Origin of the sequence: Cellulomonas fulva (genome assembly GCF_018531375.1) — a bacterium.
GTDB classification, from domain to species: Bacteria; Actinomycetota; Actinomycetes; order Actinomycetales; family Cellulomonadaceae; genus Cellulomonas; species Cellulomonas fulva.
The window spans coordinates 459,410-516,058 of sequence record NZ_JAHBOH010000001.1; the positions used below are offsets into that span (position 1 = coordinate 459,410).

Below are 56,649 nucleotides of genomic sequence, written 5' to 3' on the forward strand. Positions count from 1 at the left end.
CAGGCCCAGGCCGACGTCGGCGAGGAAAAGCACGACGATCAGCGGGCCGGCGATCTGCAGCGCCGCGAGCATCATCTGGCCCAGGCCGTCGGTCAGCTCGGCGGCGACCGCAGCGGGGTCGAGCATCGCGTCGAGCGGCAGGGCGTCGAACGTCCGCAGCAGGCCGCCGACGACGACGAGGTAGCCGTCGGAGACGAAGAGCAGCACCAGGGCGAGCAGCTGGTAGAACCGCTGGAAGATCGCCCCGCTGGTCATGCCCATGGGGTCGTAGCCCGACGCGACCTGGAAGCCGCCGAACATGTCGATGAGGCCGCCGGCGGACTGCACGGCGGAGAAGACGAGCTGCACGCCGAACCCGAGCGCGGCGCCCACGAGCGCCTGCGCGACCAGCGCGCCGACGAAGGCCACGGTCCCGTCGTCGGCCAGCGGCTGCACGTGCGGCGCGACCGCGATCGCCAGGCCCAGCGCGAGCGCGACCTTGACCTGCGCGGGCACCGCCCGGTGCGAGAAAGGCGGCGCGAGCACCAGGAACGCGGCGATCCGCACGCTGGCGAGCATGACCGTCTCGATCTGCGCGAGCGGCAGGGTGAGGGCGATCGGTCCCACGTCAGCCCCCCACCAGCGCGGGGATGCGCGCGAACAGCTCGTCGGTGAACGTCACGAGCTCGGTGATCATCCAGTGCCCGCACACCAGGAGCGCGACGCCGGCGGCGAGCGCCTTGGGCACGAACGACAGCGTGATCTCCTGGATCTGCGTCACCGACTGCACCAGGGACACGACGAAGCCGACGACGAGCGCGCTGACCAGCACCGGCGCGGCGAGCTTGGCGGCCAGGACGAGCGCGTCGAACGCGACGTCGAGGACCGCGCTGGTGTCCATCAGCCGCTCCCGGTGTAGGAGCCGATGAGCGACGTGACGACCAGGCCCCAGCCGTCGACCAGGACGAACAGCAGGATCTTGAAGGGCAGCGAGATCATCACCGGCGGCAGCATCATCATGCCCATCGCCATGAGGACGGCGGAGACCACCAGGTCGATGACCAGGAACGGCACGAAGATGACGAAGCCCATGATGAACGCCGACCGCAGCTCCGAGAGCAGGAACGCGGGGATCAGCGTGGCCATCGGGACGTCCTCCGGCGTGGCCGGGTTCGGGCGGTCCGCGGCGCGGGTCAGCAGCGCCAGGTCCTGCTCGCGCGTGTGGCCGAGCATGAAGTCGCGCAGCGGGGCCTCGGCGACGTCGACCGCCTGCGTGAACGTCATGTCCCCGGCCAGGTAGGGCTGCACCGCGTCGGTGTTCACGTCGCCCAGCACGGGCGCCATGACGAAGATCGACAGGAACAGCGCCAGCCCGGCGAGCACCTGGTTGGGCGGCACGCCCTGCAGGCCGAGCGCGTTCCGCGTGAACGCCAGGACGACGAAGATCTTGGTGAAGCTGGTCATCATCAGCAGCAGCGCGGGCGCGACCGAGAGCAGCGTGATCGCGAGCAGCACGACGATCGACGAGCTCGGCGTCCCGTTGACGCCGTTGACCGCCACGGAGACGGTGTCGCCCGGGTTCGCCGGCGTCGCGGGGGCGGACGGCTCGGCGGGCGGCGTGGGCGCGGCCCACGTCGGTCCCGCGAGCACCGCGCCGAGCACGACGAGCACCACGGTCGCGACGAGCCCGACGAGCACGCGCACGCGGACGCGTGCCCCGGGCACGGCGACCGGCTGGACGGCGGTCATCGTCGGACCGTCCGCTCCTGCAGCGTGCGCACGAACGTGCGCCACGTGTCCGGCGCCAGGACGGACCCCTCGAGCTTCCCGGGCTTGACGGCCGCCCCCAACGCGGCCGTGATCCCGTCACTCGTCCGGTCCGCCGGCCGGTCGACCTGCGGGGCAGGTCTCGCGGCGGGCCGGGGGGCGACCTGCTGGCGTGGTGGCGGCGCCGGCGGGGTGCCGCTGGCCGGGGCCGCGACCACCGGGCCGAGCTCGGTGAGCATCGTGACCTGCTGCTCGCCGTACCCGACGAGGATGCGGCGGTTGCCGACCGCCACCACCGCGACGCCGGCGTGCCGGCCCATGCCCTGGCGGCCGACGACGCGCACGTCGTGCTCGTTCTGCGTGCGCACGCGGCCGGTGCCGCCGGAGAGCTTGCGCCCGGCGAACCAGATGAGGCCGACGACGCACGCGAGCGAGAGCACCACGCGCGCGACGAGCATGATCCCGTCCATCGTCAGCGTCCGTCGTCGTCGGTGACGATCTCGGTGATCCGCACGCCGTACACCTCGTCGACGACGACGATCTCGCCGCGCGCGATGAGGCGGCCGTTGACCATGACGTCGGCGGGGCTGCCCGCCGCGCGGTCCAGCTCCAGCACCGTCCCGGGCACCAGGTCGAGCACCTGGCGCACCGGCAGCGTGGTGCGGCCGATCTGCGCCGTGAGCGTCATGTCGACGTCGTAGAGCATGCGCATCGAGCCGCGCTGCGTCGGCACCCGCGTCGCGGCGGCGGCCGGGGCCTGGCCGGCGCGGACGCGCACGGCGAACCACGCGAGCGTCATGCCCTCGTGCTGCAGCGCGTACACCTCGGCACCGGGCACCAGCACCTGCGCGACGGGCTCGGTGCGCACCGCCTCGAGGACGCCCGCGCCGAGCACCTGCGCGGCGGCCTCGAGCGCCGGACGCAGCGCGTCGCCCGCGACGAGGCGGGCACCGGCGGCCGCACCGGCGGCCTCGACGTCCGCGAGCGCGTCGCCGGCGATCAGCAGCAGGTCGGCGCTCGGGGCGCCGACGAAGGTGGCGACGACGGCCTGCGCGTCGGCGGGCACGTCACCGGCCGCGCACGGCACGGCGACCAGCGGGACGGACGCCGGGACCAGGGCGGCGGCGGCCTGCGCGACCGCGGCCGCGTCGACGCTCGTGCTCGTCGTGCTGCCGGAGGCGACGGACGTGGCGGTGGGGGTCATGCGCGGTTCTCCTCGGTGACGGCGACGACGCGGCACGCGAGCCGGGGCCCGTGGCTGCCGATCGCGGCCTGGGCGAGCACGACGTCGTCGACGACGACGTCGAGCGGCTCGGTGGACGGGTGGGTGAGCGGCAGGACGTCGCCCACCGCGAGCGCGAGCACGTCGCGCGGCTGGACCGTGACGGGCGCGAACCGGACGCCGACCTCGACGGGCACCGCGGAGACCGCGCGGCCCAGGTCGGCGTGCGCGAGCTCGGCCCGGCGGCGGTCCTCGGGGCTCGCGGACACCGTGCCGTCGGCCACCTGGAGCGCGGCGATCATCTGCTCGGCGGGGAGCATCAGCGTGATGGTGTCCTCGCGCTCGCCCATGCGCAGCGTGAACGTCGCGACGAGCACGGCGTCGGACGCCGCCGCGGCCTGCACGAACTGCGGGTTGTACTGGACGGAGCGGACGTCGAGCGCGATCCGGGTGATGCCGGCGAACGCGTACTCGAGGTCCGAGAGCGCGTGCTGCAGGAGCTCGCGGACGAGCGTGAGCTCGATCTCGGTCAGCTCGCGGCCGGGGCGGTCGTCGCCGCGGCCGTCGCCACCGAACAGGTAGTCGATCCAGACCATCGTCGTCGCCACCGGGAGCTGCACCACGCCGGTCTGGCGGTTCGGCTCGACCGTGCACAGGACCATGGCGGTGGGCGTCGGCAGGAGGCTCACGTACTCGTCGTACGTGTGCAGCGCGATCTGCTCGAGCTCGAGGTGCGTGACCACGCGCAGGCGCGCGGTGAGCTGGGTGCCGAACTGCCGGGCGAAGCGCCCGAACGCCATCTCGAGGTGGCGCGCGTGCTCGCGCACGAGCGTGAGCGGGCGGCGGAAGTCGTAGAGCTCCACCTGCGGCTCGCGGGTGCGCGCAGGGGCACCCGGAGCGGTGTCGAGGACGGTCACGGCCGATCCATCGGCGGGCAGGCGCGCGTTGTGAGCAGTTGGCCCGAGCGGGTGGCCTGGTCTGCGCCCCGTCCCTCCGTGGGCGGGTCCCCCTCGCGGGGTGCGCAGCGGTGCGGCGCCCTCCATGGCGCCCCGGTGCCGCCGGCGTCCGGCCGGCGGGTGCAGCGAGCGGTGTGCGCTACTGCGTGACGTAGTTGGTCAGGTAGACCCCCATCACCTCGCCCTCGTAGACCTCGTCGAGCTGCTCGGCGAGCTCGTCGCGCAGCTTGTCGCGCGTCTTCGGGTCGGAGATCTCCTTGACCGTCCGGCCGGAGAACAGCGCGATCGCGTGGTCCACCGCGGCGGCCGGGTCCGGCGCCTCGTGCGCGTCGGCCGTGAGCTGCAGCGAGAAGCCGAGACGCAGGTAGTGGCCGTCCGTGAGGTTGAGGCTGACGGGCTCGACCGCGAGCACCTCGCCCTTCTCGGGGGTGGGCTCCTCGGCCGGCTCGGCCGCCGCGCCGCTCGGGCGCAGGAGGAACCACCACGCGGCGCCCGCCGCGAGCAGCACGACGAGCCCGACGACCAGGACGAGCTTCTTCTTCGACTTCGTGGCCGGCTCCGGCTCGGGCTCGGGCGCGGGCGTGGACTTGGCGCCGCCGATCTTGCCCGCGCCGATCTTGGCCCCGCCGCCGACCACTCGCTGCTCCACGGGCATCTCACTCACTCCTTGCTGAGCGCGGGCAGCAGGGCCCGCACCGTCTCGGGGGCGTCGGACAGGATGACGAGGTCGACGCGGCGGTTCGCGGCGAGCGCCTGCGCACCCGATCCCTTGACCAGGGGCCGCTCGTCGCCGAAGCCGACGGCCATGATCCGGTCGCCGGCGAGGCCGTCCTCCTCGACGAGGTGCCGCAGCACCCGCGTCGCGCGGTCGGCGGACAGCTCCCAGTTGGTCGCGTACCGGCCGGACACCGGCAGCACGTTGGCGTGGCCCTCCACGGCGATGTCCTCCCCGAGCCCCTTGAGGGTCGGGCCGGCGACGTCGAGGACGCGGCGCGCCGTGGCCGTGAGGTCCGCGCTGGCGGCGGCGAAGAACACGTCGTCGGCGACGAGCCCGAGCACCAGCCCGCGCTCGTCGACCCGGAACCGCACCGTGTCCCCGAGGCCGGCCGAGTCGAGGTGGCGCTGGATGGCGTCGCGGATCTCGTCGAGGTGCGCGGACTCGGCCCGTGCGGCGGCGAGGACCTCGGGGTCCACGCCCGACGCGGGGGCGTCCGACGAGGTGGCGCTCGGCGAGGGCGTGGTGCCCTGCTGGCCGAGCCCCATGTCGGCGTCGACCATGCCGGCGGTGCCCTGCTGCGAGCTCGTCTGCGGCACCACCGACTGGCCGTCGAGCGTGCCCGCGGTGCCGTCCAGGATGGAGTCGGTCCCCGTGTTGTCCTGGAACCCGGCGGCCAGCGACTCGCGCAGCGCGATGTACTTCTCCTGGTCCACCTGGCTGATGGCGAACAGCACGATGAACAGCGCCATGAGGACCGTGATCATGTCGGAGTAGCTCACCAGCCAGCGCTCGTGGTTGACGTGCTCCTCCTCGTGGTCGCCGCGCCGCCGGCGCCCGCCGCCCCCCGCGTGGCCGCTCATGCGGCGGCCTTGTCGTCGGACGCGGCGACGAGGTCCGCGGGGATGAGCGAGCGCAGGCGCTCGCCGACCACGCGCGGGTTGGCCCCCGCCTGCACGGCGAGCAGACCCTCGAGCGTGACCTCCATGTGGGCGCACTCCAGGTCGGAGATGCGCTTGATGCGGGCCCCCAGCGGCAGCCAGACGACGTTCGCCGAGAGGATGCCCCACAGGGTCGCGACGAAGGCCGCGGCGATCGAGTGTCCGAGCGCGGCCGGCTCGGAGAGGTTCTCCAGCACGTGGACCAGGGAGATGACCGTGCCGATGATGCCGATCGTCGGCGCGTAGCCGCCCATGTCCGCGAAGTACTTGGCGTTGACCTTGTCCGAGGTGCGCTTGGTGGCGATCCGGTCCTCGAGGATCACGCGCAGGTCCTCCGGGTCGGTGCCGTCGATCGCGGCCTGGAGGCCCGAGCGCAGGAACTCGTCGTCGATGTCCTTCGCGGCGTCCTCGAGCGCGAGCAGACCCTCGCGGCGGGCGCGCTCGGCGAGCGAGACCACCGTGTCGACCGTCTGCGACGGGTCGGGCGCCTTGGAGCGCAGCGCGCGCGGGACCGCGGCGAACGCGTTCTTGACGTCGCGCAGGGTGTGCCCGGCGACGCCCACGCCGATCGTGCCGACCCACACCAGCAGGAGCGGTGCGGGCAGCATGATCGACATCGGGTCGGCGCCCTCGAGGATCAGCGCGCCGAAGATCGCCGTGAGCGCGACGCCGATGCCGATGAGTCCAGCGGGGTCCATCACACGCTCCTCGGTCGTAGCGGGAGCGGCGGGTCCACGGGCTCGTCGTCGTCCGGGAGGTCCGGGACGGGCGTGAGCCGCGTCTGCGACCGGAGCTCCTGGGACCGCGCGAGCACCTGGGCGGCGCGCTCGTCGATGCGGGAGATGACCTCGGCGAGGGGCTCGGCGACGATGTACTTGGTGCCGTCGATCAGCGTGATGATCGTGTCCGGCGCGGAGTCGACCCGCTGGATCAGGTCGGGGTTGATCCCGAACCTGTCGCCGGTCAGGCGTGTGACAACGATCATGACGAGCCCCGTCCCTGGTCCTTCGGTGCGACCGTCGGCCGCGTCGGGCCCGTCCATGGGCCCTCAGTCCCCCCTATCGGCGGCGCTCACCAGGACCTGAGGAACCCGTCGCGCACGGTCCCTCCGACGCCGAACGCCACGCACCGGACGCGAGCGCCGCCGCGGGGCGGGCGCTCGGCGCCGGTGCGTGGCGCTCGATGACAGGGCGGTTCAGTACTCCGGGAGCCGGCGCGTCAGTACGCGCGGGCGTCCACCTCCGCCTGCGTGATCGTCTGGTCGAAGGCCTGGTCGAACACGATCGTCTCGCGCGGGAGCTGCTCGCCCGCGTAGACCTTCTTGATCGTGTCGAGGATCTGGTCGCCGAAGACCGGGTTGCACTCGACCACGTAGTTGAACTTCTTGTCGACGAGCGCCTGCAGCCCGTCGCGCACGCCGTCGACGGAGACGATCTGGATGTCCTCGCCCGGCTTCTTGCCCGCCGCCTCCATCGCCTCGATGGCGCCCAGGCCCATGTCGTCGTTGTGCGTGAACAGGAGGTCCATGTCCGGGTACGCCTGCAGCGCGGCCTCCATCGCGGCCTTGCCCTCGGCGCGCGTGAAGTTGCCGGACGCCTTGCCGACGATGTTCTGCTGGCCGACGATCGTGTCGAAGCCGGCCTCGCGGTCCACCTGCGCGCCCGAGCCGAGCGTGCCCTGCAGCTCGAAGATCTTCGCGTCGGGGTAGTTGACCGTCACCCACTCGCCCGCCGTGGTGCCCTCCGCCTCGAAGTCCGCGCCGATCCAGGTGACGTAGGCGTCGACGACCGTCGTGTCGACCGTGCGGTCCACCAGGACGACCGGGATCTCGGCGTCCTTGATCTCCTGCAGCACCTCGTCCCAGCCGGTCTCGACGACCGGGGAGAACGCGATGACGTCGACGCCCTGGTCGATGAAGTCGCGCAGCGCCTTGATCTGGTTCTCCTGCTTCTGCTGCGCGTCGACGAACGTCAGGTCGATGCCGTTCTCCGCCGTCAGGCTCGCCTTGACCGACTCCGTGTTGGCCGTGCGCCAGCCCGACTCGGCGCCGAGCTGCGAGAAGCCGACCTTGATGGGTCCCGAGCCGGGTGCCGCGCTCTGGCCGCCGGTGCCGCCGGTCTCGTCACCCCCGCCGCTGCACGCGGTGAGCCCGAGGGCCAGGACCGTCACGACCGCTGCCAGGCCGCGCGTACGCATCGTCTTGCCGAACATGCTTTCTCCTCATCGAGAAACGTGTCGTGTGCGGGCGGCGCCCCGTCGCGCCGCCGACGCCGGAGCCCGTTCGCGCTGCCCCGACGTGCACGTCGGTGCGATGTTAGCGCTCACACTCGCGTGCCGATGCGGCCGACCGGGCGATCCAAAACGGACACGCGCCGCGGGGGGCCTGTGCGGAGCGCGAGCATCCACAAGCCGTTAGGAGGTAGTTGTTCGCACGTGTGTTCGATAGGATGGTGGCATGAGATCGAGCCCGCGTTCGCCGCAGCCGAGGATGGCGCCGTCGTCGGTCGTGCCGTCGTCGGTCGTGCCGCGCTCGGCCGGTCTGCTCGAGCCGTGGCACACGGATGCGATCCCGGGCGACGGCGTCCCCCGCATCCCGGTCGCCGGTGGTCGACCGGGCCCGACGCTCTCGGCGATCGAGCGCATCCGCGACGACCTCCGCGCGCTGGCCCTGGCCCCTGCGGGCGATCACGCGCCGCAGCACCAGCCCGCCGGGGACCGATCCACGCAGGACCGAGCGACTCAGCGCACCGCCGTGCGGAACCCGGCCACGAAGGGGCAGGCCACGCAAGACCCGTCGACCCGGGTCCGGCCCGCGGGGTCCCTGCAGGGCCAGGCGGCTCAGGGCGAGGTGGCTCAGGATCAGGCGGCTCAGGATCAGGCGGCTCAGGATCGGGCGGCGCGGGATCAGGCGGCGCGGGTCGAGCTGATCGCAGGGTTGGAGCGGCTCAAGGCTGCGGCGTGTGCGGCGCAGGCGGCGCTGTCGCTCGAGCTGGACGAGCAGCAGCGTCGCCAGGAGGCGGCGGTCGGTGTGCCGGTGGACCGGCGCGGTCGCGGGGTGCCGCTGCAGGTCGGGCTCGCCCGCGGGCAGTCACCCCACCAGGCCCGCGCCCTGCTGGGCGCGGCCCGGATCTGGGCCCAGGAGATGCCGCACACGTTCACGGCCCTGGCGTCCGGGCACCTCGACGAGCTCCGTGCGGTCCTGCTGGTCCGCGAGACCGCGTGCCTACCGGTGGAGGCCCGCGCCGAGGTCGACCGTGAGCTCTGCGCCGACCCCCGGTCGCTGCACGGCGTGGGCGTACGTCGCCTGCTCGCCCGAGCCCGCGCCTGCGCGGCCCGCCTGGACCCCGCCGCCCTGGTCCGACGCGCCGCCCGCGCCGAGAACGACCGCTGCGTGACCATCCGACCCGCCCCCGACGCGATGGTCTACCTGACCGCGCTGCTGCCCGTCGCCCAAGGCGTCGGCGCCTACGCGGCACTGCGCGCAGCCGCCGACACCGCCCGGCAGTCCGGTGACCCACGCAGCCGCGGGCAGGTCATGGCCGACACCCTGACCGAACGCCTCACCGGCCGCACGTCCGCGCCAGACGTACCCGTGACCGTGAACCTCGTGGTCTCCGACCGCACCCTGCTCGCCGCAGGCACCGACGCCGCGCACGTCGACGGGTACGGGCCGATCCCCGCCCAGGTCGCCCGCAACGTCGTCGCCGCCGGCCTCGACGCCGGCACCGCGTGGCTGCGGCGCATCTACACCACGAGCGGCGGCGACATCGTCGCCAGCTCGTCGACCGCACGGTTCCACCCGCCGGGCCTCGCCGCACTCCTCCGCGTGCGCGACCAGGGCCTGTGCCGCACGCCGTACTGCGACGCACCCGCACGCGAATCGGACCACATCACGCCGTTCGACGACGGCGGCGAGACCTCCCTCGCCAACGGACAGGCCCTGTGCCAGGCGTGCAACCTCGCCAAACAAGCACGCGGCTTCACTCAGCACGTCGCACGCCGACCCGGCCACCACACGGTTGTCACCACGACCCCGACCGGCCACGAGTACACGAACCGTGCACCCGCACCGCCGGGGTGCTCGAGCGACCCGCCCCCAGCCGAGCGCGGGCCGCTGTCGGGGGTCGACCTCGCGTTCGCGCGGCTCCTCGACGAGGCCGCGTGAGCGCGCCGGACCGAGCGCCGGCGGTGGGAGCCGGCGCTCGGGGTCGGAGGTCAGCGCTTGAGGTTCACCAGCTCCTGGAGGACCTCGTCGGACGTGGTGATGACGCGCGAGTTCGCCTGGAAGCCGCGCTGGGCCACGATCAGGCTGGTGAACTCCGAGGACAGGTCGACGTTCGACATCTCGAGCGCGCCGCCCGCGAGCGAGCCGCGTCCGCCGGTGCCCGCCGTGCCGATCGAGGCGTCGCCGGAGTTGACCGTGGTGCGGAACAGCGAGCCGCCGGCCTTCTCCAGGCCGGCGGGGTTGGTGAACCCGCCGATCGCGATGCGTCCGACGACCTGCTTGAGCCCGTTGCTGAACGCGCCCGTGATGGTGCCGTCGGCGCCCAGCGAGAACGACTGCAGCGTGCCTGCGGCCTGACCGTCCTGCTTCGTCGCCTTGACGGTGTCGAGACCGGAGAAGCCGGTGAGGGTGGACAGGTCGACCGCCACGCCGCCGACCGTCAGGGACGTCGGGGAGGTGAGGGCGCCGTCGGCGTCGAACGTCATCGCCGCGGAGGCGACCGACGACGAGCCGTCCGAGGCTGCCACGGCCCAGCCGGTCGACGACTTGGTGAAGGTGAGGGTCAGCGTGCGGGCCTCGCCCGTCGAGCTGTAGAGGTCGATCGTGCGGTTGAGCACGGTGCCGTCGGCGGCGGCGGAGTCGAGGTTGCCCGCGTAGGTCGCCGCGGTCGACTCGACGGCCGCCATCACGGTGCCGGACGGCACCTTGAGGTCCGTGATCGGGCCGTTGGTGTCGATCACGCCGTCCACGGCCATCCAGCCCTGGACGAGCGCGCCCTCGCCCGGCAGCACCATGTTGCCGGTGGCGTCGAAGTCGAACGACCCGGCGCGCGTGTAGTACGACTCGTTGCCCTTGCGGACCACGAAGAAGCCGTCGCCCTGGATCATCATGTCGGTGCTGCGGCCCGTCATCTGCGACGCGCCCTGCGTGAAGTTGGTGGTCACGCCCGCGACGCGCACACCGAGGCCGATCTGCGCGGGGTTGGTGCCGCCGACGCCGGCCTGAGCGCCGCCGGCGCCCATGAGCATCTGGCTGAGGGTGTCCTGGAACTGGACCTGCGAGGACTTGAAGCCCGTGGTGTTGACGTTGGCGATGTTGTTGCCGGTGACGTCGAGCATCGTCTGGTGGCTGCGCAGGCCGCTGATGCCGGAGAAGAGCGAGCGGAGCATGACGGTTTCCCTTCGGGGGCCGTGCCGGGGTGGCACGGGAGCTGATGAGGTTGCTGGCTGGGGGTGCGGCCGGGGCCGGGTCAGGACTCGTCGTCCGGGGTGGTCTCGTCCGGGGTGCTGTCGACGGGGTCCGGCGTGGTGATGGCGCCCGTGCGCGTCACCGTGCCGACCTGGTCGAGGGGGATCTCCTCGCCGCCGACGGTCACGGTCGGGACAGCGCCCGCGTAGGAGACCGCGTCGACCACGCCGGTCTGCACGGTCCCGTCCGCGTCCGTCCAGGACACGGTCTGCCCGACGAGCGAGGCGCCCGCCACGCGCATCTGCAGCGCGAAGGACTCCCGCGAGGTGTCCGAGATCTCGACCAGTCGCTCCATGGTGGCCAGCTGCGTGGTCTGGGCCATGAGCTGCGAGGAGTCCATCGGCGAGGACGGGTCCTGGTTCCGCAGCTGCGCGACGAGCAGCTCGAGGAACGCCTGCTGGTCGAGCGTGTCGTTCGAGGCCGACGTCGTGGACGCCGCGCCGTAGCCCGTGGCCGCCGTGGCGTACGTGGTGTCGATGCTCATGGGTGCTCCTGTCGGTCAGACGACGAGGTCGAGCCGGCCGGCGTGGCCGGGCGCAGCGGTGGTCAGGGGGTGGGCGGCGCGGTCGCCGCGGGTCTCGTCGGACGTGCGAGCCGGTCCGGGACGCGGGCCCGACGAGCCGTCGCGCGAGCCGTCCGCGGACGGGTCCGACGCACCGCGCCGGTCCCCCACGTCGACCTGCAGGCCGGCCGCCGCGAGGTCCCGGCGCAGGTCGCCCAGCGACTGCTGCAGCGCCTGCCGCGACGCGTCCGTGGCGCCGAGGAGCTCGACGCGCACCGACTCCGCGCCGATGTGCGCCACGATCCGCACCGGCCCCAGGTGCTCGGGGTCCACCGGCACCGTCAGCACGTGCGTCCCGCGCTGCAGCCCGCCGAGCGTCGCCAGGCGCGCCCCGAGCTGCTCCGCGAGCGGGGGCGCCGCGGCAGGGCTCGGTGCCGGCGTGGGGCTCGGTGCCGGCGCGGGCGTCGGGGCGGCCGCCCCGCCGGTCGGCGCCGCGGCCGGCGCGGCCGTGGACGCTCCCGCGGCGCTCGCCCCGGGGGACGCCACGGTCGTCGTCGCGTTCGGCGCTGTCCCGTTCGACGGTCCGGTCGCGTCGGTCCGCGCGCCCGGGTCGCCCGCGGGACGCGCCGGGTCCGCGGGCGTCGTCGTCCGCACGGTCGGGTCCGACGAGCCCGGCGTCGACCCGTCGGACGTCGCGCCATGACCGGCCGCGGCCCCGCCCGGACGACCGGTCGCGGGGGTGCTGTCGGCCGTGGGGGCGTCGGTCGGCGCGCTCGTCGTCGCGGCGTCCGTCGCGGGGATCGAGACGGCGCCCGGGGCGGCGGCCGACGTGTCGGCCGTGGCGCCGGCGACGGTCGTGGTGCTCGTCGGAGCGGCCGCCGTGCTCGTCGGTGCGGTCGCAGTCGCGGCGGTCGGGCCGGCGGCCGCGTCCACGGCGGGCGCGGGGCCGGTCGCCGCCGGCAGGGGGTTCGCGCCCTCGCCGGCGACTGCTCCGGTCGCCGCGGCGCTCACCTGCGCCGTCGTCATCGCGGCGGACCCGTCGGTGGTCGGCGTCGGGGCGACGGTCGGGTCCGACGTCGCGGCGTCGGTCGGCGACGAGGACTCGGCGGCGTCGGTCGCGGTGCTCGTCGTCCCGTCGGCGCTCGCGGGGCCGTCGGTCGCGTCGGTGCGCGCGGAGTCGTCGGCACCCGCCGGGCCGCCGGAGCGCTGCGCCCGGTCGGACGCCCGCGCGTGGTCGTCGGTGTCCGCCGGGCGCTCCGGGCGCATCCCGGGCGCGGCGGCACGACCTGCGCCGTCGCGGCTCGTGGTGAAGGCCCGGTCGGCCGCGTCGAGCGCGCTCGCGAAGTCCTGCCCGTCGGTGACGCGCGAGCGACCCGCGTGCGGGACCGGCTGCGTGGTCACCGGGGTCACCCGGAGCTGGTTCGTGGTCATGCGGCACCGCCCATCAGGCTCGCGAGGACCTGCCACTGCGTCTGCGCCGCGGCGGTCGAGACGCCGGCCGCCGAGAGCGGACCGGACGAGGACAGGGACGACGCCGGCAGAGGAGACAGCGACGACAGCGACGACAGCGAGGACAGGGACGACAGCGACGACAGGGACGCGAGGGGCGACGCCGTCGAGAGGGTCGAGAGGTCGGCGGACAGCGTCTGCTCCTGCGGGAGGATGCGGCGGATGTTCGTCGGCTCCTCGTACACGTCGCGCACGGAGACGTGGCCGCCGGGCTTGGGCGCGTCGATCATCCGGCCGTCGCCGACGTAGATCGCGATGTGCGAGCCGCCGTCGAACACCAGCAGGTCACCGGGCTGCGCCTGGTCGAGCGACGGGACGCGCTCGCCGAGCTGCTGCTGGTCGCGGGCGACGCGCGGGACGCCCTCGACCCCCAGGTCGGTGAGCGCACGCAGCACCAGCCCGCTGCAGTCCAGCCCGCCCTCGTCGAGCGACTCCCCGCCCCACACGTACGGGGTGCCGAGGTACCGCTCCGCGGCGTCGACCAGGTCCTGCCCGGTCAGACCGGTGCCCGGCGCGATGCCCTCGCCGGTCGCGGGGAGATCGGCCGGGGGCACGGGCGTCGGAGGCACGGTGGTCGGGGCCGGCGCGTCGGTCGGGGCGGGCGCGCTCGTCGGGTCCAGCAAGGCCGAGGCGTCCGTCAGCGCGGACGCGAAGTCCGCGCCGGCCGACGAGGGCGCGACCGACGACGAGGCCGGCGCGGGGGCGACGAGCGACTGCAGCTCGGCGATGCGCGCCTGCACGGCGGCGAGCCCGGTCACGAGCGGCCTCCCGCGGGGGACGCGGCCGGCTGCGCGAACGAGCCCGGCGAGGCCGTCGAACCCGTCGAACCGGTCGAGACCGACGAGCCCGGCGCGGCGGGCGCGACGCGCCGCGCGGCGACCTCGTCGAGCACCGCCTGCTCGGCGTGCGCCTCGAGCGCCCGCTCGGCCTCGTCGTGCCGCTCCGCGAGGCGGTCGATCGCCCGCACGTCGCGGCGCGCGACGGACCAGTGCCGGGACTGCGCGGCGACCTCGCGCTCGGCCTCCTCGACCGCGCGCTCCGCCTCCTGCAGCAGGACGGCCAGGGTCGCGCGGCTCGAGACGGCGGCCATCCAGGCCAGCTCGTCGGTGCCGGAGGGCAGGGTGGTGCCGGCGAGCGCCTCACGCGTGGCCTGCTGACGCAGGCGCACCCGCTCGGCGTCACGACGAGCGCCGGCGAGCTCGGCCGCCGCGCGCTCCTCCGCGCGCTCGCGGATCCGCAGCAGCCCGCCGAGCGGGAAGGGACGGCTCACGGCAGGTCTCCCAACGTGTGGGCGAGCGCGCGCAGGCGCTCCCAGGACGACGCGGCGGGCGCGGCCTCGGCCATGCCCTGCTGCAGGAACGCGTCGATCTGCGCGCCGTGCGTGACGGCGGCGTCGACGAGCGGGTTGGTGCCGGCGACGTACGCGCCGACGTCGAGCAGGTCCTGCGCGGCGCGCCGCGCGGCCATGACCGAGCGGAGGCGCTGCGCGAGGGCGCGCTGCTCGGGGGAGCTGACGCGGGACGCGACGCGGCTGATCGAGCCGAGGGCGTCGACGCTCGGGAAGTGCCCGGCGACGGCGAGCCGACGGTCGAGGACCACGTGCCCGTCGAGGATCGAGCGCGCCGCGTCGGCGATCGGCTCGTTGTGGTCGTCGCCGTCGACGAGGACCGTGTAGAGCCCGGTCACCGAGCCGCGCGGGCCGGTGCCCGCCCGCTCGAGGAGCTGGGCGAGCAGCGCGAACGTGCTCGGCGGGTAGCCGCGCGTCGCGGGCGGCTCGCCCACGGACAGGCCGATCTCGCGCTGGGCCATCGCCACGCGCGTGAGCGAGTCCATCATCAGGACCGCGTGCCGGCCCTCGTCGCGCAGGTGCTCGGCGATGCGCGTCGCGACGAACGCCGAGCGCATGCGGACGAGCGGCGGCTGGTCGGACGTCGCGACCACGACGACGGAGCGCGCCAGGCCCTCCGGGCCGAGGTCGTCCTCGAGGAACTCCCGCACCTCGCGGCCGCGCTCGCCGACGAGCGCGATGACGGAGACCTCCGCCTCCGTGCCGCGCGCGATCATCGACAGCAGGCTCGACTTGCCGACGCCCGACCCGGCGAACAGGCCCAGGCGCTGGCCGCGGCCGGCGGTCACGAGCGTGTCGAGGACGCGCACGCCCAGGTCGAGCGGGGTGTCGACGCGCGCCCGCTCGAGCGGGTGCGGCGCCTCGCCGTCCACGGGGACCCAGGCGTCCGCACGCAGCGGGCCGCGGCCGTCGATGGGGCGGCCGAGCCCGTCCAGGACGCGGCCGAGCAGCCCCGCCCCCACGGGCACGCGCAGGGCGCCGGCGGGCCGCACCCGGGTGCCGGCGCGCAGGCCGCGGGTCGGGCCCAGCGGCAGGCAGCGGGCCGTGCCGTCGCTCGTCGCGACGACCTCGGCGAGGACCGCGTCCGCGCCCTCGCCCACGCGGACCAGGTCGCCCACGGCGCTGCGCGTGCCGACCACCTCGAGCGTGAGCCCGACGACGGTGCGCAGCACGCCCACCGCCTGCGGGCGGGCGGCATCGAGCACCGCGTCGGGCAGGCCGAGGAGGGACGGCCGGCGCGCGGGGGCGGTGGTGGCGAGCGCGGTCACGGGGTCACCTGCGGGCCGTCGAGGTGAGCGAGCTCGTCGCGGGCGCGCGCGAGCGCGGCGTCCACGCGGGCGTCCAGGTGCCCGTCGGCGTGGTGCGCGACCGCGTCGCCCGGGCACAGGGAGGGGTCGGCGACGAGCCGGAGCGCGTCGGGCAGCGGGGCGGCGCCCGGCAGCGCGGAGAGCACCGCCAGGTCACGCGGGTGCAGCGCCACGGTCACCGGGCCGGGCCCGGGCTCGGCCGCGAGCACGCGGGCCAGCGCGGCCTGCGCGGACCGCTCGTGGTCGGCGAGCTCGACGCCCAGGACACCCTCGGCGAGCGTCAGCGCGGCGAGGTGCACGGCCGTGGTCGCGTCCGCCAGGACCGGCGCGGCCAGCGCCCGCACCGCGTCGGCGGCCGCGGCGAGCGCGGCGAGCGCGCGGTCGACGGCCTCCTGCTGGTCCTGCGCCGCCTGGGCCGCGGCGCGCGCGGTGCGCTCGGCGGTCGCGGCGGCGTCGGCGGCGGCACGACGAGCGCCGGCGGCGTACCCGGCGGCGAAGCCCGCCGTGCGGGCGGCGTCGTGGGCCTGGTCGTCGGACGCGCTCGTCGTGAGCGGCTGCAGCCAGACGGGACGCGTGGCCTGCTCGGTGAGGGTCTCAGGCAACGTACTCGTCCTCCCCCTCGCGGCGGATGACGATCTGCCCGCTCTCCTCGAGCCGGCGGATCGACTGGACGATGCCCGCGCGCGCCTCCTCCACCTGGGACAGGCGGACGGGGCCCAGCAGCTCGATCTCCTCGACCAGGTTCTCCCGCGCGCGCTCGGACAGGTTGCGCAGCACGGTGTCGCGCACCTCGTCGGACACGCCCTTGAGCGCGAGCGACAGCTCGGCGGTCTCCACCTGGCGCAGCACCATCTGCATCGCGCGGTCCTCGAGCAGCACGACGTCGTTGAACACGAACATCCGGCTGCGGACCTCCTCCGCGAGCTCCTCGTCGCGCGAGGCGAGCCCCTCGAGGATCGCCTTCTCCGTGGTGGGGTCGGCGCGGTTGATGATCTCGACGAGCGGCTGCACGCCACCGACGGCGGCGAGCTCACGCGGCGCGAGCACCGCGGACGCCTTGCGCTGGAGCTGCTCGGCGACCACCGCGACGACGTCCGGCGAGGCCCGCTCCATGAGCGCGATGCGGTGCGCGACCTCGCCCTGCAGACCGGGCTCGAGACCCGCGAGGATCGTGGACGCGTGGTCGGGGCGCAGGTGCGCGAGCACCAGCGCGATCGCCTGCGGGTGCTCGCCGGACAGCAGCGAGACCACCTGCCGGGCGTCGGCCTGCTGCAGGAACTCGAACGGCTGGCCCGCGAGGTGCACCTGCAGGCGCTCCATCACGGTCGCGGCCTGCTCGGCGCCCAGCGACGCCTCGAGCAGCTGCTGCGCCAGACCGAGCCCGCCGCCCACGCCGGGGCCGGCGACGGACACGTCGTAGAACTCCTCGAGCACCGCGTCCGCCTGCTCCTGGTCCACCCGGTCCAGGCGCAGGATCTGCGCGGTGAGCTCCTCGATCTCCGCGACGTCCATGCTCGCCATGACGCGGGCGGCACGCTCGCGGCCCAGCTGGACCAGGAGCATCGCGGCCTTCTGCGGCCCGGGCAGCGTGACGGTCATCAGCGGCGTCCGCTCGGCGTCGCGAGCCACGAGCGCAGGAGGTCCGCGACCTCCTCGGGCTGGTCGTCCGCGAGCGCGCCGATCTCGGCACGCTTGACCGCGAGCGGGTCCGGGCCCGCGGGGACCGGCGCCGGGGGCAGGACCGGCAGGTCGTCCGCGGTCACGCCCTCCAGCTGGGCGGCGGCGCCGCCCTCGCCCTCGCCGAGCACCGGGAGCAGGCCCAGGTCGACGGCCTCGCGGCGGGCCCGGCGGGACCGCCGGGACAGGACCACGACGAGCACGATCACGACGAGCAGGACCACGCCGGCGGTGGCGCCCTGCCGGATCAGGTCGTTCTGCGCCTGCGCCGCGGCGGCCTTGTCGGCCGCGGCGAGCGCGGTGGCGGCCTCGTCGGCGGCGCTGGTGTCGAAGGCCGCGGCCTGCAGCGCGAGGGTGTCGCCGCGCTCGGTGTCGATGCCCGCCGCCGCGGCCACGGTGGCCTGCAGCGCGGTGAGGTCGAGCCCGGCGGCCGCCTCGGAGTCGATCATGACGGCGACCGACTGCCGGTCCACCGAGCCCGGTGCGGCCGTCACGGTCTCCGTGGTCTTGTTCACCGCGTTGGTCACGTCCTCGGTGGTCGAGGTGTAGGTCCCGCCACCGCCCGTGCCGTCGGTGCCGACGACGTCCTGGTCGGGACCCAGCACGCCCGTGGCGGTGCTGTCGGTGCCCGTGTACTTCTCGCTCGTCGTCGACGACGCGAGCGGCGGGACGTCCTCGGTCGCACCGAACGTCTCCGTGGTCCGCTGGCTGGCGTCGAAGTCCAGCGTCGCGGTGACGGTCACGGCCGAGCGGCCGGGCCCGACGACGCGGTCGAGCAGCGTCTGCACCGACGAGCGCACGCGCTCCTCGTAGTCGCTCGCCTCGCCGCCGGCCAGGCCCGTGGTGCCGGACCCGACGGCGGACAGGACCTGGCCCGAGGCGTCGACGAGCGCGACGTCGGTCGGCACCATGTCGGGGATCCCCGCGGCCACCAGGTGCGTGATCGCCTGCACCTGGTCGGTGGTGAGCGAAGCGCCGGCCCGCGTGCGGACGAACACCGACGCGGTGGGCTCGGCGACCTGCTCGGTGAACACCGTCTCCTCCGGCATCGCGAGCTTCACGGTCGCCGACTCGACGCCGTCCATCGCGCCGATCGTCTTGGCGAGCTCGCCCTCCAGCGCGCGCTGGTACGTCTTCTCCTGCTGGAACTCGCTCGACGTCATGGGCATGTCGTCCAGCAGCGAGTAGCCGGCGCCGTCGGAGTTCTCCGGGATGCCGGCCGCCGCGAGGTGGATGCGCTGGGCGTAGATCTGGTTCGCGGGGACCATGACCGTCGAGCCGCCGTCGGCGAGCTCGTAGGACACGCCCTGCGCGGTCAGCTCGTCGACCACCGCGGCCGCGTCCGAGGCGGACAGGCTCGTGTACAGCGGGCTCAGCGCCGGCTTGGACAGCCAGGAGGTGAGCGCCACGGCACCGAGGACCAGCACCGCGACGCCGATGATCGCGAGCGTGCGCTGGGCGAGGCTGAACTGCTTGACGGCGTCGGTGAGCTTGCCGAGGGCCGCCTGGACCTGGGCGGGCATCAGGCCTGCATCCGCATGATCTCGGTGAACGCCTCGACGGCCTTGTTCCGCACGGCGGCGGTCAGCTCGAGCGCGAGCGAGGACTCGGCCGCGGCGATCGTGTAGTCGTGCACGTTCTCCAGGTCACCGGTCACGGCCTGGACGGCCAGGTCCGACGAGCGGGACTGCAGCGCCTGCAGCGAGTCGACCGAGCCGAGCACGGAGGCGAACTGGGCCCCGTTCGCGGCGGAGGCCGCCGCGTCGGCCGCGGAGGTCGCCGCGGCGGTGGTGGCCGTGGTCGGGGTGACGGCGGCGGTGGGGAGCGCGCCGACGGGCGCGACGGGGATGGGCATCAGGAACGTCCGATCTGCAGCGCAGCGGTGTAGGTCTCCTTGGCGCGGTCCACCACGGCGGCGTTCGCCTGGTAGCCGCGCTGGGCCATGACGAGCTGGGCCATCTGGCTCGCCATGTCGATGTCGGGGTAGCGCACGTAGCCGTTCTCGTCGGCCAGCGGGTTCGCCGGCTCGTAGACCAGGCGGCCCTCGGCGGAGCCGAACGCGGCGCCGACGACGCGCGCGCCGCCCTCGCTGCCCGGGTTCTCCTGCGCGACGACGTACCGCGCCTGGAACGCGTTCTCGTCGGTCGAGGTGACGGTCGAGATGTTGGCCAGGTTGTCGGACACGGCGTCGAGCCACGTGCGGTGCACGGTGAGGCCGGACTGCGCGATGCCGATCGCGCCGAAGATGCTCATGACGTCCTCATCGCGGCGCGCACGGACGAGAACTGCCCGGAGACCGCCTGCGTCGCGAGCTGGTAGCGCAGGTTGGTCTCGACGTTGAGCGTCGTCTGCTCGTCGAGGTTGACGTTGTTGCCGTTGAGCTGCGTCGGGTCGGTCGACCGCCGGACGGTCGTCTCGGCCGCGCCGGTGCCGCCGGAGACGGCGCGCGACAGCGCGTCCTCGAACTCGACGACACGGGCGTGGTAGCCCGGCGTCTGGAGGTTCGCGACGTTGTCGGCGATGGCGCGCTGCCGCAGCGCGAGAGCGTCCAGCGCGGTGTTGACCGCGGTGTAGCTCACGGAGTCGAGAAGGCCCACAGGGTTCGCCTCATCCACGAGTGGCGGGGGCGGCCATCCGTGGCCTGCGGTGCGAGCGGTCCGTGCTCACCCCGTCCATCGGAGGGCGGGGCGGCTTCGTGAGAGGTTTTCCGACGAGACCGCGCGGTCACCCGAACGGCGCACGGACCCGGTTCAGCCCTCCGCGTCGAGGTAGACCGGGACGGCGGCCGGCCGGGCGCGCAGGGCGCGCGCCGCGACCGCCTGCCGGCGCGAGGCGACCGCGGCGTGCGCGACGAGCCCCGCGACCTCGAGCTGGCGGTCCAGGAGCGTGCGGGCGCGCGTGAGCAGGGGCGCGGGCAGCGGTCCGAGGCCCGCCGGCGGGTGCCACGCGGCGACCTTCGCGACCTCGGCCACGTCGGGCAGGTGCGCGACGCGCAGGAGCTCCTCCGCGGCGGCGACGTCGAGCTCGAGGGCCTCGAGCGCGGCCTCCCAGCGGGCGTGCCACTGCTGCTCGCTCGCCAGGCCCGCGGTCATCTCAGCCGACCCCGAGGAGCCCGGCGCCGGTGGCCGGGACGGGCCCCGCGGCGGCGGGCGCGGCGGCCGCGGTCAGCGCCGCCGCCTCGTGCCACGTGGCGGCCAGCGGCTCGATGAGGGAGCGGCACTCGGCGAGCTTCTCGGCGTCCGCGCGGACGCCGGCGTCGACGAGTGCGGAGTACAGGTAGGCGTAGACCGACATCAGCACCGGCCCGCCGTCCCAGGCCGCGACGTCGAGGCTCGCCATGAGCTCGGCGACGATGTCCTGGGCGTGCTGCGCCTGGCTGCGACCGCCGACGACGTCGCCCTGCGCGAACGCGGCGCTCGCGCGGTCGACGTCGAGCAGCAGGCGGTCGAACAGCATCGTGACCACCTTCGCGGGCGCGGCCGTCTCGAGCGTGGCGGTCCGGTACGCGGATCGGGCGTCGTACATGGGTCCTCCTTGGTCAGCGCGACGACGAGGTCGTGAGCGACGCGATCTGGCTCGCGAGGTAGCTGGACTGCGACTGCAGGTTCGACAGCGTGGTCTCGAGCGTCGCGTAGGTGCGCTCGAGCGACTCGCGGCGGGCCGCGAGCCGGTCGTCCCAGTCGGTGATCTGCGTGCCGAGGTCCTTGACGAGCGACTGCTGGGACTGGACCGACAGCGTGAGGCTGCCCGTGGCGGGGTCGGACGCACCCTTCGCGGTCGTCGCGAGCCGCTCGGCGACCCCCGTGAGGACCGCCTGCACCCTGGCGGGGTCGGCCGCGAGCGCGGCGTCGAACTTCTCCGCGTCGAACGTGAACGTGCCGTCCCGGCCGATGACGACCCCGACGTCGGACGGCGACGTGCCGCCGACCGGGAGCGACGCCTGCGAGAGGAGGGCCTGCTGCAGGCCGCGGATGGTCGCGTCGCCCGAGAAGAGCCCGCCCTTCACGACGCTCCCGCCGTCGCTCGCCGTCGACGTCGTGGACGCGGTCCGCGACGTGATGTCGCCGAGGACCGCCGTGAGGTTGGAGACGATGCCCGAGGCCAGGGCGCGCAACGCGCTCGTGTCGCGCTCGACCGTGATCGTCACGGGCTCGGCGTCGGCCTTCGTCACCGCGCTGACGGTGACGTCGACACCCGTCATGAGGCCCGTGAACGTGTTGGACGACGACGTGACGGTCTGCTCGGCCGCACTGCCCGGGAACAGCGTGATCGCCGCGTCGGAGGCGGCGCGGACCTGCTGCAGGTCGAGCCCGTGGGACGTGCCGTCGGCCGCGGCGTAGGCCACCGTGAACGCGTTCGTGGCGCCGGTGTCCGTGCCGGTCAGCTGCAGCCGGTAGGTGCTGGCGCCGGTGGCGTTGCCGTCGGCGTCGACCTCGGGCACCTTGATGGCGGTGGCCCGCACCCCGGTGCCGGAGGCGTTGAACGCCTCGACCACGTCCGGGACCGAGGTGCTCGCGGCGGTGACCGTCGTGGTCGTGCCGCCCCGGGTGACCGTGAAGACCGGTGCGTCGGCGGCGTGCTCGGCGGCGGCCGGCAGGGTGACGAGCGAGGACTGCGAGGCGGCGACGGCGCCGACCCGCAACGAGAGCGTCCCGGGCTGGGCGGACGCGCTGGACGTCGCCGTGGCCCCCGTCGCCGAGGACTTCGCGGTCACCGCGGTCCAGGAGCTCGCCTTGGCGACCTTGGCGGAGTGCTCCGCGAGGGACGCGACCTTCGTGTTGAGCGACTGCAGCGCCGTGACGAGCGAGGACGCGGTGGTCTGCTTGGTCTTGAGCAGCGTCTGCGTGCCTGACTGCAGCGTGATGAGGCTGTCGATCAGGTCCGCGGTCTGCAGCCCGCTGACGAGGCCGTCGATCGCGGTCATGGCAACTCCTGCGCTGCGTCGAGAGGGAATGAGCTCGGGTGCGCGGCCGGCGATGGGGGGGCCGGCCGCGCACCCGGTTCAGGACCCGGTCGTCGGACCGGGGGTCAGGTCACTGCAGGAGCTGCAGCACACCCTGGGGCAGCGACTTGGCCTGGGCCAGCATCGCCGTGCCCGCCTGCGAGAGGATCTGCGAGCGGGTGAAGGCCACCATCTCCTGCGCCATGTCCGTGTCGCGGATGCGGCTCTCCGACGCGGAGAGGTTCTCCACCGACACGTTGAGGTTGTTGATGGTGTGGTCGAACCGGTTCTGCACAGCACCGAGCTGCGAGCGGACCGAGGAGACCTTGGTGATGGCCGCGTCGATCGAGTTGATCGCCGCGTCCGCCGAACCCGTGCCGGGCGTGCTCGCCGCGGTGGCGCCGACCGCCGTCGCGGCGGTGATGCCGGCACCGCCGACGGTCACCTTGCCGTACGAGTCGACCGAGGCGCTGAAGTTCGTCCCACCGACGGCCTTGGCCAGCTCGGAGTTCAGCAGCTCGTGGTTCGCCTTGGCGGCGTCCGAGGTGCCCGCGTCGTCCCACGACGACAGGTCCAGGTTGAGCGTGGTCGTGCCGCTCGCCGTGGTGACGGTGAGCGCACCGGTGCCCGAGGGGCCCGTGGTCGCGGCCAGGTCGACGTCCGCGGTGAACGACGTGCCGGTGTTCGTCACGTTGACGCCGTCGACACCGAGCCCGGCAGCACCCATCGAGGAACCGGTCAGGTCCACGGCGATCTTGTCGGCCGCCGCGGTGTTGGCGCCGACCTGGAAGCTGCCGTTGTAGCTGCCGTTGAGCAGCTTGGAGCCGTTGAACTGCGTGGTGTCGGCGATGCGGGTCAGCTCGGTCTTGAGCTGGTCCATCTCGTCCTGGATGTTCGACTTGGCGGAGGTCGAGAGACCGCCGTCGTTGCCCGCCTGGACGGACAGCGTGCGCATGCGCTGCAGGATCGAGTGCGTCTCGGTGAGCGCACCCTCAGCGGTCTGGACGACGGAGATGCCGTCCTGCGCGTTGCGGACGGCCTGCTTGGTGCCGCCGATCTGCGCCCGCAGGCCCTCGGAGATCGCCAGGCCGGCAGCGTCGTCCGCGGCGCGGTTGATGCGCAGGCCGCTGGAGAGCTTCTCGAGCGACTTGGACAGGTCGTTCTGCGTGCTGGACAGGTTGCGGTACGAGTTCAGCGCCGCGATGTTGTTGTTGATCGAGAGACCCATCGTGATCTTCCTCCTTGAGCCGGGTCGGTGCGCCCTTCCGTGGGCACACCCTCCTGATCGGCTCCGGCCCCGGAGGGCTGAGAAGTTCTCCCGAGGATTTCTTGCGACGAGCTCAGGCCGAGGCGTGCGTGGGCCGGACCACCGGCGCGGACGCCTGCTCCGGCACGTAGGACAGCCGCTCGGCCTGCGCGTAGTGCGCGGTCCGGGCCGCGATCGAGGCGAAGTACGCCTGGCGCCGCCGCTCGGCCACGCCGTCGGGACGGTCGGCCGGCGCGACCAGGTCGGGGTCGAGGTGCGTGTTCAGGCCGTCCCGCATGAGCGTGAGCGCCTCGGTCCGCAGCTGGCTGATCCGCGACTGCGTCACCCCCAGCTCGTCGGCCAGGTCCGCGACGGAGCGGTCCTCGAGGAAGATCCCGCGCACGACGACCTGCAGCCGCTCGGGCAGGGTGTCCACGGCGGAGCGCAGCCAGCGCAGCCGCTCGGAGGCCAGCACGGCCTGCTCGGGCGTCTGGGCCGCGTCCACGACCGAGTCGATGACGCTCGGGCCGTCGCCGGCGTCGATGGACAGGACCCGGCGCGCGGCGTCGCCCCGCACCTCGTCGACCTGCGCGACGGCCGTACCGAGCGCGGAGGCGAGCTCCTCGCGGGACGGCGCGCGGCCCAGCGCCGCGGTCAGCCGCTCGGTCGCGGCCGCGAGCTCGCGCACGCGGGTGCGGGCACCACGGCTCGCCCAGTCCATCGAGCGCAGCTCGTCGACGATCGCGCCCCGGATGCGCAGCGAGGCGTACCGCGCGAACGGCACCCCCGTGCTCGGGTCGTAGGCCCGCGCCGCCAGCACCAGGGCGAGGCTGCCTGCGGACGCGAGCTCGTCGCGGGAGACGGTCGGCGGGACGCGTCGGAGCATCTCCGAGACGGCGTAGCCGACGAGGGCGAGATTGGCGACGACGAGGGCGTCGCGGTCGAGTTCCTGGCTCACGAGGAGGGGGTTCGGCGCGCGCGGTCCGGACCTTGAGGGGACCTTTCTCCCAGCGTCCGGAGGCCGGATGTTAACGCTGCCAACGCAGATCGGAACGAGTCGGACACCGCCCGACCACCTGGTAAGCCACGACCTGCGGAAAAGCGAACTGGACGTCCGTCTAGGTTCCAGCACCCCACTCGAACGAATGTGACGCAGATCACAGTCGATTGCCCTCGCCAACCAAAAATGAACGCTTGTCCAGGTGGGGAACCCTTTCCCCCTCCTTGACGACCAGCCCATCGTCCCCTAGCCGTCGCCGGGCGTGCGGGAGAGAATGACCCGATCCCCCGTGGCGATTCAGGTCGCCGAAGGCCCTGCCGATAGGGCGGTCGAGGCGGCACCGGTCCCGGAGCCCGTCCAGGTCCGGAAGGAGGAGTGGAGATGGCGCTCGACGCCCTGTCCGAGGTGCTGTGGCACGAGCGTTCGCTGCTCGAGCTGCTCCTGTTCAAGCTCGAGGAGGAGCAGCTGCTCCTCACCAGCGGCCGGACCCGGTGGCTCGCCCACGCCACCCGCGAGGTCGAGGCGGTGCTGGCCCAGATCCGTGACGCCGAGCTCGGACGCTCCGTCGAGGCGGTCGCGGCGTGCGCCGCCCTCGGCGTGCCCGACGGCGCGAGCCTCGCGGAGATGGCCGACGCGGCGCCGGCCCCCTGGGACGAGCTGCTGCGCCAGCACCGCGAGGCGTTTGCCTCGCTCACCGCGGAGATCTCGCACCTCGCCGACGGCAACCGCGAGCTGCTCGCGATGTCCCACCGCGCGACGCAGGAGACCCTCGCCTCGCTCGGCGACACGCACACGTACGACGGCGCCGGCCGCTCCTCGGCAGGAGAATCGGGTGCAATCCTCGTGGACCGCACGCTCTGACCGATCAGACGGGCAGGAGCCGCCCCCGCCGGGAGACCGGGACGGGGACGGCACCGACCGGCCACCGGGTCTCGCGCCCACGCACGACGCAGGACCGCCGCGCGGCGGACGACGAGAGGACAAGCACACCGTGAGCACCTTCTCCGGGCTCGGCACCGCCCTGAGCTCGCTGATCGCGCAACGGCAGGCGCTCGACGTCGCCGGGCAGAACGTCGCGAACGCGAACACCGTGGGCTACACGCGCCAGCGCGCGACCATGGCCCCCGTCTCCGGCGTCCAGGTCCCCTCGATGTTCTCGACCAACGACGGCATCGGCCAGGGCACACGGATCAGCAGCGTCGACCGGCTCGCGGACGTGTTCCTGGACGCGAAGCTGCGCGTCGCCACCTCGTCGTCCTCCTTCCTCACCGCGCGCGCCGAGGCGTACTCGGCGCTCGAGTCGTCGCTCGGCGAGCCGGGCAAGACCGGCCTGTCCTCGCAGCTCTCGGACATGTGGGCCGCGTGGCAGGAGGTCGGCAACTACCCGGACAAGAGCGCCAACCGCGCCGTCCTGCTCGAGACCTCGCGCGCCGTGGCGGAGCGCGTGGGAACGCTCTACTCGGACGTCCGGACGCAGTGGACGCAGGCGCGCACCACGGCCGTCGCGCTCGTCGACCAGGTGAACACCGCCGCCGCCGGCATCGCCGACCTCAACGGCCGGATCGCCGCCATCACCGCGTCGGGGGCCACGGCCCACGAGCTCGCGGACCAGCGCGACCTGCTCGTCACCCAGGTCTCCGAGCTCGTCGGCGGCGTCGCGGACGTGCGCGCCGACGGCAGCCTCGACGTGCTCGTCGGCGGCAACGCGCTGGTGACCGGCACCAAGGTCAACCGCCTCGCGGTGTCCGGCGCGACGTCCTTCGACCAGGTCACGGGCACCCCGGCGCAGGGCGTCGGCGTGGTGTGGGCGGACCGTCCCGCGCAGGACGTCGCGATGTCCGGCGGCCGCGTCGCCGGGCTGCTGTCGGTGCTCGCGCCGGCGGACGGCACGGGCAACGGTGGCGTCCTCGCCGAGGCCGCCGCCCGCTACGACGGGCTCGCGACGACCATCGCGACGCGCGTGAACGCGCTGCACTCGACGGCCCTGACCGCCGGCGGCACGCCGGGCGGCGACTTCTTCACCTTCACGCCGGGCCAGCCCGCCGCGCTCGGTCTCACGGTCGCGGTCACCGACCCGTCGCAGGTGGCGGTCGCCACCGCCGGCGCCGGCGCGCTCGACGGCTCGGTCGCGGACCTGATCGGCGCGCTGGGCACGGCGGCCGACGGACCCGACGCGCAGTGGAGCTCCGTCGTGGTCGACCTCGGGGTGCGGTCCGCGAGCGCGACCTCGCGCGCGACGGTCGCCGAGTCCGCCCGCAGCACCGCCGAGCAGCAGCAGCTCGCGCAGGCCAGCGTCGACACCGACGAGGAGACGGTCAACATGCTCGCGTTCCAGAGGGCGTACGAGGGCGCGGCACGCGTCCTGACCGCGATCGACGAGATGCTCGACACGCTCATCAACCGCACCGGCGTCGTCGGTCGATAAGGAGCCACCCATGATCTCGCGCGTGACTCACCAGACCGTGCAGCGCAGCACGCTCGCCAACCTGCAGGCGAACCTGTCGACGATGGCGAGCCTGCAGTCGCAGATGTCGAGCGGCAAGAAGGTCAACGTCCCGTCGGACGACCCGGCCGCGGCGTCCGACCTGCTGCGCCTGCGCGGCGAGCAGCGCGTGAGCACGCAGTACGCGCGCAACGCGGCCGACGCCGGCTCGTGGCTGCAGACGGTCGACACCGCGATCACGTCCTCGCTCGCCTCGCTGCGCCAGGCCCGCGACCTCGCGGTGCGGGGCGGCAACGGCGCGCTGGGCCAGACGTCGCTGAACGCGCTGGCGGACGAGGTCAACTCGGTGCGCGACGCGATCCTCTCCCAGGCCAACACCACCTACGTGGGTCGCTCCGTCTTCGCCGGCACGTCGGACGCGGGGGTCGCGTTCGGCGACGACTACGCGTACACGGGCACGGGCACGGGGGTCGAGCGCCGGGTCAGCAGCACGACGACGGTGCGCGTGGACGGTGACGGCGCGGCCGTCTTCGGCACGGGCGACGGCTCGGTGTTCGCGCTGCTCGACGAGCTGTCGACCACCCTGCGCTCGGGCGGCGACGCGACCGCGCACGTCACCGCGATCGACAGCCGCATCGAGTCGATGCTCGGCGAGCTCGCCGGGGTCGGCGCGCGGCACAAGAACGTCCTCGAGAAGCAGCAGGGCCTGGCGTCCCAGGAGGTCGACATGACGGCACGCATCTCCGGCATCGAGGACATCGACCTCGCGGAGGTCATCCTCGAGCTGCAGTCGCAGGAGGTCGCCTACCAGGGCGCCCTCGGCGCCGCGGCCAAGGTGCTGCAGCCGACGCTGCTGGACTTCCTGCGATGACCGCCACGGTCGAGGTGGGCGGCGCCCGCGTCCCCGCCGCGCTGACGCTCACCGAGGAGCTGCCGGGTCTGCCCGGGCGCTCGTCGTACCTGCTCGAGGCGGTCCCCGAGGCCGACGGCCTGTTCGCCCTGCGCTCGCAGGACGGACCGGCGACGCGCCTGTTCGTCGTCGACCCGGCCGTCTACGTGCCCGGGTACGCGCCGGAGCTGCCGGGCGACGGGGAGCGCCGCGCGCTCGTCGTCGTCCACCCGCCCAGCGGGACGGACCCGGCGACCGCGAACCTGCTCGCGCCGATCGTCGTGGACGTCGCCGCGGGCACCGCGCAGCAGACCGTGCTCGACGGCGACTGGCCGCTGCGCGCGCCGTTGGGCTGACCTGCGGGAGAACATCTCAGGCGCCCGCGCGGGCTGCCGATGGGCCGGGAGCGACGTCCCCCGGAGCCCAGGAGGCCCCCACATGCCCGCTGCCGTCATCCACCGCCAGGCCCTCGTCCACGCCGACGGGTCGCTGTTCGGCTACGCCGTGCACGCCCGCGTGGACGACGACGCCGCCCTGCTCACCCCGACCGCGGAGGACCGCCTGGTCTCGGCCGCGTACGCGCGGGTCGACCTGGCCCAGGTGGTCGGTGACCGCGCCGTGGTGCTGCGCGCGACCGCGCCCATGCTGCGCGGCGAGGAGGAGCTGCCGGCCGCACCGCGCAGCCTCGTCGTCGAGGTGCCCGCCGGCTGGGTGGAGAACGAGTACGCGGAGGACGCGCTGGTCGCGATGCGCGAGCTCGGGTTCGGCGTCGCGCTCGCGTCCTACACGGGCACCCTCGCGCAGCGGGCGCTGCTGCCCCTGCTCGACATGGCCAAGGTCGACCTGCGCCGCGAGGACGACTCGCTCGCCACCTGCGTCGCGCAGCTGCGCGAGGCCGGGGTGTGGTCCGTCGGCCTCAACGGCGACACGCCGCACCGTGCCGCGCGCGCCCGCGACCTCCAGGTCGACCTGGTCCAGGCCCCGCTCGTGCCCCGCCAGGAGCGAGGCACCGGCCGCACCGTGACCGCGGGCGAGGCCCAGCACCTCGAGCTCGTCCGCCTGCTCGCGCAGGACATGCCCGACCACGCGCAGGTGGTCCGGGCGGTCTCGGTGGACCCCGAGCTCTCGCTGCGCGTCCTGCGCTCGGTCAACGCGTCGACCACCGGCATCCACCACCACGTCGACTCGCTGTCGCGCGCCGTCGCGCTGCTCGGCCCCCGCCGGCTCGCCGCGCTCGTCTCCTCTGTGGTCCTGTCCGGGCAGCCGGCTCCCGTCGACGTCCTGTGGACCGTCATCACGCGCGCGCTCGCCACGTGGCGGCTCGCCGGCACCGAGGTCGGCTACACCGTCGGGCTCCTGTCCGGGATCACGGCGGCGCTCGACATGTCGGTCGAGTCCGTGGTCGAGCGGTCGGGCGTGTCCGACGAGGTCGCGGCGGCGCTGCAGGGCGAGGGCGGCCCGTACGGACCGGCGCTCGAGGCCGCGCTGGCGCACGAGGCCGACGACGACGACGCCGTGCGCGCCGCGGGCTACGCCCCCGCCGAGGTCGCGCGGGTGTACTTCGACGCGATGCCGGAGGCCCTGTCCTCGGCCGCCCAGATGGCCGCACCGCTCGCCGCCTGAGCATGACGCCGCAGGACACGCCGCCGCCGGAGCCCGGGTCCCCGCGCCGCCGCGCCCGGCGTCGGTGGTGGCGGGGCGCGCTCGTCGTGGTCGCCGCGCTCGTGGTGTGGGGGGCGGTCGACGCGGCGCTCGCGGCCGGCGGCCTGCGGTCCGCCGCCGCCGACGCGTCACGTGTGCGCGACCTGGTGCTGGCGGGCGACGTCACCGCGGCCGCAGCGGTCGGGGACGACGCCGCGCGCGACGCGCGGCGCGCCCGGTCCGCCGCCCACCGCCTGCCCCTCACGCTCGCGCAGGCGCTCCCGCTCGTCGGCGACGACGTGACGGCGCTGCGCGACGTCGCGGACGCGGCCGCCGGGATCGCCACCGACGCGCTGCCGGGCGTCCTCGACGCCGTCGGCACGCTGGACCACCTGGCGGCCGCCGACGGCCGGGTCGACGTCGCCGCGATCGCGGCCGCCGCACCCGCCGTCACGCGCGCCGACGACGCCGTCCGGCACGCCACCGCCGTGCTCGAGGGCATCGGGACCGGCGGGCTCGTCGGACCGGTGGCGGACGGGGTCACCCGGGCCCGGGACGCCGTCGCGGACATCGCTCCCGTCACCGCCGCCGCGGGACGGGCCGCGCGCGTCGTGCCCTCGATGCTCGGCGCGGACGGTCCGCGCGACTACCTGGTGCTCGTCCAGACCAACGCCGAGCTGCGTGCGGCCGGCGGCATCCCCGGTGCGCTGCTCCAGGTGCACGTCGCCGACGGGACGTTCGAGATCGTCGACCAGCGGGGCGCGGACGAGGTCAACGGCCCGGACGCCGACGTGCTGCCGCTGACGCCCGCCGAGGGCGAGCTCTTCGGCGACCAGCTCGGGCGCTACGTCCAGGACGTGACCCTCACGCCGCACTTCCCGCGCACCGCGGAGCTCGCGCGCGCGATGTGGGAGCGCGCGACGGGCGTCTCGGTCGACGGGGTGCTCGCGATCGACCCCGTGGTCCTCCAGCTCGTCGTCGCCGCCACCGGAGACGTCCGGCTGCCCGACGGGACCGTGCTCACGGGCGAGGGCACCGCACGCACGCTCCTGCACGACGTCTACCTGCGCGTGCCCGACCCGACCGCGCAGGACGCGTGGTTCGCCGTCGCGGCGCAGGCCGTCCTCGACCAGGCGGTCCGGACCGCCCCGAGCGCCCCGCGCGAGCTCCTGGACGCCCTGGGCGCGGCGACGGCGCAGCGGCGGGTCCTGCTCTGGTCCGCCCACGAGGACGAGCAGTCGCTGCTCGCCGCGACGTCGCTCGCGGGTGCCGTCACGGGGCGGGACGGGCCGAGCCCCGTCGTGGGCGTCTACCTCAACGACGGCAGCGCCGCGAAGATGTCCTGGTTCCTCGAGGAGACGGTCTCGGCCCGGGAGACGTGCACGCCGCGGGGCCGCCGGGTCGAGGTGACCCTGACGATGCGCAGCACCGCGCCGACGGGCGGCGCCGGCCTGCCCCGGTACGTCACGGGCGCGTTCCTCCCGGCCGGCGACGTCCGCACCGGCTACGACCTGTACGCGCCGTACGGCGGGCTCGTCGAGCAGGTGGTCGTCGACGGCGAGCCCACCGAGGTCTTCCACGCGGCGTACCTGGACCTCGACGTCGCGTCGTGGACGGCGCAGCTCGCGCCGGGCGAGCGCACGACCGTGGTCGCCACGATGACGGTGCCCGACGGGCTCACCGGGCCGGTGCTGCTCTCCCGCACCCCGACGGCGCACCCGGCCGCGGTGCCGGTGGTCGGCCGGGGCGGCGGGTGCGGCGCCGGGGACGGCGGCGGGAGCGGCGCGGAGGGCTGAGCCGGACCGTCGCGCCGGGCAGACGAGTGATGCTGCCGGGCCGCCGCGGACGCCGCTCACAATCACCGCGCGGCGGCCGATCGGCCGGGCAGGTGGGGTCCCTCACGAGACCGGCACCCACCCGTCCCCACCCTCCGAGCGAAGGAAGCTCCTCATGAAGAAAGCGATCACCCTCGTGGTGGGCGCGGCCCTGGCCGTGCCCGCCGCGTTCGCGGTCCCGGCGCTCGCGGCCGGCGAGGCGGCGGCTCCGGCCGCCGTGACGCCGGCCGTGACGTCCGCCGTGACCTCGGCCGTGGCGACGTCGTCGTCCGACGCGTCGCCCGCCGGCTACCAGGCCACCGTCAAGACGGTGACCACGGCTGCGGCGCCGGCCGTCAGGTTCGGCACCGTCGTCCCCGTCACGCTCACGGTGAAGGCCGGCACGGGCACCCCGACGGGGACGGTGACCCTGCGCGTCGACGGCCGCACCAAGACCGCCACGCTCGCCGGTGGCAAGGCGACCGTGAAGGTCAGCGGCTTCGCCAAGGGCTGGTTCCGCGGGTCGGTGTCGTACACGCCCACCAGCGGGTCGGCCTTCAAGGCCTCGTCGGGCAGCGTGCTCGTCAAGGTCGGCGCCGCACGGACCACCACGAAGATCAAGTCCGTCTCCGTGGTGCGCGGCAAGACGCCCGTCGTGAAGGTCGCGACGAGCAAGCCCGGCAAGGTCACCGTCACGGTGACGGGGCCGAAGGGCTACGCCGTGACCCGCACGGTGACCATCCGCACGGCGTACACCACCACCGCGGTGTCGCTGCCGACGAAGCCCGACGTCGCGGGCAGCTACCGCGTCCGGGTCACGCTCACGCCGCCGAGCACCAACTTCGCGGCCTCGTGGGCGGGCAGGTACGTCAAGGTCGTCTGACCGACCACCGCAGACGGCAGGAGGCGGTCCCCGCGGGGGCCGCCTCCTCTCGTCTGCGGGTCAGGCGCGACGCGCTGCGGTCAGGACGTCGCGGAGCGTCGCCGCGGTGTCGCCGCCGTACGCGGCCGCCGTCCAGGCCCGTCCCGCGGCGCTCAGCCCGTCCCGGACGGCCGCCGACCCGAGCAGGCGCTCGATCGCGTCGGCCCACTCCCCCGGGGCGTCCGCGACGAGGCAGGCGTCGGCCGCCCCGGCTCCCGCGAGCCGGGCGCAGACCGGTGTCGAGACGGTCGGGCTGCCGACGCTCAGCGCCTCGATGAACTTCATCTGGACGCCCGTGGCGGTGCGGACGGGGACCACGACGGCCTGTGCCGCCGCGTACTCCGCGCCCACGTCCGGCACGCGGCCGACGAGCTCGACGTCCGGCGCGACGAGGCGCTCCACCCGGGGCCCGGCCTCGGCCCCGACGATCCGCAGCCGCACCGCGAGCCCGCGCTCCCGCAGGAGCGGCAGCACGCGGGCGACGAACCACTCGAGCGCCTCCACGTTCGCGTCGTACCCGAGGCGCCCGACGAACAGCAGCCGCCCGGGCACCGCCTCGCGCTCGGTCCAGGTGGCCGCGGCCATGACGTGCTCGCTGCGCAGCACGACGACCCGGCCGGGGTCGGCGTGCGCCGCGTCGACCGGCGACGAGACGAGCACGGTGCCCGCCCGCGCCGCCGCCCGCCGCTCGGCCGTCGCCATGCGCCGCGACTCGACGCGCGCGACCAGCCGGGAGAGGCCGGCGGCGCTCTGCGCGCGCTGGCGGTAGTAGTCGCTGCGCACCTCGTCGAGGTCGTGCACCACCGGCAGGTCCCCGACCTCGTCGAACCACTGCGCGGACCGGATCACGTTGAAGTAGGCGAAGTCGGGGCGGAAGCCGACGACCTCACGGCGGATCGCGCGGCGCACCGCGGGTGCGTCGGCGTAGGCCTGCTGGAGCGAGGCGCCGCGCAGCAGACCGGCCCCGGCCCGCAGCACGCCCGCCGCGCCCCGCGCGCGGACCACGACGACGTCGGCACCCAGGCGCGCGGCGTCCGCCCGGTCGAGGGCGTCCCAGGCCGTCACCACGCACCGCACCTCGGCGACGGCGCGCAGGTGACGCAGGAGGGCGAGGCTGCGGGGCCGCCGCTCCGAGGGCACCCACGGGGCGACGAACAGCACGCGCGGACGGCGCGTCGGCCGAGGTACGGCGACGTCAGGCACGGGCGGGACCTCCGACGAGCTCGTGGTGCGCGGGTTCCTGCGGCGTCGGCGGGGTCGGTGGGGTCGGGGCGGGCGGCGTCCGGACGAGCCCGCCCAGCGCCCCGACCATGAACATCCACAACGCGTAGATCGACGTGCCGAGCAGTCCCCACCCGGTCATGCCGATCAGGAGCAGCCCGGGGGCGGACGCGACGAGCACGCGCCCGGCGGCCCCGCGGTGGTCGAGCAGGCGGCGCGCCCGCCAGCCCGCGGCCCACGTCCGCAGGACGGCCCACCAGAACAGCGCCGCCGCCGGGATCCCGACCTCGGCGACGAGCAGCAGGAACGAGTTGTGGACGGGGATCCACGACCCCGTCTGCGGTCCGACGACCGCCGTGTACCCGTTCGGGCCCGTGCCGGCGAACGGTGCCGCGTGCACCTGCCGGTACGCGTTCTCGAGGAGGGTGCCGCGCACGCCGCCCGCGGGGTCCTCCTCGAACCGGGACCACAGCGTGCCGGCGGCGAAGACGCCGCCGACCCCGATCCCCAGCAGCACGTTCAGGCGCAGCGAGCGGTGCGAGCGCGCGGGCAGCACCAGCGCCCACGTCGCCACGGCGAGGACCGTCGCGACGAGGTTCGCGCGGCCCTGGGCGAGCGCCAGCGGGACGAACGCGAGCACGATCGTGGCCGCGGCGGTCCGGCGGACGCCGCGGTCGCCCCGCTCCACGAGCAGCAGGCAGACCAGCACGACGATGAAGAGCATCTTGCCGAGCGTGTTCGGGTGGTTCGTCGTGCCGTTCACCCGGTCGCCCAGGATCGCCGCGTCGACGGGGGTCAGGAGCGCCGGCCGGAGGCCCGCCAGCTGCAGGGCCGCGAACAGGACCTGCAGCAGGACCACACCGAGCAGGACCAGCGCGAGGGCGCGGCGGCCCCGGTCCCCCAGCTCCCCCACGGCGGAGCCGACGTACCAGGCGACGACGCCGACCAGCAGCTGCAGCACCCCGGCCTGCACGGTGGGCGAGTCCGGCCACGTGCCCCACGCCAGCGCCACCACCATCGCGACGAAGCCGAGGAGCTGCCACGGCACGGACCCGCGGTGGCCCGTGAGCGCCCAGCCGACGCCGAGCGCGAGCACGACGACCGTGTACGTCCGGACCTCGGGCGCGGGTCCCGCGATGCCGACGTGGTACGCGTCCGAGCCGCCGACGAGCAGGACGGGTGCCAGGGCACAGCTCGCCACGACAGCGAGCCAGGTGGCCGCGCGGGGGCCGATCGCGAGCGCGAGCACCAGGAAGCCCAGCGCGCCGACCGCGAGCCCGGTGGTCCAGGTCAGGAGGTCCACGGCGTCCCCGTCCCGGCCAGGGCGAGCGCCGCCAGGACGCCCGGCACGGGGGCGAGCGCGCCCCAGCGGGCCACCGGCCCGACGGCACGCGCCACCGGACCGGGGCAGCGCGCGGCCGTGAGGCACGCCCCGACGACGGGCAGCACCGCGACCGCGACCGCGTACGCCACGGCCTGCTCGCTCGTCGTCCCGCCCGCGACGAGCGGCTGCGCGGCGAGGAGCACCGCGACGGCCGCCGCCGAGGACGCGGCGACGACGCCCGATCGCCCGCTGCGCAGCGCGAGCCCGCTCGTCGCGTAGTACGTCATGACCGACGGCAGGACGGTCGCCAGCGCGACCAGGCCCGCCACGCCGACCCGGGGGAAGGCGCCGACGAACGCGGGCGCGACGTGCGCACCGACCGCGACCGCCAGCCCCAGCGCGGCTCCGACCAGGGCGTACGCGCGGGCGTTGGCCGCCGCACGCGCCGCGAGCTCGTCGTCCGGCGCGCTCTGCACCCGGGCGGCGAGGATGGCGTGCAACGAGCCGCCCAGGGTCGCGCCGACCGTCACGACCAGCATGACCAGGTGCGCGGCGAGGAGATCGGCGGGGCTGCCCGTCGCGACAAGCCGCAACCCCTGCATCAGCACCGCGAACACCAGCAGGTGCGGCACGAGGACCGCCGCCGACCGGAGGAAGCGCACGTCGAGGTCCGACCGGCGCAGCGGCGCGGCGAGGCCTCGCGTGCGGTGGACGAGCGCGGCGAGGCCCGATGCCGCCACCACCAGCACCGCGAGCCCGGCGGACCGGGCACCCATCCCGGCCACGGTCGCGACCCACCAGGTGACGGGCAGCAGCGCCTGGCCGACCGCCGACCCGGCCATCAGGCCCCGGCGCCCCGTCAGCCGGGCGAGCTGGCAGCCCATGACCCCCGCGGCGACCGCGCCCGCCGCGAGCGCGGTCAGGCCGGCGACGCCCGTCGGCGCCCCCAGCGCTGCCGCGACGACCAGGACGCCGCCGACGGCGACCGCCGCACCGGAGACCCCCCACGCGAGCGTGACGTACGGCGACCAGGGCCCGCGCCGGAGCGGCGCCGCCCAGCCGCGAGCGAGGTTGGGCAGGAGGTACGCGACGCCGAGCGTGAGCGGGAGCGCGAGCACCGAGGACCAGCCGTAGGCCCGGACCGCGGGTGCCTGCGCCGCGGCGCTCGCGGTGGAGCCGAGGGCCCACCACCCGAGCAGCGCGGCGCCCGCGCCGAGCACCTGGATCGCGGCGAGCTGCCACGCCGACGCACGGTCGTGCTGCGGCCGGGCGTGCGGGGCGGCGAGCGGCGCGGGAGCCGCGACCGGGACGGTGGTCATGCGTCAGGCCGGACGCGCCGCGTGCACGATCGCGTCCACGGCGGGCCGGATCTCGTCGAACGACGCGCGGTAGGCGTCCGCGCCGCGCCCGTAGGGGTCGGCGACGTCGTCGTCGGCCGCGGCAGCCGCCGGGGCGAGCCCGCGCCGTCGCGCCGCGAGCGCGACGAGGGCCGCGAGCCGGCCCGCGACGTCGGTCCCCGGCAGATCCGCCGCGTCGATCGTGCCGACGACGCGCGCGAGCTCACGGAGCGTGAACGTCCGCCGGACGACGGACGGCTCGAGCTGCACCAGCGCCCGCCGGTGCTCGCGGGTCGCCGCCAGGACGAGGTCGGCGCGCCGGAGCTCGTCCTGCGTGACCTGCCGTGCCGCGAACGCGCCGCTCGGCACCCCCGCGTCGTCCAGCAGGCGCACCATCTCGGCGCTCACGGGCGCGCCGACCACCGCGGCCGTACCGGCCGACGCCACCACGACGTCGTCACCCGCACCCGCCGCGGCGAGCGCGTGCGCGAGCAGCCGCTCGACCGCCGGCGACCGGCAGATGTTCCCGGTGCAGACGGCCAGCACCCGCACGGCGCTCAGCCCCTCGCCCCGACGAGGCGGCGCCAGCGCGGCACCTCGGGCGTCGGCTCGTGGGGCGTGTAGTCGTAGTACGCGTACGCGTCGCGCGCCTTGCGCTCCTGCCCGTTGACCACGATGCCGAGCACCCGGGCGTCGACGGTCTGCAGCGCCGCGACCGAGTCCGCGAGCTGCTGCCGGTGCAGCTTCTGGACGCCGGCGACGAGCAGCGCGCCGCCCGTCACCTTCGCCAGGATCGCCGCATCGGTGACGGGGAGCAGCGGCGCGCCGTCGAGGATCACCAGGTCGTAGTCGCACGTCAGCTTCTCGAGCAGCTCCGCCATGAGCGGTGAGCCGAGCAGCTCGCTGGGGTTCGGCGGGATCTGCCCCGCGGGCAGGACGTCCAGCGTGCCGTCGCCCCAGGGCTGGACGACGTCCTGCACCTCGGCCTGCCCGATCAGCACCGTCGTGAGCCCGACCCCGCCCTCGAGCCCCATGTAGCGGGCGACCGCCGGGCGGCGCAGGTCGGCGTCGACGAGCAGCACCCGCGTCCCCGCGTCGGCGAGCGCGAGCGCGAGGTTGATCGAGGTCGACGACTTGCCCTCGCCCGGCAGCGACGACGTCACGACGACGGACCGCGGCCGGTCCGCGACGTTGAGGAACTGCACGTTGGTGCGCAGCCGGCGGAAGGACTCCGCGCGGTCGCTCAGGGGGTCGGACTGCACGACGAGCGGGCGGCTCGGGGCCTCGGCCTCGAACGGGATCGTCGCGACCACCGCCGCGCTGGTGACGCGCGCGACGTCGTCGGCGTCCCGCACGCGCGTGTCCAGCACCAGCCGCAGGATCGCCGTGCCCACCCCCAGCGCCAGCCCCAGCACGAGGCCGAGCGCCACGTTGAGGGCGATCCGCGGCGAGACCGGCGTGGTCGGCACCGCGGCCTGGCGGACCGTGGAGACCTTGACCGTCGAGCTCTGCGCCCCGAGCGGGGTCTCCAGCTCCGTGATCGTCGCGGCCAGCCGGGTGCCGATCGCGTCGGCGAGCGCGGCGGCGCGGGCCGGGTCGGTGTCGCGCGCGGTCACCGCGATGAGCGAGGTGTTCGTCGGCGAGCCGGCCGAGACGCGGTCCGCGACGTCGTCGACCTCCTCGTCCAGACCGAGCTCGGCCACGACGGGGTCGAGCACCAGCGGGCTCGTGACGAACTGCGTGTAGGACAGCACCTGCTGACGCGCGAAGTTCGCGCCCTGCAGGAGGTCGCCCGACGTGGTGCCGCCCTGCACCGCCACGTACAGCTGCGTCGTGGCGGCGTAGACGGGCGTCGCGACGAGCGACGCGGCCGCCGCGAGCGCGCCCACGACGAGCGTCAGCACGGCGACGGACAGCCAGTGCGTCCGGACCGCGGTCAGGTAGTCGCGCAGCCCCAGGGCGGGCGACTCGTCGTCACGTCCGGCACGGCCGGTGGCGGAGGCTCTCACACGTGCTCCGATCGGACGGTGCGGCCCGTTGCTGAGGACTGCTCACAGTCTGCGCGCGACGGGGGCGAGCGCCTCCGCGACCGCCGCGGCCCGCGCCCGCAGCACCACGGCGTGCTCGCCCAGCGACTCCGCGGTGCGGGCGGCGGCCCGGTCGTCGGGCACCTGGGCCACGTCGACGAACCGTGCCCGGTCACCCAGTGCGCTGAGGTAGTCGTCGTACTTGAACAGCGGCTCCTGGTGCGGCACGCCCGGGAAGGTGACCAGACGCGCGGGCGTGCCGAGCGCGTGGGCGAACACGAGGCCGTGCAGGCTCGACGTGGCCAGGAACGGTGCCGCGGCGATCCGGCGCGCGACCTCGAGCGGCGCCGCGTTGGGCAGCACGACGTCGTAGCCGCCCGCACGCATGCTCGCGAGCGCGCTGCGGGCGGGTGCCGAGCCCACCGCACCGAAGTGCGGCAGCACGAGCGGACGCCGCACCCGCGGCCCGACGCCGAGGTCCAGGCTCCCGACCACCAGGCCCGGGTCGCCGAGCACGGTGTCGTCGGGCAGGCCGAGCGCGTCCCGGGTGAGCGTGCCCCGCACCGCGAGCACCCGCTCGGCGGGCACCGTCCACGGCGTCGCCGGCGCGCCGCGCAGACCGCTGCCGAACACCCGCGCCTCGCTCCGCTCGCGGGCGTACACGGTCAGGATGGAGCCGATCCCGTACACGCGCGCCCGGGACGCGGCGGCCCAGCGCACGCGTGCACCGGTCAGCTCGCCCAGCGCGATCGCGCTGAACTCGTCGCCGAAGTTCGTCATCCGCGGCGTCTGCTGCGCCAGCATCCGGGCCCAGGCGCCACCGCGGCGCACGAGCTCGCCGGCCAGGGCGCGCGCCGACCGCGTCGGACGCCACCAGTAGAGGTCGATGCTCATGGGTCCGCCGGCTCAGCGGGCGCTGTCGCCGACGGCGACGACGGCCTTCGCGGTGCGGGCGAGGACCAGCAGGTCGCCGAGCGGGCTCCAGTTCTCGACGTAGCTCACGTCGAGCCGGATCGACTCCTCGGGGGAGAGCGCCGAGCGCCCCGACACCTGCCACAACCCGGTCATGCCGGGCTTCACGCGAAGCCGCCGGAACGCCGCGCGGTCGTACTGCGCGACCTCGGCCGCGATCTGCGGGCGCGGTCCGACGAGGCTCATCTCGCCCCGCAGGACGTTGACCAGCTGCGGGAGCTCGTCGATCGAGTACCGGCGGATGAACCGGCCCACGGGCGTCACGCGCGGGTCGTCGACCGGCTTGTAGAACAGGCCGACCTCCCGCCCCTCGGCCGCGAGCACCTCGGCCAGCCGCTGGTCGGCGCCCACCTGCATCGACCGGAACTTGAACATCGGGAACGGGGCGCCGTCCCGGCCGATCCGCTCCTGGCGGTAGAGCACCGGGCCCCGGCTGGTCAGGGCGACCAGTGCCGCGACGACGAGCAGGAGCGGCGCGAGCGCCACCGTCACCAGCGCGGCGCCGACCAGGTCGATCGCGGTCTTCACGGCGTACTTGGCCCCGGTGAACGTGGGTTCGTCGACGAAGACGAACGGCGTGCCGCTGACCGGCTGCAGGGTCACGCGCGGGCCGGCGACGTCGAGCAGCGCGACGGACAGCGCGAGGTCGATCCCCCGGCCCTCGAGGTCCCAGCCCAGCCGGCGCACCGTGTGGGCGGTGACCGCGTCCGATCCGGCGACGACGACCATGCTGGCGCCCAGCGCGGTGGTGACCGCGGCGACGTCGTCGAGCCCGCCGTGGACCGCGACACCGCGGACGCTCTCCCCCGGGTCGACCGCTCCGTGCGGGACGCACGCGCCGACGACGCGCAGCCCCGTGGCCCGCCCGTCCCCGACGAAGTCGACCATGCCGGCGACCTTCTCCCGCGGCCCGACGACGACGACGTCCGTGAGCTCGCGGCCGCGGGCCCGGGCGCGGTGCAGCACCTGCCGCACGACGTAGCGGTTGAGCGTGAGCAGGGCGATGCCGAGCGGGGCGGCCACGGCGACGTACGCACGGCCCACCTCCGCGTGCAGCAGGTAGGAGACGATCGCGACGAGGGCGAAGACCCGGGTCGTGACGCCGACGACCCGGGCGTACTCGGCGGGCCCGTGGCCCAGGATCCGGTGGTCCCGCGTGCGACCGAGCGCCAGCGCCGCGACCCAGCCGGCCGCCAGCGCCAGGGAGAACGCCGCGTAGGAGACGTGGACGCCGCGCGCGGCGGGCGCCACCTCGGCGACCAGCGACGCCGGTGCGGTGCCGGCCCGGACCGCGAGCGCCGCGCCGACGGCCAGGACCACGCACAGCGGGTCGGTGACCGCCAGCAGCCGGTTGGTCCGGCCTCGTCGGACCCGGACGCGGGGCGCCACCGACGCGGGCTCGTCGACGGCCGCCCGACGAGCCGGAGGTGCCGGGCGGGGCTGGGGCAGCACCCCGACCGGGGCGGCAGCGCGCGGCGGCGCCAGCAGCGCGGTGGCCTCGCTGGTGTCGATCGCCATGTCTCCCCGTCCCTCGCCGGCACGCGCGCCGGACTCCCGGCTCATCGGCAGGTCGGCCCGGAACTGAGGCGTACGGTCGGGACCGGCCGGCCCGATGACCGCGCGGCTCGCCGCCGGACCGTAGGCTGCGGGGGTGCCGATCGACCACGACCCGTCCCCGCCGGTGCAGGTGGACCTGGCCCGCGTGATGGTCGTCGGGTGCGCGCTGTGGGCGGTCGCGCTCGTCGTGTGCCTGGTGCTGGCGGCCACGGGGACGACGAGCTGGCTGCCGGTGGCGGTGTGCGCGACCGGTCTGGCGCTCGGCGGGCTCGGCTACCTCTGGGCGGTCCGGCACCGCTGAGGGCGGGCGCCGCGCGTCTCGTCGTACGGAGGAGGAGTCCCCTGCCCGGCCTCGGAACCGGGGTGGGCCGCTTGGACGGCGCTCAGGGGGTCAGCGGAGTCAGTTCTCCAGCGTGTCGTGCTGGACCTCGATGGCGTCGGTCGGGACGCACAGGGCCCAGACCGTCAGGTTGTCGGTGTACTCACCGTTGCCGAGGATGATCCAGCCGTCGAGCCGGTTCGCCTTGGGCTTCCCGGTCTCCCAGTCCATGCGCCCCGGGAACGAGGCGGTGACCGCGAAGTCGTTGTCGCCGGTGTGGCCCGCCTCGACGCCGCCCGCGATGGCGACGTACTGCTGCGAGGTCTCCTGGTCGTCCGCGCACGCGACCGTGGCGTCGCCGCCGCCGCCGTTCGTGTAGGTCAGCGAGCGGTAGATCGCGCCGGTGAGGCCGTCGCGGCCGTCGGCACCGTCCTTGCCGTCGACGCCGTCCTTGCCGTCGACGCCGTCCGTGCCGTTCAGACCGTCGGCACCGTCCTTGCCGTCGATCCCGTCCTTGCCGTCCAGGCCGTCGACACCGTTCTCGCCGTCGACACCGTTCTGGCCGTCGACACCGTTCTCGCCGTCGACACCGTCGACACCGTCGACGCCGTTCTGGCCGTCGGCACCGTTGTTGCCCTTGAGCGAGGTCTTGAGCGCCGACGCGAGGTCCCGGCCCTGGATCGTGCCGTCGGCGATGTCCCACGACCGCACGGTCTCGTTCTTGAGATCCGCCCCGGTGATCGTGCCGTCCGCGATGTCGCCGCCCGTGAGCAGGGCCCGGGCCGTCGCCGACGTCCCCCCGGCGACCACCAGGCCGCCGACCAGACCGAGACCGATGACCGCCGCGCTCACACGACCCTTGTGCGTGACCTGCATGTGTGCTCCTCCTCGTGTCGGGCCCGACGCCGGACGGAGCGCGGCCGCTCCCGGACCGGGACGCCGCTCTGGAGGACGCCGCTGTCGGGAGCCCGGCGCCGTCGGCGCGTCGAGCATCGCTGGGGCATCGGCAGCGACCTCACGGATCTGAGGAGTTCCGCGCGTCACGATCGAGTGATCTCGCGGTGGGCAAAGGACCCAAGGTTCGCGTTGGTGACGACTCCGCTCCGCCGGGTGGGTGACGGGAGCTCGCGGCCGGGTTGCCGACGGCAGCAGGCACGTCGGCGCACGCCCTCGCCGAACGCGCGGCCGGGCGGGTCAGTGCGCGTCGAGCGCCGTGTCGAGCAGCAGCTCGGCAGCCCGGTCCTCGTCGTCGAGCACCGCCTCGAGCGCGTACCGCAGGCCCCAGCGGCCCCCGGCCTGCGCCGCGGCCGCGGCGAGCCCGGCGAGCGTCGTCGCGTGCAGCCGCGGCTCGTCGCCGCCGTCCACCCACCACTCGACCGGGACGTGGTCGACCCGCAGGTCCTCGTGCTCGCACCACGTCGCGGGCAGGCCCGGCAGGAGGTCGCGCAGCACGTCCGGGAGCGGTGACTCGATCCCCTCGTCGCGCGTCACCGCACCCGCGGCCAGCTCGGAGACGCGCGGCAGGTCGAGCGCGCGGGCCAGCCGCAGGGCCTCGTCGTCGTCGCGTGCGGGAACCACGGCCGCGACGTCCGTGCGCTGCCACCACATCGGGCTGGCGGCGACGGCCGCGTCGTGCGCGGGCACGACGAGCACGCGCGATCGGCCGGGGCGGCCGACGAGCGCCGGCACCCGGTCGGGCGGCTCGTCGGGCTGCGCGTGCCGCCACACCTCCGCCGCCGCGGGCGCAGGCATCGGCCGGCCCGCCGGCCACGCGTCCAGCAGCTCCGTCCAGTCCTCGGGGGTCAGGTCCGCGGCCGACGCGACGCCGCCGAGCGCCTGCTGCGCCTGCGGGTCGGCGGCGGCGAGCACGGGCGGCGCGGGCGGCAGCAGGTCGGCGAGCGCGCCGGCGTCCCCGACGACGAAGCGCGCGGGCAGCCCCAGCGGGGAGCGCTCGCGCAGCCACCACGCGGCGTAGGACTGCGCCACCGCACCCCGGTCAGAGCGCACCGGCTCCAGCAGCGCGCGCCGCAGCGCCGGCTCGCCGGTCAGCAGCTCGAGCACTCCGGGCCACGCGTCGGTGGCGACCGCGTCCAGGTCCGCGACCGCGACGACGTCCCCCACGTACGCGCCGGGCCCGCAGCGCCGGCTCAGGTGGTCGAGGTACTCCGGCCACCCGTCGAGCGCCTGGACGACGAGTGCGCCCGGCGCGTCCTGCGCCGGCTCCTCGTCGGTCACGACCTCCGGCACCGTCACCGTGACGAGCTCCTCGCGGACGCCCGCGGCCACCAGCGCCGCGGCCCCCCAGCGCTCGACCTCCTCGGTCGCGACCGCGCTGAGCACGCGCTCGTCGAGCAGCCGGTGCGCCGGGGACCCGGGGAGCACCAGTCCGTCCGCCGGCGCGCGCTCGCCGTTCGCCGCGCGGACCGGCAGCAGCGCGAGCCACTCGCGCACGTCGTCCGGCAGCGCGTCCCACGCGCGCGTCGTCGGGGTCCAGCGCGAGGGGTCGCGCGGCGGCAGCGCGGCCCGCACCAGGGTGAGCACGGTGCCGGTGAGGTCGGTCGTCGCCTCGCCCGTGCTCGGGCCGCCGGCCGGCTCGTCGTCCTCGTCGTCCCACGCCAGCACGGCCTCGCGCACCGCGGGGAGCCGGAGCAGCCCCGGGGCGTCGGGCGCCTGCGCCCCGAGCCGCTCGAGCAGCGGGTGCGCGGCGGTCGGCTCGACCACGCGCACGCCCCAGGACGCCAGCGTCCCGACGGCGCCCGCGACCTCCCGCGCCACCTCGACCGGGACGACGACGGTGCCCCGGGCGCCGCGCACCACGCGCCCGTCGACGAGCGGGACCGGCAGGCCCCCGAGCGCCTCGAGCCCGGTCGGGTCGGTCGCGGCCAGCGCCTCGAGCGCGGTGTACAGCGCGGGCCAGTCGTCGTCGGCCGCCAGCTCCTCCACCAGGTCCGCCAGCCGGCGCACGTCCACGCCGAGCAGCCGTGCCTGCGTCTGCCGTCCCGGCGGCACGACGACGAGCGCCGCCACCCGCCGGCCGAGCTCCGCGAGCGCAGCACCGCCCGGCACGCCGTCCAGGGCGACCGCGCGCCGCCCGGCCACCAGGTCCGCGGCCATCCCCGCCGTCGGGTGCGCGGCCGTGCCGACGAGCGACGCGGGGGCCGTGCTCGCGGGGGCCGTGCTCCCGAGGGCCGTGCTCGCGAGGGGCGTGCTCGCCGGGGTCAGGAGCGGGGTCGCGGCGAGACGGTCCAGCAGGAGGGCGCGGAGCGCGGCGTCGAGCGCGGCCGCCGGCAGCGTCGTCGGGACCAGCCCGAGCGGGTCGCCGCCCGCGCGGGCGACGTGCTCCGCCAGCACGGCATAGGCGTCCGCGGCGTGCCGTAGCAGGGCGTCGGTCAGGGGCCCGGCGGCCACGCGACGGCGTGTGGGGTCCAGCGGCAGCGTCGCGACGAGCAGCGCCGGCAGGTCGAGCGGCTCGTCCGTCGGCGTCGGCGCGTGCACCACGCGGGGCGTGCTCGCCGGACGCTCGCCGAACAGGTCGGTCGTCGGGCCGGACGTAGGGAGGGCGCCGTCCGACGAGCGCGGCAGCGCCCAGGTGATGCGCCACGCCGTGGCGTCCCGCTCCTCGACGGGCCGGTCCACCAGGAGCTCCCGCGGGAGCTCACCCTGGGTCGTCGCGACGAACCAGCGCGACGCGACGTCCGCGACCCGCCGCGGCCCGCCGGCGGAGGTCAGGTCCTCGACGACGACCTCGGTCAGCCCGGGCAGCGCCAGCAGGAGCGCGTCGTCGACCGCGTCGAGCAGCGCGCGCACCTCGTCGGCCGCGACCTCGTCGCGCAGCTGCAGGACCACCGCCGTGTCGAAGCCCGACGGCGGCCGGCCCTCGGCCGGGTACGGCAGCCGCAGCGCGGGCAGCGACCCGTCGCGCCGCACCACCTCCTGCTCGAGCGCGGGGACGCCGGCGGCCGCCTCCTGGACGTCGCGCAGCGTGTCCCGCAGCGAGAAGCGGACGGCGCCGGTGGTCGAGAGCACGCCGACCTCGTCGGACACCGCGCGGACCGCCGCGAACCCGACGCCGAACCGGCCCACCACGCCACGGGCGGCCGGGTCCCGCTTCGCGGACGCGCGCATCGAGGACAGCGCCGCCACCCCCGCGGCGTCCAGGGGCGCGCCGGTGTTGGCGGCGACGAGCGTCGTGCCCTCGTCCGTGCGCGCGAGCCGCAGCAGCAGCCGGCCCGCCACGCCCGCGCGGACGGCCGCGTCGGCGGCGTTCTGCGCGAGCTCGACCACCACGCGGTCGCGGTAGTAGCCGCGCGCGTGGTCCTCCTCGGTGTTCGCGTCCTCGCGCAGGCGCGGGGGCGACGAGCGCCAGGTGCTCAGGACCGCCGCTCTCAGCGCGGCGGTGTCGAACGGGTCGAGCGTCACCGCTCCGGGTCGGGCGACGTCTCCGTCGCCTCGACGACGTCCTCGACCACGGGCTCGGGCTCGGGCGCGGGCTCGGGCGCGGGCTGCGCCGCGGCGGGCACGTCGACGAGCTCGACCCGCGTCTCGTCGATCAGCGGGTCCGGTGCTGGCCAGTCGCTCGCGGCGGGCTCGACGTCGGTCTCCGAGTGCGCGCCGCAGCCGTGGTCGTAGGAGACGACGCGACCGTCGTCGGGCGACCACTCGTTGACGCACACACCGAAGAGGTTGCCCAGCGGACCCTGCAGCGGGACCAGGAAGCCGCAGGTCTGGCACGCCGCCGCGGAGGCCAGCGCCCCGGCGCTCGTCGGGCCGCGCGAACCGCGGTACCAGCGCTCCGCGGCCTCGTCGATCCCCTGCGGCGAGAGCACACGGACGCGGGCCAGGGCGAGCTCGTCGATGGCGACCTCGTCGAGCTCGGGGTCCCCCGACGGCGTCCAGCCCGGCTCGAGGCGCGGGTCGTCGGCCCGGAACGGCAGGACGTCGCCGGGGCCGATGTCGCCCGGCTGCAGGCGCTCGGACCACGGGAGCCACGCGTTGCCCAGGATCGCGTCGTCGCCCGGGAGCAGCTCCGCCTCGCAGACCGTCGCGGTCCGGCCGCGCGGCACGCGGGCGACCGTGACGGTCCACTCCCAGCCGCGGTAGCCCTTCGCCAGGCACGCGAACCGGTGCGAGACCAGCCGCTCGCCCTCGACGACGACGCCCAGGTGCTCGCCCACGTCCGACGGGTCGAGGGCGATCTCGATCGCGACCTCGCGCGCGAGGTCGACGGCCGAGCCGAGCACGGCGTCCTTCGTCTTGGTGGCGGCGGCCATCTCAGCCCTCGAGCTCGTCGGCGACGGCGCGCAGCGCCTGGGCGTAGGCCTTGCCGCGCGCGGGCTCGGGGTAGCGCCCGCGGCGCAGGTCCCCGCTCACGCGGTCCAGGACCTTGATCAGGTCCTCGACGACGACCACCATCTCGTCCGGCTTGCGGCGCTGGGCCTTGGCGACCGAGGGCAGCGGGTCCAGCAGCTTGACGGACAGCGCCTGCGGGCCGCGCTTGCCGTCCGCGACGCCGAAGTCGACCTTGGTCCCTGGCTTGGGGGCGGTGACGCCCGCGGGCAGCGCCGAGGCGTGCAGGAAGACCTCGCCGCCGTCGTCGCCGGCGATGAACCCGAACCCGCGCTCGGTGTCGAACCACTTGACCTTGCCGGTAGGCACGGCGGACCCCTGTCGTGAGAAGTGCAACGTCAGGTCAAGGCTACCGGCCCCCGCACGACCATTCTGTCGGGCGGCTCGTCGGGCGGTCGCGTCGGGCGCCCGGCCCGCACGAGTCAGGTCTCAACGCGTCAGTCGTCCGGGAGTCAGACCTCGGCGAGGCGGTCGACGACGAGGGAGGCGAGGAGGGCTGCGCTCGTCGCGAGCGCGTCGTCGTGGAACCGGGCCTGGGGCGAGTGGTTGTACGGCGCGGTGTCCGGGTCCTCGCCCGGCAGGAGGGCGCTGACGAAGACGAACGCGCCCGGGACCTCCTGCAGCACGTAGGAGAAGTCCTCGCCGCCCGCCAGCGGCGCCGGCATGGTGACCCAGCGCTCGTCGCCCAGCAGCTCACGTGTCAGGCGCGCGGTCCGCTCGAGCTCGTGCGGGTCGTTGACCGTGACGGGGTAGCCACGCTTGTAGTCGACCTGGGCCGTCAGCCCGTGGGCCGCGGCGACGTGCTCGCACACCTCGCGCAGCCGCTCCGGAGCGGCCTCCCAGGTCGCCTGCGAGAACGTGCGGACCGTGATCTCGAGCGTCGCGGTGGACGGGATGATGTTGTTCGCCGTGCCCGCGTGGATCGAGCCCACGGTCACGACGACGGGGTCGAACACGTCGAAGCGACGCGTGACCATCGCCTGCAGCGCGAGGACGATCTCCGCCGCGACCGGCACCGGGTCCAGAGCCCGGTGCGGCGCCGACCCGTGGCCACCCGCGCCGTGCACCGTGACGACCACCGAGTCGGGTGCGGCCATGAGCGTGCCCGGCCGGCCCGCGACCACGCCGTGCGGCAGGAGCCCGGCCGAGACGTGCACGCCGTACGCGGCCACCACCCGCTCGCCCGCGGCTGCCAGCACGCCCTGCTCGATCATGATCTCCGCGCCGCCGTCGCCCTCCTCGCCCGGCTGGAACATCAGCACGACGTCGCCCGCGAGCTCGTCGCGGTGGGCGTGCAGCAGCCGCGCGGCACCGACGAGTCCGGCAACGTGCAGGTCGTGCCCGCACGCGTGCATGAGGCCGTCGTGCTCCGACGTGAACGGCTCGCCCGTCTGCTCGGTCACCGGCAGCGCGTCCATGTCGCCGCGCAGCAGCACGGCGGGTCCGGGCTTGCCACCGCGGAGCACCGCGGTCACCGAGCTCAGGCCGTCGCCGGTGCTGATCTCCAGGTCCAGGCCCGCCAGCGCCTCGAGCACCAGCGCCTGCGTGCGCGGCAGCTCCAGCCCCAGCTCCGGGACGCGGTGCAGCGCGTGCCGCAGCTCCACCAGCTCGGGCAGCATCGCGCGCGCCTCGTCGTGCAACGCCTTCACCTGGACCATCGCCACCTCCCAGTCGACCGGACCCCCATCCTGCCTCTCTCCCACCCCCGCGTGCGCCGGCGCCCTCCCGTCACTGCAGACATGCCTGCCGATCCCGCGCCGCAGCGGACCGAACCTGCGGCCATCCCTGCATCGACCGGGCGACGCCGCCGGAGCTCACCGAACCCGTGGTGGTGCGACACGCCGCACTCCTCACGGCGCGCCGCACAACCACGGGTTCAGCGAACGTCCGCACCGGGGTGCGGCAGCGCGCGGCGGGTCGGCGCAGGCGAGCACCACTCGTCGCGCTCGGCCGGGCACCGGATGGCGGGGTCGACAGCGGCCCGACCAGCGGGCGGGGGAATGTGGGTGGGGGGATCTGGGTGGGGACGCGGGGGTGGGGGCACGTATCGTGGTGCGGATGTCCTCGTTCACCGGGTTCCTGCGGTCGTCGTCCGACGAGCGCCTCGCCGCGCTGCTCGCGCGGCGGCCGGACCTGGCGTCGCCGTCCCCCGGGAACCTGACCTCGCTGGCCGTCCGCGCGACGGGACGCGCGAGCCTCGAGCGGGCCCTGGCCGGCGTCGACGCCGTGGTGCTGCAGGTGCTGGAGGCCGTCGTGGTCCTCGGTGGTGCGACGAGCGAGGACGTCCAGCGCGCGATCGCCGACGGCCCCGACGACGAGGTGCGGCGCGCGATCGAGGACGCCCTCACGCTCGCGCTCCTGCACACCGACGACGAGACCGGCGACAGCACCGGCGGCATCGCCCGCGACAGCAACAGCGACAGCACCCACGACAGCGTCCGCGACATCGCTGCCGCGGACGGGTCCAGGCGACCGGGCGTGCTGCACGCGGCGCCCGGGCTGGCGGAGCTGCTGGGGCCGCACCCCGCCGGGCTCGCGGTCGAGGTCGAGGCGTTGGTGGACCCCGTCGGGGGCGCGACCGCGGACAGCGTCGACGGCCCCGCCCGCGCGGTGCTCGACGCGCTGCTGTGGGGACCGCCGGTGGGACTCGCGCCGGCGCCCGGCACCCCCGCGGGGGACGCGGTCGCCGGGCTCGTCGCCCGCGGGCTGCTGGTGCGCGGCCAGGGGCGGCACGTGCTGCTGCCGGCCGCGGTCGCCCTGGACCTGCGCGGCGGTCGCACGCACCGCGGCGTGGCCGCGGCACCCGACCTCGCCGACGTCCCGCGGCGGCCCGCGGCCACCACCGCCGCAGAGTCCGCGAGCGCGGGCGAGCGGTTCGCGCGGCTCGTCGGACGCCTGCTGCGGCTGTGGGAGCAGACGGCGCCGGGCGTGCTGCGGGCCGGCGGGCTCGCGGTCCGGGACCTGCGGCGCACGGCGGCGGCGCTCGAGGTCACGGAGGACGAGGCGGCGCTCGTCGTCGAGCTCGCGTACGCGGCAGGGCTGGTCGCCCGCGACGACGAGGAGCCGGCGGCCTTCGCGCCGACCCCGGACGCGGACGCGTGGACCGCCCAGGACCTGCCCGACCGGTGGGTGGAGCTCGCCTCGGCCTGGCTGACGACGACGCGCACGCCCTGGCTCGTCGGGTCGCGCGACGAGCGCGGCTCGCTGATCGCCGCCCTCAACCCCGAGCTGACGCGGCCGTGGGCGCCGCGCCTGCGCCGCGCGGTGCTCGGCGTGCTGGCGCGCGCGGAGGGCGTGGCGCCGAGCGTGGACCAGGTGGTCGACGCGCTGGGCTGGGCCACGCCGCGCGCGGTGCCGCCACGCGCGAGCGTCGAGGCGGTGCTCACCGAGGCCGCGCGCGTGGGACTGCTCGGAGCGGGCGCGCTGAGCGAGGCCGGCCGCGCCCTGCTCGTGGCCGGCCGGGACAGCGGCGTCGACGGCGTCGCCGCGGCGTTCGCGAGCGGGCTCGCACCCGAGGTCGAGGACCTGCTGGTCCAAGGTGACCTCACCGGCATCGTCCCCGGCCGGCCGTCGGCCGCGCTCGAGGCGCTGATCGAGCGCACCGCCGTGGTCGAGTCGCGCGGTGGGGCGCTCACCGTCCGGTTCACGCCGGAGTCGGTCCGCGGTGCGCTGGACGACGGGCTCACGGCCGACGAGGTGCTCGAGCGGCTGGCCGGGCACGCGCGCGGCGGGCTGCCGCAGCCGCTCGAGTACCTGGTCCGCGACGCCGCCCGGCGGCACGGGCGCCTGCGCGCGGGCGCGGCCTCGTCGTACCTGCGGGCCGACGACCCCACCCTGCTGGCCGGGCTCGCGGACGACCCGCGCCTCGCCGGGCTCGGCCTGCTGCAGCTCGCACCGACCGTGCTGGCCGCGCAGGCGCCCACCCGCGAGGTGGTCGAGGCGCTGCGCGAGCACGGGCTCGCGCCCGTCGCGGAGACCCCGGACGGCCAGGTGCTCCACCTCGAGCGCACGGTCCGACGAGCACGACGGCGCGGCTCGCGCCGCGCGCACGCCCCGGTCACCACGCGAACCACCGACACGCTCGCGCTGGCGCGTCGGCTGCGCTCGTCGGACGACCGCCCCTCGCCCGTCACCACCGAGGCACCCGTCCCGCCGCCGGTGCGCGGAACAGCCGAGCCGGCCGACGCGTTGGCACTCCTGCGCGAGGCCGCCGCGGACCGGACCGCCGTGTGGGTCGAGCTCGTGGGCGCCGCGGGCCAGCCCGAGCGTCGGCTGCTGCGGCCGCTGCGCGTCGAGGGCGGACGGCTGCGTGCGGCCGACCCCGTCCGCGAGGCGGAGCTCACCGTCGTGGTGCACCGCATCGTCTCGGTCTCGCGCGCCGAGGACCCGACAACGGAGGACCTGTGACCGGACCCCTGATCGTGCAGAGCGACAAGACGCTGCTGCTCGAGGTCGACCACGACCAGGCGGAGGCCTGCCGCCGCGCGATCGCGCCGTTCGCCGAGCTCGAGCGCGCGCCGGAGCACGTCCACACCTACCGGCTCACGCCGCTGGGGCTGTGGAACGCCCGCGCCGCGGGGCACGACGCCGAGCAGGTCGTCGACGTGCTGCTCGAGTACAGCCGCTACCCCGTGCCGCACGCGCTGCTGGTCGACGTCGCGGAGACCATGGCCCGGTACGGCCGGCTGCAGCTGGTCCAGGACCCCGCCCACGGCCTGGTGCTGCACGCGCTCGACGCCGCAGTGCTCGCCGAGGTCATGCGCTCCAAGCGGACCGCCGGACTGCTGGGCGCGCGCGTGGGTGACCTCGACGTCGTCGTGCACCCGTCCGAGCGCGGGCACCTCAAGCAGGTCCTGCTCAAGCTCGGCTGGCCCGCGGAGGACCTGGCCGGCTACGTCGACGGCGAGGCGCACCCCATCGCGCTGGACACCGACGGCTGGTCCATGCGGCCCTACCAGCAGCAGGCGGTGGACGGGTTCTTCCACGGCGGGTCCGGCGTGGTGGTCCTGCCCTGCGGCGCGGGCAAGACGATCGTCGGCGCCGGGGCGATGGCGAAGTCCTCCACGACGACGCTGATCCTGGTCACCAACACGGTGTCCGCCCGGCAGTGGCGCGACGAGCTGGTGCGCCGCACGTCGCTGACCGAGGACGAGATCGGCGAGTACTCCGGTGCGCGCAAGGAGATCCGGCCGGTCACCATCGCCACCTACCAGGTGCTCACCACCCGGCGGAAGGGCGTCTACACGCACCTCGAGCTGCTCGACGCCCGCGACTGGGGGCTCGTCGTGTACGACGAGGTGCACCTGCTGCCCGCACCCATCTTCCGGATGACGGCGGACCTGCAGGCGCGTCGGCGGCTGGGCCTGACCGCGACGCTGGTGCGCGAGGACGGGCGGGAGGACGAGGTGTTCTCGCTCATCGGCCCCAAGCGGTTCGACGCGCCGTGGAAGGACATCGAGGCGCAGGGCTACATCGCGCCCGCGGAGTGCGTCGAGGTCCGCCTGACCCTGCCCGACGGCGACCGCATGGCGTACGCGACCGCCGAGCCGGAGGAGAAGTACCGGCTCGCGGCGACGGCGACCGGCAAGAACCGGGTGGTCGAGAAGCTCGTCGCGCGGCACGAGGGCGAGCCGACGCTGGTGATCGGCCAGTACCTCGACCAGCTCCACGAGCTCGCCGAGCACCTGGACGCCGACCTCATCACCGGGGAGACGACCGTCCGCGAGCGGCAGCGCCTGTTCGACGCGTTCCGCACGGGCGAGATCTCGAAGCTCGTCGTCTCCAAGGTCGCGAACTTCTCGATCGACCTGCCCGAGGCGTCCGTCGCGATCCAGGTCTCGGGCTCGTTCGGCTCGCGGCAGGAGGAGGCGCAGCGCCTCGGCCGCATCATGCGCCCCAAGGCGACCGGGCGGACGGCGCACTTCTACACGGTCGTCGCCCGGGACACGGTCGACCAGGAGTTCGCGGCCCACCGCCAGCGCTTCCTGGCGGAGCAGGGCTACGCCTACTCGATCACGGACGCCGAGGACCTCTAGCCCGGGCGGCGTGGGCAACTGCTCAGACGAGGCGCGCGCCGCCCGATCGGCAGGGAGCCCCACCCCGTCTCGCTCCAGGAGCCCTGCGTGCGCCTCGTCCCCTCCCTGCTCGCGACGCGTCCCCGCGTCGCCGCAGCCGTCACCATCGCCCTGGTCGGGCTGGCCGTCGCCGCACCCCCGGCGAGTGCCGTGCCCGTGCCCTCGCCGCCCGCGCTGACGGGTCCGTCCGCGGCTGTGCCGGTGGGCTCCCCGGTCGCCTTCACCGCGGTCTGCGCGGCGGTGCCGGACGTCGACCCGGCCGAGGTCCGCCTCCGGTGGGACTCGTCCGACGACATCAGCGTCTTCGGCACTCCCGAGCCGACGTCCTCGTCCGCCAGCGGCACGACGTTCCAGTTCACGCACACCTTCGTGCACGCGACGAGCAGCGGCTTCGTCGAGGCGCAGTGCCTCTACCCGGACGGCGACGGCCGGACCGTCTACTCGTACTGGGGCCTGACCGAGTTCCCGGTGCTCGCCGCGGTCGACGCCACGACGACCACGACGCTCACGCTCGGCACGCCGACGTCCTCCGGTGACCTCACCGGCTCGGTCTCCGTCGCGCCCACCAGCGGTGCGGGCACGCCGACCGGGACCGTGACGATCGCGGTCGACGGCCACGACGAGCAGACGCTCCTGATCTCGGCGGGGTCGATCCCCTTCACCCTCACCGGCCTGTCCGCGGGCAGCCACACCGTCACCGCCACGTACTCGGGCGCCGAGGGCTTCGCGTCCTCGACCGACACGCGCACGGTCGTCGTCAAGGCGGCGGTGTCGGTCAGCCTGGCCTTCCCGTGGCTGGTGTACTCCGGCGTCGACACGACGCTCGAGGTGATGGTGGTGAGCAGCATCGGCGGCGAGACCCCGACCGGCACCGTGGAGCTCCGCCACGGCGAGGGCGCCGTCCTCGGCACCGTCGCGCTCGTGGACGGCTTCGCCTCGCTCACGCTCGCGCCGACGACGGACCTCCACGACGTCGTCGCCGTGTACTCCGGCGACGCGACGTACGCCGACGGCACGTCGGCGCGCCATGACCTCGTGGTGCGGGAGATCCCGACGCCGACCGTCACGGTCGAGGCACCGACGACCGCGACGACCGCGGGCCTCACCGCGACCGTCACGGTCACGGGCGAGGAGGTCGGCATCGCCGCGCGGAGCGCCGGCCCCGAGGGCGACGTGCAGCTGATCATCCACGAGGTCGGCAAGGCGCCCGTCTCGGTCACCAACGGCACGCTCGTCGACGGCAGGGTCACCGTCACGACGGGCACGCTCCCGCCGGGCACCTACCGCCTCCTGGCCCACTACTCCGGCGCGCCCGGCAGCATGTTCCACCAGGCCGACTCGGCCGACCAGCCGCTCGTCGTCGCCGGGCCCGTGCCGCCGACCCCGACGCCGGACCCCGAGCCGACCCCCGACCCGGAGCCGACGCCCGACCCGGAGCCCACCCCGGACCCCGAGCCGACGCCCGAGCCCGCCGACCCGCGCGTCGAGCTCTCCGACGACACCGTGGTGGCCGGCTCGCCGGTCACGGTCGTCGCCCGCGGCTTCGAGGCCGGCGAGACCGTGACGTTCGCCCTGCGTGCGCCCCAGGTCGAGCTCGGCGACGCCACCGCGAGCACGGCGGGCGTGGCCACGGCCCGCGTCGTCCTGCCCGCCGACCTGCCGGCCGGCGAGCACGTCGTCGTCGCGACCGGTGCCACGTCCGGCCGCGTCGCCCGGGTGACGGTCACCGTCACCGCGGCCGCACCCGACGAGACCGGCGCGCCCGACGAGACCGGCGAGCCCGACGACGAGACCACGACCGACGACGCGGTCTCCGACGAGGGCGCCACGGACGACGAGCTGGCCGCGACCGGTGCGGCGAGCCGTGACCTCGTCGGCCTGGTCGCGCTGCTGCTCGTCGGCGGCGCCGTCCTGGTCGCAGCACCGCGCCTGCGCCGGCCGCGCGACTGACGGGCTCACGCCCGCCGAGCTCGTGACAGAACGGGCGAGCTCGTCACCTCGAGGTGACGAGCTCGCCCGTTCGTCATGAGGTTGCGCGCACCGCCGGCTGACGGCTCGCGCGCGGCGAACCCTTGCATCCGGGCGCGGCCCGCCGATGGGAGGGGACGAACCCCGCACCACCAGGAGGACGTCGTGTCGTCAGTCGCCGCGATCACGCAGCGGATGGCCGAGATTCAGTCGCTGGTCGCGCCGCTCGACGCGCGCCCGGCGTCGTCGGCGTCCGCCCTCGGCACCGCGACCCTCGCGGCCGGGCCGGCCACGGGCGCGGCCGCCACGTTCGACCAGGTGCTCGCCACGCAGACCGCCGGTGCGCAGGCGGCCTCCACCGCGCGCAACGCCGACGGCGTCCCGGTCGACCTGGCGCGCTACGGCAACGGCCGCATCCCGACGAGCGCGCTCGGCACCGTCGACGGCACGTCCTGGCAGATGTGGGCACCCGCGGCGGACGGCCTGTCCCAGCTCCTGGCCGCCGCGCGGCGCGACGGCGTCAGCATCGGCATCAACGACGCGTACCGCTCCTACGACGAGCAGGTCGACATGGTCCGCCGCAAGGGCCTGTACTCGCAGGGCGGCCTGGCCGCGGAGCCCGGCACCAGCCAGCACGGCTGGGGCCTGGCCGCGGACCTCCAGCTCGACGGCCGCGCCACGGCGTGGATGCAGGCCAACGCCGAGCGGTTCGGGTTCGAGCGCACGCTGTCCCGCGAGCCGTGGCACTGGGAGTACACGGGCTGATCAGCGCAGCGCGTACCAGCGGTTGCCGTAGCGGCGGGTGACGGTGCGCCCCTCGATCTCGGCGCGCTCGTCGAGGTGGTGCAGGACCGCCCAGCCCGCGCGGCGGGCGGACGCGTCGTCGTCCGCCTGGTAGCGGATCGTCACCCGCGCACGGCCGCGGACCACCTCGAGGTCGGACGCCTCGACGGTGACCAGGGTGCGGGCCAGGTCGACCGCGTCGGGCAGCAGCGCGGGCGCCGACGCGCCCGGCCGCAGCAGCCCGACGAACGCGCGGGCCCGGTAGGAGGGCACGTCAGCGGTCCGGCCGGGTCGAGGAGGGCACGCCCGAACCGTAACCGCCCGGTCGCCGCGCGTCCGCCCGCGGTCCACGCGGTCACGGCAGGATGACCCGATGCAGCTGCGCCGCGCCCTGGGCCTGCGTGACGCGGTCGTGATCGGGCTGGGATCGATGCTCGGCGCCGGGGTGTTCGCCGTGTTCGCGCCCGCCGCCGCGGCGGCGGGCACCGGCCTGCTCGTCGGGCTCGCGCTGGCTGCCGTGGTCGCGTACGCGAACGCGACCTCCACCGCGCAGCTCGCCGCGCAGCTGCCGACGTCGGGCGGCGCCTACGCGTACGGGCGCACGGTCCTGGGCCCCTGGTGGGGGTACGCGGCCGGCTGGTCCTTCCTGGTCGGCAAGACCGCGAGCTGCGCGGCGATGGCGCTGACCGCGGCGACCTACCTGGTCCCCGAGCCGTGGCAGCGGCCCGCGGCGGCCGCGGCGGTGGTCGTCCTGGTCCTCGTCGCCGACCGCGGCGTGACCCGCACGGCGCTCGTCGCGTCGGCGCTCCTGCTCGTCGTGCTCGTCGTCCTCGGTCTCGTGGTGTCGGCGGGCGCGTCCGCCGGCGCACCGGGGCGCCTCACCGGAGGCCCTCCGACGAGCGTGCGCGGGGTGCTCGAGTCGGCCGGGCTGCTCTTCTTCGCGTTCGCCGGCTACGCGCGGGTCGCGACGCTCGGCGAGGAGGTCCGGGAGCCGGCCCGCGTCATCCCGCGCGCGATCCAGCTCGCGCTGGGCGGCGCCGTGCTGGTCTACCTGGCCGTCGGGCTCGCCGTCCTGACGACGATCGGGCCGGCGGGCGCGGCGGCCTCGGCGTCACCGCTCGCCGACGTCGTCGACGCCGCCGGCTGGTCGTGGGCGGTGCCCGTCGTCGGCGTCGGCGCCGGGGCGGCCTCGCTCGGTGCGCTCCTCGCGCTGGTCGCCGGGATCGGCCGCACCTCGCTCGCCATGGCGCGTGCGGGCGACCTCCCGCGCGGCCTCGCGCGGGTCGACCCCGCGGCCCACGTCCCGGCCCGCGCCCAGCGGGTGCTCGGGCTCGTCGTCGTGACGCTGGTGCTGACGACGGACCTGACGGGCGCGATCGGGTTCTCGTCGTTCGGTGTGCTGACCTACTACCTGGTCGCCAACCTGGC

General features: G+C 75.4%; 55 protein-coding genes (2 of these 55 only partly in view). 14 read left to right on the plus strand and 41 right to left on the minus strand.

All coding sequences use genetic code 11. The annotated features are described in order from the left end of the window. The 11 genes from fliR to KIN34_RS02020 form a co-directional block, all read right to left on the minus strand. Positions 1–606 carry the 5' portion of a flagellar biosynthetic protein FliR gene (fliR, locus tag KIN34_RS01970; RefSeq protein ID WP_214346035.1) on the minus strand. 162 nt of this gene lie to the left of the window's left edge, so 606 of the gene's 768 nt are visible here — the first part of the coding sequence; it begins with the start codon at positions 604–606; its stop codon lies beyond the left edge, outside the window. 1 nt (position 607) lies between these two features. Continuing rightward, positions 608–880 carry a flagellar biosynthesis protein FliQ gene (gene fliQ / locus KIN34_RS01975; protein ID WP_214346036.1) on the minus strand — a complete coding sequence of 91 codons (273 nt, stop codon included), beginning with the start codon at positions 878–880 and terminating at the stop codon, positions 608–610. Then, positions 880–1,728, minus strand: a complete 849-nt coding sequence (fliP, locus tag KIN34_RS01980; protein ID WP_214346037.1) for a flagellar type III secretion system pore protein FliP — start codon at positions 1,726–1,728, stop codon at positions 880–882. The genes fliQ and fliP overlap by 1 nt, the downstream gene beginning before the upstream one ends. Next, on the minus strand, positions 1,725–2,216 hold the full coding sequence (locus KIN34_RS01985; RefSeq protein WP_214346038.1) for a FliO/MopB family protein: 492 nt from the start codon (positions 2,214–2,216) through the stop codon (positions 1,725–1,727). The genes fliP and KIN34_RS01985 overlap by 4 nt, the downstream gene beginning before the upstream one ends. A gap of 2 nt (positions 2,217–2,218) precedes the next feature. Then, positions 2,219–2,950, minus strand: coding sequence for a flagellar motor switch protein FliN (gene fliN / locus KIN34_RS01990; protein ID WP_214346039.1), 732 nt, complete (start codon positions 2,948–2,950; stop codon positions 2,219–2,221). After that, positions 2,947–3,885, minus strand: coding sequence for a flagellar motor switch protein FliM (locus KIN34_RS01995; RefSeq protein WP_214346040.1), 939 nt, complete (start codon positions 3,883–3,885; stop codon positions 2,947–2,949). Before KIN34_RS01995 ends, fliN begins: the two co-directional genes overlap by 4 nt. Positions 3,886–4,063: 178 nt before the next feature. Then, the gene (locus KIN34_RS02000; protein WP_214346041.1) at positions 4,064–4,579 is read right to left on the minus strand and encodes a flagellar basal body-associated FliL family protein; all 516 of its coding nucleotides are present in this window, start codon (positions 4,577–4,579) and stop codon (positions 4,064–4,066) included. A gap of 5 nt (positions 4,580–4,584) precedes the next feature. Continuing rightward, positions 4,585–5,502, minus strand: coding sequence for a flagellar motor protein MotB (locus KIN34_RS02005; RefSeq protein ID WP_214346042.1), 918 nt, complete (start codon positions 5,500–5,502; stop codon positions 4,585–4,587). After that, positions 5,499–6,278, minus strand: coding sequence for a motility protein A (locus KIN34_RS02010; RefSeq protein WP_214346043.1), 780 nt, complete (start codon positions 6,276–6,278; stop codon positions 5,499–5,501). Before KIN34_RS02010 ends, KIN34_RS02005 begins: the two co-directional genes overlap by 4 nt. Beyond that, positions 6,278–6,565, minus strand: coding sequence for a flagellar FlbD family protein (locus tag KIN34_RS02015; RefSeq protein ID WP_214346044.1), 288 nt, complete (start codon positions 6,563–6,565; stop codon positions 6,278–6,280). Before KIN34_RS02015 ends, KIN34_RS02010 begins: the two co-directional genes overlap by 1 nt. Before the next feature lie 233 nt (positions 6,566–6,798). Continuing rightward, positions 6,799–7,791: an ABC transporter substrate-binding protein gene (locus tag KIN34_RS02020; protein WP_214346045.1), complete on the minus strand. Its 993-nt coding sequence runs from the start codon at positions 7,789–7,791 to the stop codon at positions 6,799–6,801. 724 nt (positions 7,792–8,515) lie between these two features. On the opposite strand from KIN34_RS02020, the gene KIN34_RS02025 reads away from it, so the two are divergent. Beyond that, positions 8,516–9,745, plus strand: a complete 1,230-nt coding sequence (locus KIN34_RS02025) for an HNH endonuclease (RefSeq protein ID WP_237689022.1) — start codon at positions 8,516–8,518, stop codon at positions 9,743–9,745. Between the two features lie 50 nt (positions 9,746–9,795). Here the strand turns inward: KIN34_RS02025 and KIN34_RS02030 are convergent, their stop codons facing one another. From KIN34_RS02030 to KIN34_RS02110, 17 genes are all read right to left on the minus strand, one after another. Next, positions 9,796–10,974, minus strand: coding sequence for a flagellar hook protein FlgE (locus KIN34_RS02030; RefSeq protein ID WP_214346047.1), 1,179 nt, complete (start codon positions 10,972–10,974; stop codon positions 9,796–9,798). An 80-nt stretch (positions 10,975–11,054) separates the two neighbouring features. Continuing rightward, on the minus strand, positions 11,055–11,537 hold the full coding sequence (locus KIN34_RS02035) for a flagellar hook assembly protein FlgD (RefSeq protein ID WP_214346049.1): 483 nt from the start codon (positions 11,535–11,537) through the stop codon (positions 11,055–11,057). Between the two features lie 15 nt (positions 11,538–11,552). Further along, the gene (locus tag KIN34_RS02040) at positions 11,553–12,986 is read right to left on the minus strand and encodes a flagellar hook-length control protein FliK (protein ID WP_214346051.1); all 1,434 of its coding nucleotides are present in this window, start codon (positions 12,984–12,986) and stop codon (positions 11,553–11,555) included. Continuing rightward, entirely contained in the window at positions 12,983–13,822 is an 840-nt protein-coding gene (locus tag KIN34_RS02045) for a C40 family peptidase (RefSeq protein ID WP_214346053.1), read from the minus strand. The genes KIN34_RS02040 and KIN34_RS02045 overlap by 4 nt, the downstream gene beginning before the upstream one ends. Beyond that, on the minus strand, positions 13,819–14,334 hold the full coding sequence (fliJ, locus tag KIN34_RS02050; RefSeq protein WP_214346055.1) for a flagellar export protein FliJ: 516 nt from the start codon (positions 14,332–14,334) through the stop codon (positions 13,819–13,821). The genes KIN34_RS02045 and fliJ overlap by 4 nt, the downstream gene beginning before the upstream one ends. Beyond that, positions 14,331–15,680, minus strand: coding sequence for a FliI/YscN family ATPase (locus KIN34_RS02055; protein WP_372449513.1), 1,350 nt, complete (start codon positions 15,678–15,680; stop codon positions 14,331–14,333). The genes fliJ and KIN34_RS02055 overlap by 4 nt, the downstream gene beginning before the upstream one ends. Next, entirely contained in the window at positions 15,677–16,321 is a 645-nt protein-coding gene (locus KIN34_RS02060; protein WP_214346062.1) for a FliH/SctL family protein, read from the minus strand. Before KIN34_RS02060 ends, KIN34_RS02055 begins: the two co-directional genes overlap by 4 nt. Then, entirely contained in the window at positions 16,314–17,318 is a 1,005-nt protein-coding gene (fliG, locus tag KIN34_RS02065) for a flagellar motor switch protein FliG (RefSeq protein WP_214351662.1), read from the minus strand. Before fliG ends, KIN34_RS02060 begins: the two co-directional genes overlap by 8 nt. Continuing rightward, positions 17,318–18,919, minus strand: coding sequence for a flagellar basal-body MS-ring/collar protein FliF (gene fliF, locus KIN34_RS02070; RefSeq protein ID WP_214346064.1), 1,602 nt, complete (start codon positions 18,917–18,919; stop codon positions 17,318–17,320). The genes fliG and fliF overlap by 1 nt, the downstream gene beginning before the upstream one ends. Continuing rightward, positions 18,919–19,251: a flagellar hook-basal body complex protein FliE gene (fliE, locus tag KIN34_RS02075; protein ID WP_214346065.1), complete on the minus strand. Its 333-nt coding sequence runs from the start codon at positions 19,249–19,251 to the stop codon at positions 18,919–18,921. The genes fliF and fliE overlap by 1 nt, the downstream gene beginning before the upstream one ends. Next, positions 19,251–19,649 carry a flagellar basal body rod protein FlgC gene (locus KIN34_RS02080; RefSeq protein ID WP_214346066.1) on the minus strand — a complete coding sequence of 133 codons (399 nt, stop codon included), beginning with the start codon at positions 19,647–19,649 and terminating at the stop codon, positions 19,251–19,253. Before KIN34_RS02080 ends, fliE begins: the two co-directional genes overlap by 1 nt. Further along, positions 19,646–19,993, minus strand: a complete 348-nt coding sequence (locus KIN34_RS02085; protein ID WP_214346067.1) for a flagellar basal body rod protein FlgB — start codon at positions 19,991–19,993, stop codon at positions 19,646–19,648. The genes KIN34_RS02080 and KIN34_RS02085 overlap by 4 nt, the downstream gene beginning before the upstream one ends. Positions 19,994–20,146: 153 nt before the next feature. After that, the gene (locus tag KIN34_RS02090) at positions 20,147–20,488 is read right to left on the minus strand and encodes a hypothetical protein (protein ID WP_214346069.1); all 342 of its coding nucleotides are present in this window, start codon (positions 20,486–20,488) and stop codon (positions 20,147–20,149) included. A 1-nt stretch (position 20,489) separates the two neighbouring features. Then, entirely contained in the window at positions 20,490–20,921 is a 432-nt protein-coding gene (gene fliS, locus KIN34_RS02095) for a flagellar export chaperone FliS (RefSeq protein WP_214346070.1), read from the minus strand. A 13-nt stretch (positions 20,922–20,934) separates the two neighbouring features. After that, complete coding sequence (gene fliD / locus KIN34_RS02100; protein ID WP_214346071.1) at positions 20,935–22,320, minus strand: flagellar filament capping protein FliD; 1,386 nt, start codon at positions 22,318–22,320, stop codon at positions 20,935–20,937. Between the two features lie 109 nt (positions 22,321–22,429). Then, positions 22,430–23,566, minus strand: coding sequence for a flagellin N-terminal helical domain-containing protein (locus KIN34_RS02105; RefSeq protein ID WP_214346072.1), 1,137 nt, complete (start codon positions 23,564–23,566; stop codon positions 22,430–22,432). A gap of 112 nt (positions 23,567–23,678) precedes the next feature. Further along, positions 23,679–24,542: a sigma-70 family RNA polymerase sigma factor gene (locus KIN34_RS02110; RefSeq protein WP_214346073.1), complete on the minus strand. Its 864-nt coding sequence runs from the start codon at positions 24,540–24,542 to the stop codon at positions 23,679–23,681. A gap of 423 nt (positions 24,543–24,965) precedes the next feature. Here KIN34_RS02110 and flgN point away from each other — a divergent pair, with 423 nt between their 5' ends. From flgN to KIN34_RS02145, 7 genes are all read left to right on the plus strand, one after another. Then, positions 24,966–25,445 carry a flagellar export chaperone FlgN gene (gene flgN / locus KIN34_RS02115; protein ID WP_214346074.1) on the plus strand — a complete coding sequence of 160 codons (480 nt, stop codon included), beginning with the start codon at positions 24,966–24,968 and terminating at the stop codon, positions 25,443–25,445. Between the two features lie 130 nt (positions 25,446–25,575). Further along, a complete protein-coding gene (flgK, locus tag KIN34_RS02120; protein ID WP_214346076.1) occupies positions 25,576–27,009 on the plus strand; it encodes a flagellar hook-associated protein FlgK in 1,434 nt (477 codons plus the stop codon). Positions 27,010–27,031: 22 nt separating this feature from the next. After that, a complete protein-coding gene (flgL, locus tag KIN34_RS02125; RefSeq protein ID WP_307858044.1) occupies positions 27,032–27,898 on the plus strand; it encodes a flagellar hook-associated protein FlgL in 867 nt (288 codons plus the stop codon). Beyond that, on the plus strand, positions 27,895–28,272 hold the full coding sequence (locus KIN34_RS02130; RefSeq protein ID WP_214346080.1) for a flagellar assembly protein FliW: 378 nt from the start codon (positions 27,895–27,897) through the stop codon (positions 28,270–28,272). Before flgL ends, KIN34_RS02130 begins: the two co-directional genes overlap by 4 nt. An 82-nt stretch (positions 28,273–28,354) precedes the next feature. Continuing rightward, complete coding sequence (locus KIN34_RS02135; protein WP_214346081.1) at positions 28,355–29,539, plus strand: EAL and HDOD domain-containing protein; 1,185 nt, start codon at positions 28,355–28,357, stop codon at positions 29,537–29,539. Positions 29,540–29,541: 2 nt separating this feature from the next. Continuing rightward, on the plus strand, positions 29,542–31,353 hold the full coding sequence (locus tag KIN34_RS02140) for a DUF4012 domain-containing protein (RefSeq protein WP_214346082.1): 1,812 nt from the start codon (positions 29,542–29,544) through the stop codon (positions 31,351–31,353). A 154-nt stretch (positions 31,354–31,507) separates the two neighbouring features. After that, on the plus strand, positions 31,508–32,254 hold the full coding sequence (locus KIN34_RS02145; RefSeq protein ID WP_214346083.1) for a hypothetical protein: 747 nt from the start codon (positions 31,508–31,510) through the stop codon (positions 32,252–32,254). Positions 32,255–32,314: 60 nt separating this feature from the next. On the opposite strand, the gene KIN34_RS17250 is transcribed toward KIN34_RS02145, so the two are convergent. Genes KIN34_RS17250 through KIN34_RS02180 form a run of 7 tightly spaced genes read right to left on the minus strand, consistent with a single transcriptional unit; the run spans position 32,315 to position 40,692 of the window. After that, the gene (locus KIN34_RS17250; RefSeq protein ID WP_214346084.1) at positions 32,315–33,496 is read right to left on the minus strand and encodes a glycosyltransferase; all 1,182 of its coding nucleotides are present in this window, start codon (positions 33,494–33,496) and stop codon (positions 32,315–32,317) included. Next, positions 33,489–34,817 carry an O-antigen ligase family protein gene (locus KIN34_RS02155; RefSeq protein ID WP_214346085.1) on the minus strand — a complete coding sequence of 443 codons (1,329 nt, stop codon included), beginning with the start codon at positions 34,815–34,817 and terminating at the stop codon, positions 33,489–33,491. The genes KIN34_RS17250 and KIN34_RS02155 overlap by 8 nt, the downstream gene beginning before the upstream one ends. Continuing rightward, the gene (locus KIN34_RS02160; RefSeq protein WP_214346086.1) at positions 34,805–36,157 is read right to left on the minus strand and encodes a hypothetical protein; all 1,353 of its coding nucleotides are present in this window, start codon (positions 36,155–36,157) and stop codon (positions 34,805–34,807) included. Before KIN34_RS02160 ends, KIN34_RS02155 begins: the two co-directional genes overlap by 13 nt. Before the next feature lie 3 nt (positions 36,158–36,160). Continuing rightward, positions 36,161–36,727, minus strand: coding sequence for an arsenate reductase/protein-tyrosine-phosphatase family protein (locus KIN34_RS02165; RefSeq protein WP_214346088.1), 567 nt, complete (start codon positions 36,725–36,727; stop codon positions 36,161–36,163). 5 nt (positions 36,728–36,732) lie between these two features. Further along, complete coding sequence (locus KIN34_RS02170; RefSeq protein ID WP_307858045.1) at positions 36,733–38,184, minus strand: tyrosine-protein kinase domain-containing protein; 1,452 nt, start codon at positions 38,182–38,184, stop codon at positions 36,733–36,735. Between the two features lie 42 nt (positions 38,185–38,226). Continuing rightward, on the minus strand, positions 38,227–39,096 hold the full coding sequence (locus KIN34_RS02175) for a glycosyltransferase family protein (protein WP_214346090.1): 870 nt from the start codon (positions 39,094–39,096) through the stop codon (positions 38,227–38,229). Positions 39,097–39,108: 12 nt separating this feature from the next. Next, positions 39,109–40,692 carry a sugar transferase gene (locus KIN34_RS02180; protein WP_214346092.1) on the minus strand — a complete coding sequence of 528 codons (1,584 nt, stop codon included), beginning with the start codon at positions 40,690–40,692 and terminating at the stop codon, positions 39,109–39,111. Positions 40,693–40,825: 133 nt separating this feature from the next. On the opposite strand from KIN34_RS02180, the gene KIN34_RS02185 reads away from it, so the two are divergent. Next, complete coding sequence (locus KIN34_RS02185; RefSeq protein ID WP_214346094.1) at positions 40,826–41,032, plus strand: DUF2530 domain-containing protein; 207 nt, start codon at positions 40,826–40,828, stop codon at positions 41,030–41,032. A 99-nt stretch (positions 41,033–41,131) separates the two neighbouring features. On the opposite strand, the gene KIN34_RS02190 is transcribed toward KIN34_RS02185, so the two are convergent. The 5 genes from KIN34_RS02190 to KIN34_RS02210 all read right to left on the minus strand — a co-directional run bounded on the left by KIN34_RS02190 (position 41,132) and on the right by KIN34_RS02210 (position 48,054). Beyond that, positions 41,132–41,926, minus strand: a complete 795-nt coding sequence (locus KIN34_RS02190) for a hypothetical protein (RefSeq protein WP_214346096.1) — start codon at positions 41,924–41,926, stop codon at positions 41,132–41,134. 318 nt (positions 41,927–42,244) lie between these two features. Then, positions 42,245–45,469, minus strand: coding sequence for a sacsin N-terminal ATP-binding-like domain-containing protein (locus KIN34_RS02195; protein ID WP_214346098.1), 3,225 nt, complete (start codon positions 45,467–45,469; stop codon positions 42,245–42,247). Continuing rightward, the gene (locus tag KIN34_RS02200) at positions 45,466–46,320 is read right to left on the minus strand and encodes a DUF3027 domain-containing protein (RefSeq protein WP_214346100.1); all 855 of its coding nucleotides are present in this window, start codon (positions 46,318–46,320) and stop codon (positions 45,466–45,468) included. Before KIN34_RS02200 ends, KIN34_RS02195 begins: the two co-directional genes overlap by 4 nt. Position 46,321: 1 nt before the next feature. Then, positions 46,322–46,705 carry a cold-shock protein gene (locus tag KIN34_RS02205; RefSeq protein WP_214346102.1) on the minus strand — a complete coding sequence of 128 codons (384 nt, stop codon included), beginning with the start codon at positions 46,703–46,705 and terminating at the stop codon, positions 46,322–46,324. Positions 46,706–46,848: 143 nt separating this feature from the next. After that, complete coding sequence (locus KIN34_RS02210; RefSeq protein ID WP_214346104.1) at positions 46,849–48,054, minus strand: M20 metallopeptidase family protein; 1,206 nt, start codon at positions 48,052–48,054, stop codon at positions 46,849–46,851. A gap of 400 nt (positions 48,055–48,454) precedes the next feature. Here KIN34_RS02210 and KIN34_RS02215 point away from each other — a divergent pair, with 400 nt between their 5' ends. The 4 genes from KIN34_RS02215 (at position 48,455) to KIN34_RS02230 (ending at position 55,203) form a co-directional block, all read left to right on the plus strand. Further along, positions 48,455–50,803 carry a helicase-associated domain-containing protein gene (locus tag KIN34_RS02215; protein ID WP_214346106.1) on the plus strand — a complete coding sequence of 783 codons (2,349 nt, stop codon included), beginning with the start codon at positions 48,455–48,457 and terminating at the stop codon, positions 50,801–50,803. Beyond that, the gene (locus tag KIN34_RS02220; RefSeq protein WP_214346109.1) at positions 50,800–52,431 is read left to right on the plus strand and encodes a DNA repair helicase XPB; all 1,632 of its coding nucleotides are present in this window, start codon (positions 50,800–50,802) and stop codon (positions 52,429–52,431) included. Before KIN34_RS02215 ends, KIN34_RS02220 begins: the two co-directional genes overlap by 4 nt. Before the next feature lie 87 nt (positions 52,432–52,518). After that, positions 52,519–54,420 carry an Ig-like domain-containing protein gene (locus KIN34_RS02225; protein ID WP_214346111.1) on the plus strand — a complete coding sequence of 634 codons (1,902 nt, stop codon included), beginning with the start codon at positions 52,519–52,521 and terminating at the stop codon, positions 54,418–54,420. 183 nt (positions 54,421–54,603) lie between these two features. Further along, complete coding sequence (locus KIN34_RS02230; protein ID WP_214346113.1) at positions 54,604–55,203, plus strand: M15 family metallopeptidase; 600 nt, start codon at positions 54,604–54,606, stop codon at positions 55,201–55,203. On the opposite strand, the gene KIN34_RS02235 is transcribed toward KIN34_RS02230, so the two are convergent. Beyond that, positions 55,204–55,494 (minus strand): hypothetical protein, encoded by a 291-nt coding sequence (locus tag KIN34_RS02235; RefSeq protein WP_214346115.1) that lies wholly within the window; start codon positions 55,492–55,494, stop codon positions 55,204–55,206. Positions 55,495–55,594: 100 nt separating this feature from the next. Between KIN34_RS02235 and KIN34_RS02240 the strand changes: the two genes are divergently transcribed. Continuing rightward, positions 55,595–56,649: the 5' portion of an APC family permease gene (locus KIN34_RS02240; RefSeq protein WP_214346117.1), read on the plus strand. It continues 190 nt past the right edge of the window; the window shows 1,055 of its 1,245 coding nt (coding positions 1–1,055); the start codon lies at positions 55,595–55,597; the stop codon falls past the right edge of the window.

Coding starts and splice junctions, on each gene's coding strand:
- fliQ (WP_214346036.1), bottom strand. CDS start 880: ATGGACACCAGCGCGGTCCTCGACGTCGCGTTCGACGCGCTCGTCCTG.
- fliP (WP_214346037.1), bottom strand. CDS start 1,728: ATGACCGCCGTCCAGCCGGTCGCCGTGCCCGGGGCACGCGTCCGCGTG.
- KIN34_RS01985 (WP_214346038.1), bottom strand. CDS start 2,216: ATGGACGGGATCATGCTCGTCGCGCGCGTGGTGCTCTCGCTCGCGTGC.
- fliN (WP_214346039.1), bottom strand. CDS start 2,950: ATGACCCCCACCGCCACGTCCGTCGCCTCCGGCAGCACGACGAGCACG.
- KIN34_RS02000 (WP_214346041.1), bottom strand. CDS start 4,579: ATGCCCGTGGAGCAGCGAGTGGTCGGCGGCGGGGCCAAGATCGGCGCG.
- KIN34_RS02005 (WP_214346042.1), bottom strand. CDS start 5,502: ATGAGCGGCCACGCGGGGGGCGGCGGGCGCCGGCGGCGCGGCGACCAC.
- KIN34_RS02010 (WP_214346043.1), bottom strand. CDS start 6,278: ATGGACCCCGCTGGACTCATCGGCATCGGCGTCGCGCTCACGGCGATC.
- KIN34_RS02015 (WP_214346044.1), bottom strand. CDS start 6,565: ATGATCGTTGTCACACGCCTGACCGGCGACAGGTTCGGGATCAACCCC.
- KIN34_RS02020 (WP_214346045.1), bottom strand. CDS start 7,791: ATGTTCGGCAAGACGATGCGTACGCGCGGCCTGGCAGCGGTCGTGACG.
- KIN34_RS02030 (WP_214346047.1), bottom strand. CDS start 10,974: ATGCTCCGCTCGCTCTTCTCCGGCATCAGCGGCCTGCGCAGCCACCAG.
- KIN34_RS02035 (WP_214346049.1), bottom strand. CDS start 11,537: ATGAGCATCGACACCACGTACGCCACGGCGGCCACGGGCTACGGCGCG.
- KIN34_RS02040 (WP_214346051.1), bottom strand. CDS start 12,986: ATGACCACGAACCAGCTCCGGGTGACCCCGGTGACCACGCAGCCGGTC.
- fliG (WP_214351662.1), bottom strand. CDS start 17,318: ATGACCGTCACGCTGCCCGGGCCGCAGAAGGCCGCGATGCTCCTGGTC.
- fliF (WP_214346064.1), bottom strand. CDS start 18,919: ATGCCCGCCCAGGTCCAGGCGGCCCTCGGCAAGCTCACCGACGCCGTC.
- fliE (WP_214346065.1), bottom strand. CDS start 19,251: ATGCCCATCCCCGTCGCGCCCGTCGGCGCGCTCCCCACCGCCGCCGTC.
- KIN34_RS02080 (WP_214346066.1), bottom strand. CDS start 19,649: ATGAGCATCTTCGGCGCGATCGGCATCGCGCAGTCCGGCCTCACCGTG.
- KIN34_RS02090 (WP_214346069.1), bottom strand. CDS start 20,488: ATGACCGCGGGCCTGGCGAGCGAGCAGCAGTGGCACGCCCGCTGGGAG.
- fliS (WP_214346070.1), bottom strand. CDS start 20,921: ATGTACGACGCCCGATCCGCGTACCGGACCGCCACGCTCGAGACGGCC.
- fliD (WP_214346071.1), bottom strand. CDS start 22,320: ATGACCGCGATCGACGGCCTCGTCAGCGGGCTGCAGACCGCGGACCTG.
- KIN34_RS02105 (WP_214346072.1), bottom strand. CDS start 23,566: ATGGGTCTCTCGATCAACAACAACATCGCGGCGCTGAACTCGTACCGC.
- flgN (WP_214346074.1), top strand. CDS start 24,966: ATGGCGCTCGACGCCCTGTCCGAGGTGCTGTGGCACGAGCGTTCGCTG.
- KIN34_RS02130 (WP_214346080.1), top strand. CDS start 27,895: ATGACCGCCACGGTCGAGGTGGGCGGCGCCCGCGTCCCCGCCGCGCTG.
- KIN34_RS02135 (WP_214346081.1), top strand. CDS start 28,355: ATGCCCGCTGCCGTCATCCACCGCCAGGCCCTCGTCCACGCCGACGGG.
- KIN34_RS02140 (WP_214346082.1), top strand. CDS start 29,542: ATGACGCCGCAGGACACGCCGCCGCCGGAGCCCGGGTCCCCGCGCCGC.
- KIN34_RS02145 (WP_214346083.1), top strand. CDS start 31,508: ATGAAGAAAGCGATCACCCTCGTGGTGGGCGCGGCCCTGGCCGTGCCC.
- KIN34_RS02160 (WP_214346086.1), bottom strand. CDS start 36,157: ATGACCACCGTCCCGGTCGCGGCTCCCGCGCCGCTCGCCGCCCCGCAC.
- KIN34_RS02175 (WP_214346090.1), bottom strand. CDS start 39,096: ATGAGCATCGACCTCTACTGGTGGCGTCCGACGCGGTCGGCGCGCGCC.
- KIN34_RS02180 (WP_214346092.1), bottom strand. CDS start 40,692: ATGGCGATCGACACCAGCGAGGCCACCGCGCTGCTGGCGCCGCCGCGC.
- KIN34_RS02190 (WP_214346096.1), bottom strand. CDS start 41,926: ATGCAGGTCACGCACAAGGGTCGTGTGAGCGCGGCGGTCATCGGTCTC.
- KIN34_RS02200 (WP_214346100.1), bottom strand. CDS start 46,320: ATGGCCGCCGCCACCAAGACGAAGGACGCCGTGCTCGGCTCGGCCGTC.
- KIN34_RS02210 (WP_214346104.1), bottom strand. CDS start 48,054: ATGGTCCAGGTGAAGGCGTTGCACGACGAGGCGCGCGCGATGCTGCCC.
- KIN34_RS02215 (WP_214346106.1), top strand. CDS start 48,455: ATGTCCTCGTTCACCGGGTTCCTGCGGTCGTCGTCCGACGAGCGCCTC.